Source organism: Rubrimonas cliftonensis (assembly GCF_900107585.1).
GTDB classification, from domain to species: domain Bacteria; phylum Pseudomonadota; class Alphaproteobacteria; order Rhodobacterales; family Rhodobacteraceae; genus Rubrimonas; species Rubrimonas cliftonensis.
The window spans coordinates 1-54,868 of the sequence record NZ_FNQM01000012.1 but is presented as its reverse complement, the minus strand read 5'-3'; the positions used below and the strand labels follow the sequence as shown (position 1 = coordinate 54,868).

The 54,868-nt window shown below is 74.0% G+C and carries 53 protein-coding genes, 2 tRNA genes and 1 pseudogene (1 of these 56 cut by a window edge); 34 read left to right on the top strand and 22 right to left on the bottom strand.

The genetic code is table 11. The features are described from left to right. Positions 1-507, top strand: partial view of a TIGR02186 family protein gene (locus tag BLW43_RS16125; protein ID WP_093255021.1) — the 3' portion only. 261 nt of this gene lie to the left of the window's left edge; the window shows 507 of its 768 coding nt (coding positions 262-768); the start codon falls outside the window, past its left edge; its stop codon occupies positions 505-507. Between the two features lie 22 nt (positions 508-529). Here the strand turns inward: BLW43_RS16125 and BLW43_RS16120 are convergent, their stop codons facing one another. Beyond that, positions 530-1,222, bottom strand: a complete 693-nt coding sequence (locus tag BLW43_RS16120) for a glutathione S-transferase N-terminal domain-containing protein (RefSeq protein WP_093255019.1) — start codon at positions 1,220-1,222, stop codon at positions 530-532. Positions 1,223-1,290: 68 nt separating this feature from the next. After that, a complete protein-coding gene (locus BLW43_RS16115; RefSeq protein WP_093255017.1) occupies positions 1,291-1,743 on the bottom strand; it encodes a hypothetical protein in 453 nt (150 codons plus the stop codon). 254 nt (positions 1,744-1,997) lie between these two features. Here BLW43_RS16115 and metZ point away from each other — a divergent pair, with 254 nt between their 5' ends. From metZ to rnhA, 7 genes are all read left to right on the top strand, one after another. Next, a complete protein-coding gene (metZ, locus tag BLW43_RS16110) occupies positions 1,998-3,200 on the top strand; it encodes an O-succinylhomoserine sulfhydrylase (protein WP_245731088.1) in 1,203 nt (400 codons plus the stop codon). Between the two features lie 109 nt (positions 3,201-3,309). Then, complete coding sequence (gene folE / locus BLW43_RS16105) at positions 3,310-3,942, top strand: GTP cyclohydrolase I FolE (RefSeq protein WP_093255016.1); 633 nt, start codon at positions 3,310-3,312, stop codon at positions 3,940-3,942. Positions 3,943-4,053: 111 nt separating this feature from the next. Beyond that, positions 4,054-4,929, top strand: a complete 876-nt coding sequence (locus BLW43_RS16100) for a 3-hydroxybutyryl-CoA dehydrogenase (protein WP_093255014.1) — start codon at positions 4,054-4,056, stop codon at positions 4,927-4,929. 180 nt (positions 4,930-5,109) lie between these two features. Continuing rightward, a complete protein-coding gene (locus BLW43_RS16095) occupies positions 5,110-5,688 on the top strand; it encodes a LabA-like NYN domain-containing protein (protein WP_093255013.1) in 579 nt (192 codons plus the stop codon). A 118-nt stretch (positions 5,689-5,806) separates the two neighbouring features. Beyond that, positions 5,807-6,343 (top strand): uracil-DNA glycosylase, encoded by a 537-nt coding sequence (locus BLW43_RS16090; RefSeq protein ID WP_245731087.1) that lies wholly within the window; start codon positions 5,807-5,809, stop codon positions 6,341-6,343. 136 nt (positions 6,344-6,479) lie between these two features. Next, positions 6,480-7,436, top strand: a complete 957-nt coding sequence (ispH, locus tag BLW43_RS16085) for a 4-hydroxy-3-methylbut-2-enyl diphosphate reductase (protein WP_175478953.1) — start codon at positions 6,480-6,482, stop codon at positions 7,434-7,436. Beyond that, positions 7,433-7,900: a ribonuclease HI gene (gene rnhA / locus BLW43_RS16080; protein ID WP_093255010.1), complete on the top strand. Its 468-nt coding sequence runs from the start codon at positions 7,433-7,435 to the stop codon at positions 7,898-7,900. The genes ispH and rnhA overlap by 4 nt, the downstream gene beginning before the upstream one ends. A 12-nt stretch (positions 7,901-7,912) precedes the next feature. Here the strand turns inward: rnhA and otnC are convergent, their stop codons facing one another. Genes otnC through BLW43_RS16055 form a run of 5 tightly spaced genes read right to left on the bottom strand, consistent with a single transcriptional unit; the run spans position 7,913 to position 12,002 of the window. Next, the gene (otnC, locus tag BLW43_RS16075; protein ID WP_093255008.1) at positions 7,913-8,554 is read right to left on the bottom strand and encodes a 3-oxo-tetronate 4-phosphate decarboxylase; all 642 of its coding nucleotides are present in this window, start codon (positions 8,552-8,554) and stop codon (positions 7,913-7,915) included. Next, positions 8,551-9,834, bottom strand: a complete 1,284-nt coding sequence (gene otnK / locus BLW43_RS16070; RefSeq protein ID WP_342741621.1) for a 3-oxo-tetronate kinase — start codon at positions 9,832-9,834, stop codon at positions 8,551-8,553. Before otnK ends, otnC begins: the two co-directional genes overlap by 4 nt. Then, a complete protein-coding gene (locus BLW43_RS16065; RefSeq protein WP_093255007.1) occupies positions 9,825-10,646 on the bottom strand; it encodes an N-acyl homoserine lactonase family protein in 822 nt (273 codons plus the stop codon). The genes otnK and BLW43_RS16065 overlap by 10 nt, the downstream gene beginning before the upstream one ends. 13 nt (positions 10,647-10,659) lie before the next feature. Next, positions 10,660-11,679 carry an aldo/keto reductase gene (locus BLW43_RS16060; protein WP_217632209.1) on the bottom strand — a complete coding sequence of 340 codons (1,020 nt, stop codon included), beginning with the start codon at positions 11,677-11,679 and terminating at the stop codon, positions 10,660-10,662. Continuing rightward, entirely contained in the window at positions 11,676-12,002 is a 327-nt protein-coding gene (locus BLW43_RS16055; RefSeq protein WP_245731086.1) for a putative quinol monooxygenase, read from the bottom strand. Before BLW43_RS16055 ends, BLW43_RS16060 begins: the two co-directional genes overlap by 4 nt. 90 nt (positions 12,003-12,092) lie before the next feature. On the opposite strand from BLW43_RS16055, the gene BLW43_RS16050 reads away from it, so the two are divergent. The 6 genes from BLW43_RS16050 (at position 12,093) to BLW43_RS16025 (ending at position 16,050) form a co-directional block, all read left to right on the top strand. After that, complete coding sequence (locus BLW43_RS16050) at positions 12,093-13,181, top strand: isocitrate/isopropylmalate dehydrogenase family protein (RefSeq protein WP_093255004.1); 1,089 nt, start codon at positions 12,093-12,095, stop codon at positions 13,179-13,181. Between the two features lie 4 nt (positions 13,182-13,185). Continuing rightward, complete coding sequence (locus BLW43_RS16045) at positions 13,186-14,262, top strand: Gfo/Idh/MocA family protein (protein ID WP_093255002.1); 1,077 nt, start codon at positions 13,186-13,188, stop codon at positions 14,260-14,262. Further along, entirely contained in the window at positions 14,259-14,924 is a 666-nt protein-coding gene (locus BLW43_RS16040) for a GntR family transcriptional regulator (RefSeq protein WP_093255001.1), read from the top strand. Before BLW43_RS16045 ends, BLW43_RS16040 begins: the two co-directional genes overlap by 4 nt. An 89-nt stretch (positions 14,925-15,013) precedes the next feature. Beyond that, positions 15,014-15,439, top strand: coding sequence for a TIGR02300 family protein (locus tag BLW43_RS16035; RefSeq protein WP_093254999.1), 426 nt, complete (start codon positions 15,014-15,016; stop codon positions 15,437-15,439). A 105-nt stretch (positions 15,440-15,544) separates the two neighbouring features. Then, a tRNA-Ala gene (locus BLW43_RS16030) sits at positions 15,545-15,620 on the top strand. A gap of 160 nt (positions 15,621-15,780) precedes the next feature. Continuing rightward, positions 15,781-16,050 (top strand): hypothetical protein, encoded by a 270-nt coding sequence (locus tag BLW43_RS16025; protein ID WP_139284096.1) that lies wholly within the window; start codon positions 15,781-15,783, stop codon positions 16,048-16,050. Positions 16,051-16,107: 57 nt separating this feature from the next. On the opposite strand, the gene BLW43_RS16020 is transcribed toward BLW43_RS16025, so the two are convergent. Beyond that, positions 16,108-18,420, bottom strand: coding sequence for a xanthine dehydrogenase family protein molybdopterin-binding subunit (locus tag BLW43_RS16020; protein WP_093254996.1), 2,313 nt, complete (start codon positions 18,418-18,420; stop codon positions 16,108-16,110). 195 nt (positions 18,421-18,615) lie between these two features. Between BLW43_RS16020 and trxA the strand changes: the two genes are divergently transcribed. The 8 genes from trxA (at position 18,616) to BLW43_RS15985 (ending at position 25,339) form a co-directional block, all read left to right on the top strand. Further along, positions 18,616-18,936 carry a thioredoxin TrxA gene (gene trxA, locus BLW43_RS16015; protein WP_093254994.1) on the top strand — a complete coding sequence of 107 codons (321 nt, stop codon included), beginning with the start codon at positions 18,616-18,618 and terminating at the stop codon, positions 18,934-18,936. Between the two features lie 200 nt (positions 18,937-19,136). Then, a complete protein-coding gene (locus BLW43_RS16010) occupies positions 19,137-20,069 on the top strand; it encodes an AAA family ATPase (protein ID WP_093255089.1) in 933 nt (310 codons plus the stop codon). Beyond that, positions 20,066-21,010 (top strand): DUF58 domain-containing protein, encoded by a 945-nt coding sequence (locus tag BLW43_RS16005; protein ID WP_093254992.1) that lies wholly within the window; start codon positions 20,066-20,068, stop codon positions 21,008-21,010. Before BLW43_RS16010 ends, BLW43_RS16005 begins: the two co-directional genes overlap by 4 nt. An 8-nt stretch (positions 21,011-21,018) precedes the next feature. Next, the gene (locus tag BLW43_RS16000) at positions 21,019-21,531 is read left to right on the top strand and encodes a hypothetical protein (protein WP_093254991.1); all 513 of its coding nucleotides are present in this window, start codon (positions 21,019-21,021) and stop codon (positions 21,529-21,531) included. Beyond that, positions 21,524-22,510: a VWA domain-containing protein gene (locus BLW43_RS15995; RefSeq protein WP_245731085.1), complete on the top strand. Its 987-nt coding sequence runs from the start codon at positions 21,524-21,526 to the stop codon at positions 22,508-22,510. The genes BLW43_RS16000 and BLW43_RS15995 overlap by 8 nt, the downstream gene beginning before the upstream one ends. Next, the gene (locus BLW43_RS15990; RefSeq protein WP_093254988.1) at positions 22,507-23,427 is read left to right on the top strand and encodes a vWA domain-containing protein; all 921 of its coding nucleotides are present in this window, start codon (positions 22,507-22,509) and stop codon (positions 23,425-23,427) included. The genes BLW43_RS15995 and BLW43_RS15990 overlap by 4 nt, the downstream gene beginning before the upstream one ends. Then, positions 23,424-24,116, top strand: coding sequence for a hypothetical protein (locus BLW43_RS22995; protein WP_139284095.1), 693 nt, complete (start codon positions 23,424-23,426; stop codon positions 24,114-24,116). Before BLW43_RS15990 ends, BLW43_RS22995 begins: the two co-directional genes overlap by 4 nt. Further along, positions 24,113-25,339 (top strand): BatD family protein, encoded by a 1,227-nt coding sequence (locus BLW43_RS15985; RefSeq protein ID WP_139284094.1) that lies wholly within the window; start codon positions 24,113-24,115, stop codon positions 25,337-25,339. The genes BLW43_RS22995 and BLW43_RS15985 overlap by 4 nt, the downstream gene beginning before the upstream one ends. On the opposite strand, the gene BLW43_RS15980 is transcribed toward BLW43_RS15985, so the two are convergent. Beyond that, positions 25,321-25,983 (bottom strand): TetR/AcrR family transcriptional regulator, encoded by a 663-nt coding sequence (locus BLW43_RS15980; protein ID WP_093254986.1) that lies wholly within the window; start codon positions 25,981-25,983, stop codon positions 25,321-25,323. The genes BLW43_RS15985 and BLW43_RS15980 overlap by 19 nt on opposite strands. A 102-nt stretch (positions 25,984-26,085) precedes the next feature. On the opposite strand from BLW43_RS15980, the gene BLW43_RS15975 reads away from it, so the two are divergent. Then, positions 26,086-26,850, top strand: coding sequence for a DUF1194 domain-containing protein (locus BLW43_RS15975; RefSeq protein WP_093254985.1), 765 nt, complete (start codon positions 26,086-26,088; stop codon positions 26,848-26,850). Between the two features lie 161 nt (positions 26,851-27,011). Beyond that, positions 27,012-27,152 (top strand): hypothetical protein, encoded by a 141-nt coding sequence (locus BLW43_RS23650; RefSeq protein WP_175478952.1) that lies wholly within the window; start codon positions 27,012-27,014, stop codon positions 27,150-27,152. A gap of 46 nt (positions 27,153-27,198) precedes the next feature. Here BLW43_RS23650 and BLW43_RS15970 read toward each other — a convergent pair whose 3' ends face one another. After that, positions 27,199-28,092, bottom strand: coding sequence for a DMT family transporter (locus tag BLW43_RS15970; protein WP_093254983.1), 894 nt, complete (start codon positions 28,090-28,092; stop codon positions 27,199-27,201). A 148-nt stretch (positions 28,093-28,240) separates the two neighbouring features. Here BLW43_RS15970 and bchE point away from each other — a divergent pair, with 148 nt between their 5' ends. Both bchE and bchJ read left to right on the top strand, forming a co-directional pair. Continuing rightward, positions 28,241-29,863 (top strand): magnesium-protoporphyrin IX monomethyl ester anaerobic oxidative cyclase, encoded by a 1,623-nt coding sequence (bchE, locus tag BLW43_RS15965; protein WP_093254982.1) that lies wholly within the window; start codon positions 28,241-28,243, stop codon positions 29,861-29,863. Next, the gene (gene bchJ, locus BLW43_RS15960; RefSeq protein WP_093254980.1) at positions 29,860-30,480 is read left to right on the top strand and encodes a bacteriochlorophyll 4-vinyl reductase; all 621 of its coding nucleotides are present in this window, start codon (positions 29,860-29,862) and stop codon (positions 30,478-30,480) included. The genes bchE and bchJ overlap by 4 nt, the downstream gene beginning before the upstream one ends. Here the strand turns inward: bchJ and BLW43_RS23645 are convergent. Then, on the bottom strand, positions 30,472-30,648 hold the full coding sequence (locus tag BLW43_RS23645; RefSeq protein ID WP_175478951.1) for a hypothetical protein: 177 nt from the start codon (positions 30,646-30,648) through the stop codon (positions 30,472-30,474). The genes bchJ and BLW43_RS23645 overlap by 9 nt on opposite strands. A gap of 103 nt (positions 30,649-30,751) precedes the next feature. On the opposite strand from BLW43_RS23645, the gene hemN reads away from it, so the two are divergent. The 3 genes from hemN (at position 30,752) to BLW43_RS15945 (ending at position 34,933) form a co-directional block, all read left to right on the top strand. Continuing rightward, positions 30,752-32,122: an oxygen-independent coproporphyrinogen III oxidase gene (hemN, locus tag BLW43_RS15955; RefSeq protein ID WP_217632208.1), complete on the top strand. Its 1,371-nt coding sequence runs from the start codon at positions 30,752-30,754 to the stop codon at positions 32,120-32,122. Positions 32,123-32,225: 103 nt separating this feature from the next. Beyond that, the gene (locus tag BLW43_RS23640) at positions 32,226-33,563 is read left to right on the top strand and encodes a hypothetical protein (protein WP_093254979.1); all 1,338 of its coding nucleotides are present in this window, start codon (positions 32,226-32,228) and stop codon (positions 33,561-33,563) included. Then, the gene (locus tag BLW43_RS15945) at positions 33,560-34,933 is read left to right on the top strand and encodes an aromatic amino acid lyase (protein WP_139284093.1); all 1,374 of its coding nucleotides are present in this window, start codon (positions 33,560-33,562) and stop codon (positions 34,931-34,933) included. The genes BLW43_RS23640 and BLW43_RS15945 overlap by 4 nt, the downstream gene beginning before the upstream one ends. A gap of 8 nt (positions 34,934-34,941) precedes the next feature. Here BLW43_RS15945 and BLW43_RS15940 read toward each other — a convergent pair whose 3' ends face one another. The 6 genes from BLW43_RS15940 to BLW43_RS15915 form a co-directional block, all read right to left on the bottom strand. Continuing rightward, entirely contained in the window at positions 34,942-36,615 is a 1,674-nt protein-coding gene (locus tag BLW43_RS15940; RefSeq protein ID WP_093254976.1) for an ABC transporter substrate-binding protein, read from the bottom strand. A 77-nt stretch (positions 36,616-36,692) separates the two neighbouring features. Next, complete coding sequence (gene addA / locus BLW43_RS15935; RefSeq protein ID WP_175478950.1) at positions 36,693-40,229, bottom strand: double-strand break repair helicase AddA; 3,537 nt, start codon at positions 40,227-40,229, stop codon at positions 36,693-36,695. Next, complete coding sequence (gene addB / locus BLW43_RS15930) at positions 40,222-43,212, bottom strand: double-strand break repair protein AddB (protein WP_175478949.1); 2,991 nt, start codon at positions 43,210-43,212, stop codon at positions 40,222-40,224. Before addB ends, addA begins: the two co-directional genes overlap by 8 nt. After that, positions 43,209-43,715 carry a tRNA (adenosine(37)-N6)-threonylcarbamoyltransferase complex ATPase subunit type 1 TsaE gene (tsaE, locus tag BLW43_RS15925; RefSeq protein ID WP_093254971.1) on the bottom strand — a complete coding sequence of 169 codons (507 nt, stop codon included), beginning with the start codon at positions 43,713-43,715 and terminating at the stop codon, positions 43,209-43,211. Before tsaE ends, addB begins: the two co-directional genes overlap by 4 nt. A 63-nt stretch (positions 43,716-43,778) precedes the next feature. Then, positions 43,779-45,707: a sensor histidine kinase gene (locus tag BLW43_RS15920; RefSeq protein ID WP_093254970.1), complete on the bottom strand. Its 1,929-nt coding sequence runs from the start codon at positions 45,705-45,707 to the stop codon at positions 43,779-43,781. A gap of 310 nt (positions 45,708-46,017) precedes the next feature. Further along, entirely contained in the window at positions 46,018-47,457 is a 1,440-nt protein-coding gene (locus BLW43_RS15915; RefSeq protein ID WP_093254968.1) for an ActS/PrrB/RegB family redox-sensitive histidine kinase, read from the bottom strand. Positions 47,458-47,580: 123 nt separating this feature from the next. Between BLW43_RS15915 and BLW43_RS15910 the strand changes: the two genes are divergently transcribed. Together BLW43_RS15910 and BLW43_RS15905 are read left to right on the top strand one after the other, a co-directional pair. Continuing rightward, a complete protein-coding gene (locus BLW43_RS15910) occupies positions 47,581-48,207 on the top strand; it encodes an SCO family protein (RefSeq protein ID WP_093254967.1) in 627 nt (208 codons plus the stop codon). Positions 48,208-48,280: 73 nt separating this feature from the next. Next, positions 48,281-48,838 (top strand): ActR/PrrA/RegA family redox response regulator transcription factor, encoded by a 558-nt coding sequence (locus BLW43_RS15905; RefSeq protein ID WP_093254965.1) that lies wholly within the window; start codon positions 48,281-48,283, stop codon positions 48,836-48,838. A gap of 61 nt (positions 48,839-48,899) precedes the next feature. Here the strand turns inward: BLW43_RS15905 and BLW43_RS15900 are convergent, their stop codons facing one another. After that, positions 48,900-50,093, bottom strand: a complete 1,194-nt coding sequence (locus BLW43_RS15900; protein WP_093254964.1) for a deoxyguanosinetriphosphate triphosphohydrolase — start codon at positions 50,091-50,093, stop codon at positions 48,900-48,902. Positions 50,094-50,258: 165 nt separating this feature from the next. Here BLW43_RS15900 and BLW43_RS15895 point away from each other — a divergent pair, with 165 nt between their 5' ends. Further along, positions 50,259-50,558, top strand: a complete 300-nt coding sequence (locus BLW43_RS15895; RefSeq protein WP_342741623.1) for a HesB/IscA family protein — start codon at positions 50,259-50,261, stop codon at positions 50,556-50,558. A gap of 4 nt (positions 50,559-50,562) precedes the next feature. Here the strand turns inward: BLW43_RS15895 and BLW43_RS15890 are convergent, their stop codons facing one another. From BLW43_RS15890 to BLW43_RS15875, 4 genes are all read right to left on the bottom strand, one after another. Further along, complete coding sequence (locus tag BLW43_RS15890; protein WP_093254962.1) at positions 50,563-51,336, bottom strand: DsbA family protein; 774 nt, start codon at positions 51,334-51,336, stop codon at positions 50,563-50,565. Further along, positions 51,333-51,800: a DUF411 domain-containing protein gene (locus tag BLW43_RS15885; RefSeq protein WP_093255084.1), complete on the bottom strand. Its 468-nt coding sequence runs from the start codon at positions 51,798-51,800 to the stop codon at positions 51,333-51,335. The genes BLW43_RS15890 and BLW43_RS15885 overlap by 4 nt, the downstream gene beginning before the upstream one ends. Positions 51,801-51,897: 97 nt before the next feature. Next, positions 51,898-53,025, bottom strand: a complete 1,128-nt coding sequence (locus tag BLW43_RS15880; protein WP_093254961.1) for a 2'-deoxycytidine 5'-triphosphate deaminase — start codon at positions 53,023-53,025, stop codon at positions 51,898-51,900. A gap of 52 nt (positions 53,026-53,077) precedes the next feature. Further along, positions 53,078-53,154, bottom strand: a tRNA-Pro gene (locus tag BLW43_RS15875). Between the two features lie 140 nt (positions 53,155-53,294). Here BLW43_RS15875 and BLW43_RS15870 point away from each other — a divergent pair. Together BLW43_RS15870 and BLW43_RS15865 are read left to right on the top strand one after the other, a co-directional pair. Further along, positions 53,295-54,188 (top strand): LysR family transcriptional regulator, encoded by an 894-nt coding sequence (locus BLW43_RS15870; protein ID WP_093254959.1) that lies wholly within the window; start codon positions 53,295-53,297, stop codon positions 54,186-54,188. Positions 54,189-54,566: 378 nt separating this feature from the next. After that, positions 54,567-54,868, top strand: a pseudogene (locus tag BLW43_RS15865) (IS1634 family transposase); the annotation flags it as partial.

Here is a 54,868-nt window from a genome sequence, read left to right as displayed (position 1 = left end):
GCCAACACCAGTTCGGAGCTGGTGGACGCCGCGCCGAGCTACTACGCCGTGGCGGCGACCGGGCCGATCGACGAGACGATCAGCCATACCGAGAACCTCAGGCACCGGGTCTCCCTGCGCCACGCGCTCCGCCTCGTGGACGCCGCGAGCACAGGCGACGAGCGGGAGGCGTTCCTCGACGCCGTCACGCGCCTGCGCGAGAGCTCGGGCCTCTACGTCATCGCGCCGGGCGGGGTGGCGGTGACGGGCGACGTGCTGTTCCGCGCCAGCTTCCAGCTGCCCGCCAACATCGTCGAAGGCGCCTATCGGGTCACGGTGCTGCTCACCCGCGACCGCAGGGTGATCGACGTCTTCGAGACCGAGATCGACGTCGCGAAGGCCGGCATCGAGAGGCTGCTCTACGACGCGTCGCGGCAGCAGCCGCTGGTCTACGGGATCATCGCCATCGCGATCGCGATGGCGGCCGGGCTGGCGGCGTCCGAGACCTTCCGCTGGCTCAGGCGGTAGCCTCCGGACGACGCAGGGCGGCCTAGCGCGCCTTCTGACCGAACAGCACCGACTGGGCGGCCTTGTCGTCGGCGAGGTTCATGCGTCGCTCCGCGCCAAGGGCCTTGCCCTTCTGGACGGCGGGGCGCGCCCACATCCGGTCCAGCCACGCCTTCATGTTCGGGAAGGCGGCGATGTCCTGCTCCTGCCGCTCCCAGCCCTGGGCCCAGGGCCAGATCGCCATGTCGGCGATGGAGTAGGCGCCCGCGACGAAATCGCGGTCGGCGAGGCGCCGGTCCAGGACGCCGTAGAGGCGGTTCACCTCGTTGCGGTAGCGGTCCATGGCGTAGGGGATCTTCTCCGGCGCGTAGGTGAGGAAATGATGCGCCTGCCCCGCCATCGGGCCGACGCCGCCCATCTGCCACATCAGCCACTGGTCGACCTCGATGCGCTCGCGCTCGGTCGCGCCGCAGAAGGTTCCGGTCTTGCGGGCGAGATACTGCAGGATCGCGCCGGACTCGAAGATCGAGATCGGCGCGCCGTCGGGGCCCTCGGGATCGACGATCGCCGGCATCCGGTTGTTCGGAGCGATCCTGAGGAACTCGGGCTCGAACTGCTCGCCGGCGCCGATGTTGACGAAATGCGTCTCGTAGGGGAGGCCCATCTCCTCCAGCGCGATGGAGATCTTCCATCCGTTGGGCGTCGGCCAGTAGTGCAGGGCGATGGGGGCTTGCATGGGGCGGCTCCTTCGGATGACACGCCGCAACATTGTCGATGCGGCGGCCGCGAACAAGCCCGGCCGCTTCACATGGGGCTCGGCGGAGACCCCTGCGCGGCGGCGCGCCGCCGATGCTTGAGCCACGCGGCCTCGCAGTGGGCCGCCTCGCCGCGCAGCACCGCGCAGCCGAAATCCACCAGCGCCGCCGTCGCCGACCACGCCATCCGCCGCGCGACGTTCGCGGCGCGAAGCCGCTCTTCGTGACACCGGGCGGAGAAGGTCATCGTCGCGCTTCCGCCGGTGACGGCGTTGAGCACCAGCGACGCATGGAAGCAGCAGAGGATCGTGATCTCCTCGGCGCGCACGTCCTCGGGGAGCCGTCGTCTCGCGGCGCTCTCGATCGCCCTGCGCAGCTCCAGCGCGTAGGCCGCGGCGCGCTGCGGCGCCTGCCGCGGGACGAACCGCTCGGCCGGCGCGGTCCGCGGCCGCCCCGGCCGCAAGCGCAGGACCGATCCCGTGGTGAACCCGGACGCCGCCATGCGGTCACGCCTCCGTTCATCCTGCGTCGACGGTTGTGGCGACCCCGGCGACAACGCTGGCGGGCGGTTGCGCGCGCCACCTCACCTGTTGCCTGAAGATCGCGACGAGCTTGCGACGTCTCGATGAATCGTACGCGACGGAAGTTGATTTCCGGTGAAACGCCGCGCGCTTGACCCGCGGGCCCCGGCTCGCTAGCGCATCCTGCAGTCGCGCGGCGGCGGGCCGCTGCGATCGGGACGGAAGGGGTGCGGCGGTGAAGGACCATGATCGCGACGGAGCCGAGGCTCCCCTGCGCCAGCGCACGCGGCTGGTCCATGCGGGCGTCAAGCGCTCGCAGTTCCAGGAGACGTCCGAGGCGCTTTTTCTGACGCAGGGCTTCGTATATCCCGACGCCGAGGCCGCCGAGGCGCGCTTCAAGGGCGAGGATCCCGGCTACATCTACGCGCGCTACGGCAACCCTACCGTTGGCATGTTCGAGGAGCGGATCGCGTCGCTGGAAGGCGCCGAGGACGCCTTCGCCACCGCCTCCGGCATGGCGGCGGTCAACGCCGCGATGATGTGCATGCTGCGCGCCGGCGACCATGTGGTGGCGGCCCGCGCGCTGTTCGGTTCATGCCTCTACATCGTCGAGACGCTGCTGCCGCGCTTCGGCGTGGAGATCACGCTGGTGGACGGCCGCGACCTTGACGCCTGGAAGGCCGCCATGCGGCCGAACACGAAGGTGGCCTTCTTCGAGAGCCCCTCCAACCCGACGCTGGAGATCACCGACATCCGCGCCGTGTCGGAGATCGCCCATGCGGCGGGCGCCCGCGTCGTCATCGACAACGTGTTCGCCACGCCGATGTTCCAGCGCCCGCTGGAGTTCGGCGCCGACGTCGTCGTGTACTCCGCGACCAAGTACATCGACGGGCAGGGGCGCTGCCTCGGCGGCGTGGTGCTGGGCTCGAAGGACTACGTCCGCGGCGAGCTGGAGCCCTATCTCAAGCACACCGGCGGCGCGATGAGTCCCTTCAACGCCTGGGTGATGCTCAAGGGCATGGAGACGCTGGCCCTGCGCTGCGACGCCCAGGCCGCCGCAGCGGCGCGCATCGCGCAGGCGCTCCAGGGGCATGCGAAGCTGGCGCGGCTGCTCTATCCGGGCCTCGCCGACCATCCGCAGCACGCCCTCGCCATGGCGCAGATGACCGCCGGCGGCGGCGTCATCTCTTTGGACGTGGCGGGAGGGCAGGCGTCGGCGTTCCGATTCCTCAACGCGCTGCGCATCATCGCGATCTCCAACAACCTCGGCGACGCCAAGAGCCTCGTGACGCATCCGGCGACGACGACGCACCAGCGCCTGAGCGAGGCGGCGCGCGAGACGCTGGGCATCACGCCCGGACTGGTGCGCATCTCAATCGGCCTCGAGGATCCCGAGGATCTGCTCGAGGACATCGCGCGCGCGCTCGCCGCGGCGTAGTCGAAGGCGCTGCGCTCAGGCGAGGCGCATCGGGGCTTTCCCTCACAGGCGTGCGGCCTATTTACGCAGGCGGCGGCGCAATCTGCGCGCCGATCGAGGAGTGTCTTCCATGAACGTGCATCGTCCCGACCTGCCGCGTGAGGCCCCGTCGCCGCAACTGCGCCCGACGCGGGAGGAGGCCGAGGAGGCGGTGCGCACGCTGCTGCGCTGGGCTGGCGACGACCCCGGGCGGGAGGGGCTGATAGACACGCCCTCCCGCGTGGCGCGCGCCTACGGCGAGTGGTTCCGCGGCTACGATGAGGATCCGCACGCGGACCTCCAGCGCGTGTTCGAGGAGGTCGAGGGCTACGACGAGATGGTTATCCTGCGGGACATCCGTTTCGAGAGCTATTGCGAGCATCATCTCGCCCCGATCATCGGTCGCGCCCATGTCGGCTACATGCCCGATCGCCGCGTCGTCGGCATCTCCAAGCTCGCCCGCGTCGTCGACAGCTTCGCCAAGCGCCTGCAGGTTCAGGAGAAGATGACCGCGCAGGTGGCCAACGCCATCCGCGACGTGCTCCAGCCGAAGGGCGTGGCGGTGGTGCTTGAGGCCGAGCATCAGTGCATGTCGACCCGCGGCGTCCACAAGCACGGCGTGTCCATGGTGACCTCCACCATGCTCGGCGTGTTCCGCGACGATCATGCGACCCGTCGCGAGTTTCTCACCATGGTCGGCAATCCGGTAAACCGGGGCGGCTGAGCCTGCGCGGGACGGCTCCGGTCGCTTGCTCCGCGCCGACGCGGCGCATAATGTTCGCCCGCGTCTGGCGGGCGGACCTCCCGGACGGCGTCATCGGGAGCTGCGAAGCGCATGGAAATCAACACGGTCGGTGTCATCGGCGCGGGACAGATGGGCGTGGGCATCGCCCATGTCTTCGCCGCCGCCGGATACGACGTCCGGCTGATGGACGTCGCGCCGGCCGCCTTGTCGACGGCCGTCGCACGCATTGACGCGGCGATGGACCGGCAGATCGGGCGCGGGCAGATGGACGCCGCCGGCAAGGCCGTGGCGCTGGCCCGGATCGCGACGGCCGGCGACGCCGAGGCGCTTGGCCCCTGCGACCTCATCATCGAGGCGGCGACGGAGGACGAGGCCGTGAAGCGGCGCATCTTCGAGAGCGTCGCGCCCTTTCTCGCTCCCCACACCCTGCTGACGTCGAACACCTCGTCCATCTCGATCACGCGGCTCGCCTCCGCGACCGACAGGCCCGAGCGTTTCATGGGCTTCCACTTCATGAACCCGGCGCCGATCATGCCGCTTGTCGAGCTGATCCGCGGCATAGCGACCGACGAGGCCACCTTCGAGACGCTGCGCGCACTCGTCGTGCGCCTCGGCAAGACCCCGGCCAGCGCCGAGGACTTCCCCGCCTTCATCGTCAACCGCATCCTGCTGCCGATGATCAACGAGGCGATCTACACGCTCTATGAGGGCGTGGGCACCGTCGAGGCGATCGACACGGCCCTGCGCCTCGGCGCCAATCACCCGATGGGGCCTCTGCAGCTGGCCGATTTCATCGGCCTAGACACCTGCCTCGCCATCATGCATGTCTTGCACGACGGTCTGGCCGACACCAAGTATCGACCGTGTCCGCTTCTTGTGAAGTATGTCGAAGCCGGATGGCTGGGCCGCAAGGCGAAGCGCGGATTCTACGACTACAGGGGCGAGACGCCGGTGCCGACCCGTTGAATCGTTCCGGGGGCGGCGTCCTGATTTGGCGGACGCCGCCATGTTGTCGCCGCGTTGGTGCGCCAACTGAAGGCTATGTGGACGAGTTGCAAATCGGCTCGTATTGCCAAAGCTGTCGTGAAGTGAAACATGGGCGATCTGCGGAAAACCGCCTAGTCTGACGCCTTTTTTGGAGCTGCCATGTTCTATCGTGATGAGCGTCTTGCGCTGTTTATCGATGGTTCCAACCTGTACGCCGCCGCCCGTGCGCTTGGGTTCGACATCGATTATAAATTGCTCCGTTCGGAGTTCGTGCGGCGTGGGAAGCTTGTTCGCGCTTTCTACTATACGGCGCTGCTGGAGGACCAGGAGTACTCGCCGATCAGGCCGCTCGTGGACTGGCTTGACTACAACGGCTTCACGATGGTCACCAAGCCGGCGAAGGAATTCACCGACAGCATGGGTCGGCGCAAGGTCAAGGGCAACATGGACATCGAGCTGGCGGTCGACGCCATGGAGATGGCCGAGCGCATCGATCACATGGTCCTGTTCTCCGGCGACGGCGACTTCAGGCCGCTGGTCGAGGGCGTGCAGCGCAAGGGCGTCCGTGTCTCCGTCGTCTCGACGATCCGCAGCCAGCCGCCAATGATCGCCGACGATCTGCGCCGCCAGGCCGACAACTTCATCGAGCTCGACGAACTTCGCGAGGTCATCGGCCGGCCGCCCCGGCCGCCGCGGCGCGAGGACGACGAGGAGCAGAACGATAGCGACGCCGCCTGAGCCGGAGGCCCCGCGCGACAGTGCGATCGAGGCCCCGCGCGGCTGCGCGATCTGCCCCCGTCTCGCCGCCTACCGCGCCGAAGTCGCCGCGCGCGAGCCGGCATGGTTCAACGGCGCGGTGCCCTCTTTCGGCGACCCGGACGCGCGCCTTCTGGTGGTGGGGCTGGCGCCGGGCGTGACCGGAGCGAACCGCACCGGGCGGCCCTTCACCGGCGACTACGCCGGAAATCTCCTCTATGACACGCTGACCGCCCACGGCTTCGCCAACGGCGCCTTCAAGGCGCGGCCCGACGACGGGCTGGAGCTCAGGGACTGCATCGTCACCAACGCCGTGCGCTGCGTGCCGCCCCAGAACAAGCCGGTCGGCGCCGAGGTGAACGCGTGCCGGCGTTTCCTCTGCGGGCGCCTCGCCGCGACGCCGCGGCTGCGTGCCGTGGTGACGCTGGGCGGCATCGCCCATGGCAGCGTGGTGCGGGCGCTGGGCGGCCGGCTGGCCGACGCCCCTTTCGGCCACGGCGCCGAGGCCGAGCTCGGCGGCGCCCGCGTCTTCGCGAGCTACCACTGTTCGCGCTACAACACCAACACCGGACGGCTCACCCCGGCGATGTTCGACGCCGTGTTTGCGCGCGTGCGCGACTTTCTCGACGCGGCCTGAGCCCGCGCCAGGGCCGGGGCGGGTGGACGGGTCGGGTGGATGGGGACGCATCGTCGCGGCCCAGCGCGGGCGCGCGGGGGGTGACGGCGGCGCTCGCGCCCCGTATCTCTGGGGCGAGACCACGGGAGCACCGCCGATGACCGCCGCGCCTTCGCTCATGCTCTATCTCGCCGCGCCCCGCGGCTTCTGCGCCGGGGTGGACCGGGCCATCCGCATCGTGGAGCTGGCGCTGGAGAAATGGGGCGCGCCGGTCTATGTGCGCCACGAGATCGTCCACAACGCCCATGTCGTCGAGAGCCTGCGCGCCCGCGGCGCCGTGTTCGTCGAGGAGCTCGACGACTGCCCCGACGACCGCCCGGTGGTGTTCTCGGCCCATGGCGTGCCGAAGGCGGTGCCGGCGGAGGCCGCGCGGCGCAACATGCTTGCGGTGGACGCGACCTGCCCGCTGGTCACGAAAGTCCACATCGAAGCCGCCCGCCACCATGAGCAGGGCCGCCAGATCGTGATGGTCGGCCATGCCGGCCACCCCGAGACGGTCGGCACCATGGGGCAGCTTCCCGAAGGCGCCGCGCTTCTGGTCGAGACGCCGGCGGATGTCGCGACGCTGGAGGTGCGCGACCCCGAGCGCCTCGCCTTCGTCACCCAGACCACGCTCTCGGTGGACGACACGGCCGAAATCGTCGCCGCGCTGAAGGCGCGGTTCCCCGCCATCGAGGGGCCGCACCGCGAGGACATCTGCTACGCCACGACCAACCGGCAGGCGGCGGTGAAGGCCATCGCGCCCAGGATCGACGCGCTGGTGGTGATCGGCGCGCCGAACTCGTCGAACTCGCGCCGGCTGGTCGAGGTCGGGCGGACGGCCGGCTGCCCCTACGCGCAGCTCGCCCAGAACGCCGGCGAGATCGACTGGCGGGCGCTGGAGGGCGCGCGCTCGGTCGGGCTGACCGCGGGCGCGAGCGCGCCAGAGGAGCTGGTGCAGGCCGTGGTGGACGCCTTCCGCGAGCGCTACGCCGTGACGGTCGAGATCGTCGAGACCGCCGTCGAGCGCGTCGAATTCCGCGTGCCCCGCGTGCTGCGCGACAGCGCCGCGTGAGCGCGCTCTTCGCCTTCACAGACGGCGCCTGCTCCGGCAACCCCGGCCCCGGCGGCTGGGGCGCGCTGCTGCAGGCGCGCGACGGCGATGCGGTGGCGCGCGAGCGCGAGCTGTCCGGCGGCGAGGCGCACACCACCAACAACCGCATGGAGCTGATGGCCGCCATAGCGGCGCTCGAGGCGCTGGAGCGGCCCGCCGCCATCACAGTCGTCACCGACAGCAACTATGTGAAGGGCGGCGTCACCGGCTGGATCCATGGCTGGAAACGCAACGGCTGGAAGACCGCCGACCGCAAGCCCGTGAAGAACGAGGATCTCTGGCGCCGGCTCGACGCCGCCGCGGCGCGGCATCAGGTAGTCTGGAAATGGGTCAAGGGCCACGCCGGCCACCCAGAGAACGAGCGCGCCGACGAACTCGCCCGCGCCGGCATGGCCCCCTTCAAGCCGAGCCGCAAGGCCGGCTGACGTCGGCCCCGCTCAGTCGGCGGGGAACCGCGCGCCGAGCGCGGCGATCTGCTCGGGGGTCAGCAGGCGCGGAGACAGGCCGCGCGTCAGCAGGGCCAGCTTGGCCGTCTCCTCCAGCTCCTCGATGGCGAAGACCGCGGCCTCCACGTCGCGCCCCGCCACCACCGGCCCGTGATTGGCCAGCAGCACGGCGGAGCGCTTGCCGGCGAGGCCGCGCACGGCGTCGCCCATCGCCGGGTCGCCGGGCATGAAGTAGGGCAGCAGCTTGACGCGCCCCAGCTTCATCACCGCATAGGCCGTGAGCGGCGGCACGGCGTCCTCCGGGTCGGTCTCGGGCAGCACCGAGAGCGCGACGGCGTGCGCGCTGTGCAGGTGCGCAACCGCGCCGGCCGAGCGGCGCGTCGCGTAGAACGCCGTGTGCAGCGGCATCTCCTTGGTCGGCGGGTCGCCGGAGACCGGGGTCATGGCGGCGTCGAGCCGGGAGATGCGCGCAGGGTCAAGCGCGCCGAAGGACGCGCCCGTGGGCGTCACCAGCAGGCCGCCGTCGGGAAGGCGGGCGGAGATGTTGCCGGAGGCGCCGGGCGTCAGCCCGCGTGCGAACAGCGAGGCGGCGAGGCGTGCGATCTCCTCGCGCAGGCGCGTCTCCGGCGTCATGGCTTCCCCAGCGCCGCCAGCGCCTTGGCGAAGAAGGCCGGGCCGCCGAAATTGCCGGACTTGAGCGCAAGCGCGAGCGGGCGGCCCTCGGCCTTGAGCGCGGGCACGCCGGGGTCGATTTCCGGCCCGATGGCCATCGCCCGCAGCCCCAGCGCGGCGACGACGGCGCCCGAGGTCTCGCCGCCGGCGGAGACCAGCCGCCGCGCCCCGCGCGCCAGAAGCGCCGCCGCGACGGCGCCGGTCAGGCTTTCGAACCGCGCCGACAGCGCCTCGCGCCCGTGCCGCGCCTGCGCCGCCGAGACGGCCTCGGGGTCGGCGGTGGTGTAGATCAGGGGGGCCGCGGCGGGGTCGCGCGACCACTGCTCCGCGGCCCAGTCCGCCAGTTCGTCCGCCAGCGGACCGCCGTCGCCCTGGGCCATCGCCTCCTCCGGGGTCACGGTGCGCGCGGCGAAGCCGGCCGCGCGGTGCGCCGCGACCTGCGCCTGCGTGGCGCGCGAGACCGAGCCGGCGACCGCCGCGCCGGGACCGTCCACCCCTTCCCAGCGCGCGCGGCTCACGGAGATCAGCCCCTGCGCGAGAAACACGCCCGGCAGGCCCGTCGCGACGCCGGACCCGCCGGTGATGAGGGTGTCGCGCCCGGCCGCTGCGCCCAGGTCGATCAGATGCGCGTCGGTCAGCGCGTCCGCGACGATCAGCCGGCGGCCGGCCTGCGTCTCCGCCGCCATCGCCTCCGCGACAGCCGCCGGGCCGCGCTCGACGATCGAGAGCGGCACATGGCCGACCGGTCCGCGGCTCTGGCGGGCGAGCGCGCGGCGGATGTCGGGGTCGCGCATCGGGGTGAGAGGGTGGTTCTCCATGCCCGACTCCGAGAGCAGCCGGTCGCCCACGAAGAGGTGCCCCTGATAGACCGTGCGCCCGGCGCCGGGAAAGGCCGGGCAGACCAGCGCACGGGCGGCGCCGGTCGCGTCCATCATCGCCTCCGCCACCGGGCCGATGTTGCCGGCGTCGGTGCTGTCGAAGGTCGAGCAGTACTTGAAGACGAAGCTCAGCGCGCCCTGGGCCTGCAGCCAGTCCAGCGCGGCGAGCGACTGCGCGACCGCCTCCGCCGGCGGGATCGTGCGCGACTTGAGGGCCACGACGCCGGCCTGCACGCCCTCCGCCGCCGGGGCCTCGGGGACGCCGGCGTAGAGCGTCGTCGCCATGCCGCCCTGCGCCAGCGTGTTGGCGAGGTCCGACGCGCCGGTGAAGTCGTCGGCGACGCAGCCCAGAATCATCGCCATAGCTCCCCCAGCACTGCTGCGTGATCGCCCGGCGCGACGTCGAGCCGGTGCGCCGCCGGGCCCTCCGCCTCTCCCGCCACGCGCGGGTAGAGCCTGCGCACCAGAGGGTCATGCCCCGGCACGACCATGTTCCGCCCCGCCGCCAGCCGCGGCAACAGCGCAAAGCCGCGCAGCATCGCCTCGGCGTCGACGACGATGGGGAAGAGCTTCCCGCAAAGGAAGTTCTCGTAGAAATGCGAGGCGTCGGAGGCGAGCACCATCCAGCCCCGCGCCGTCAGCACCCGCACCGCCTGCAGCCCGCGCGAGTGCCCGCCGACGGCGACGACCTCCACGCCCTCTGCGACCTCGCCGGCCCCGTCATGGAAGCGCACGCGGCCCGAATAGACGCGGCGCACCATGGCGCAGACATGTTCCGCGGTGAACGGATGGTTGAGCGCCGGCGCGCACATGCAGGGGCCGGTCGCATAGGCCATCTCGGCGGCCTGCAGGTGGAAGGTGGCGGCGGGAAAGCCGTCGAGCCCGCCGGCGTGGTCGTAGTGCAGGTGCGTGAGGATCACGTCCTCGACCGCGCCGGCGTCGACGCCGAAATCGGCGAGCATCCGCACCGGCTCCCGCAGGATCGGGCGGTTGCGGCGCGCGGCCTCGGCGGCGTCGTAGCCGGTGTCCACGACGATGACGCGGCCCTCCCGCCGCAGCAGCCAGAGATAGTAGTCGATCGGATGCGGGCTGACGTGATCGTCGAACAGGAAGCTGTCGGCGCGCACCCGTCCGGCGCGCTCGGCGTAGCGCAGCGCATAGACCTCCCACGTCATTGAACGGCCCGACTCACTGCGCCGCGCCGTACAGGCGTCCGCGATAGGGATATTGCGGGTCTGCGTAGCCGGGCGCCGGCGCGTGGCCGGACGGATTGAGGCTCTCGACGAGCGCCTCGTCCTCCGGCCCGTAAGGCGCCTCCATCGCCGCGAGATACCCGTCGAGCTGTGCGGCGTTGCGCGGCCCGATCAGCACGCTGGAGACCGCGGCGTTGGCGAGCACCCATTGCAGCGCCAGCGCCGCCGGCGCGCGCCCGGTCGCTTCGGCGTGGTCGGCGAGGCGGCCGGCGGCGGCGAGGGTCTCGGGGCGGAACTCCGTCTCCATCATGCGCTTGTCGGCGCGGGCGGCGCGCGAGCCTTCCGGCGGGCTGGCCGTGCGATACTTGCCGGTCAGCACGCCGCGCGCCAGCGGCGAGTACGGCACGACGCCGACGCCGAAATGCGCGCAGGCCGGAATGTAGTCGATCTCCACCAGCCGGTTCAGCGCATGGTGGTAGGGCTGCGCGACCACCGGGCGCGGCGCGCCCAGCGCGTCGGCGACCCTGACCATCTCGGCGATCTTCCATGCGCGGTGGTTGGAGAAGCCCCACCAGCGGACCTTGCCCGCCGCGATCAGCTTCGCCAGCGCGCCGACGGTCTCCTCCAGCGGCGTGGTCTCGTCGTCGCGGTGCAGGTAGTAGAGGTCGATGACGTCGGTTCCGAGCCGGCGCAGCGACGCGTCGGCCGCCTCGGCGATCCACCTTGCGCCAAGCCCGCCCGAACCGGGGACGTCCCGCATCGCGTTGCCCGCCTTGGTGGCGAGGATCACCCCGTCGCGGCGTGGCCCGAGCATGCGGCCGAGCAGGCGCTCGCTCTCGCCGTTGGCGTAAACATCGGCCGTGTCGATGAAGTCGCCGCCGGCGCCGAGGTAGCGGTCGAGCATCGCCGCGGTCGCCGTCTCATCGGCCTGGTCGCCGAACATCATCGTGCCGAGGCAGAGGCGCGAGACCTCCGGCCCGCCGCGGAACAGCGCCCTGCGCGCCAACCCGCTCACAGCCTGCGGCTCCAGGTGAGCAGGCGGCGCTCCCGCACCATCGGGCCGATGTCGGCGGCGAAGCTGTTGAAGTGGACGCTGGCGAGGTGGGCCTCGAAGGCGGCGGCGTCGTCATAGACCTCGTGGAGCCGCACCTCGTCGGGGCGCGCGTCCTCCACCCAGACCTCGAACACGCGGCAGCCCGGTTCGAGCGAGAGCGATGCGTCGGCCTGCCGCTTCATGCGCGCGAGGAACGCGTCCCGCCGGCCCGGGTCGATCGTGAACTCCACGGTGACGCAGAACATGCCCGAAACGCCTCCCCCGGCTGCCTCGCGGACGATCATGCACGTCTCAACGCATGTCGCAACGCATGCATTCCCAGTGCGGCGCTTGCTTGCTATCGCTGGGGAGCGGGCTCGCGGAGGAGACGGCGGATGCGGCTGGAGATCGCGGTTCTCGAGGGCGACGGCATCGGGCCGGAGGTGATGGCCCCGACGCTGGCGCTGCTGGAGACGCTCGCGCCCGAGGCCGGCGTCGAGTTCGCATTCCGGGCGCTGCCCGCCGGCGCAGGCTGCTATCGCGACACCGGCGAGGCCCTGCCCGAAGCGTCGCTTGACGCGGCCCGCGCGGCGGACGCCATCCTGCTCTCGGCGATGGGGCTGCCCGACGTGCGCTACCCCGACGGCACCGAGATCTCGCCGCAGATCGCCCTGCGCATGGCGTTCGGCCTTTTCGCCGGCGTGCGTCCGGTGCGCACGATCCCCGGCGCGCCGGGGCCGCTGGCCGGCGCGCCGGCGCTCGACTTCGTCATCATCCGCGAATCGACCGAAGGGCTGTTCGCCTCCCATGGGCGGGGCGTGGTCGAGGCCGACCGGGCGCGGGAGACGCTGGAGATCACCCGCGCGACCTCGGAGAAGCTGTTCGACGCCGGCTTCGCGATGGCGCGGCGGCGGCGCGAACTGGGGCGGGGGAGGGGGCTCGTCCACTGCGTGGACAAGGCGAACGTGTTCAAGGCCTTCGCCTTCTTCCGCGCGATCTTCCGCGAGCGGGCCGCGCTCAACCCCGACGTCGCGGCCGAGACCGCCTATGTCGACGCGACGGCGCTGTGGATGGTGCAGCGGCCGGCCATGTTCGACGTGATCGTGACCGAGAACATGTTCGGCGACATCCTGTCTGATCTCGGCGCGGGGCTGATGGGCGGGCTCGGCGTCGCGCCCTCCGCCGACATCGGCGAAGCACAGGCGGTGTTCCAGCCCTGCCACGGCAGCGCGCCCGACATCGCCGGCAAGGGCGTCGCCAACCCCTGCGCGATGATCCTGTCGGCGGCGATGATGCTGGACTGGCTGGGCGAGCGGCGCGGCCATGCGGGCCTCTGCGCGGCGGCGGCGCGGCTGGAGCGGGCGGTGGATGCGGCGCTCGCCGACCCGGCGGCGCGGACGGCCGATCTCGGCGGGCGGGCGACCACGGCGCAGGCCGCGGCCGCGGTGGCGGCGGCGCTGACGGCCCAGCCGGCGGGCGGCTGAGCCCGTGGCCCCGCTCTCGGTGCTGCAGGCGGGCGCGGGATACTTCGCCGCCTTTCACGCCGAGGCGTGGCTGCGGCTTCCCGGCGCGCGCCTGGCGGGCCTCGCCGACCCCGTTCCCGGCAAGGCCGAGGCTCTGGCGACGCGGCTGGCCGGCGCCGATGGCGGCCCGGAGCACGGCCCAGAGGGCGGCGTCGCGACGGGAACCGACGCGGCGGCGATGCTGGCGGCGCTGCGGCCCGACATCCTCGACATCGTCGCGCCGCCGGCGGCGCATCTCGGCCTGATCCGCGCCGCGCTCGCCGCGCCGCGCGGCCTGCGCGTGGTCGTCTGCCAGAAGCCGTTCTGCGCCGGGGCCGACGAGGCGCGCGCCGCCGTCGACCTCGCCGAAAGCGCCGGCGTGCCGCTCGTCGTCCATGAGAATTTCCGCTTCCAGCCCTGGCATCGCGCGGCGAAGGCGCTGATCAATGCGGGCGAGATCGGCGTTCCGCGGCAGGCGACGTTCCGGCTCAGGCCCGGCGACGGGCGGGGGCCGCGCGCCTATCTCGACCGCCAGCCCTATTTCCAGACCATGGAGCGCTTTCTGGTCCATGAGACCGCAGTACACTGGATCGACGTGTTCCGCTTCCTGTTCGGCCCGGTGGCGGCCGTGTTCGCGGACCTGCGGCGGCTGAACCCCGCGATCGCGGGCGAGGACGCCGGCTTCATCCTGATGCGTCACGCCGGCGGCGTGCGCACGCTCTTCGACGGCAACCGGCTGCTCGACCACGCCGCGGACAACCCGCGCCTCACCATGGGCGAGCTGATCGTCGAGGGCGACGGCGGCGCGCTCACGCTCGACGGTTTCGGCGCGCTCGGGCTGCGTAGGACGGGCGAGCGCGCAGCGACCGAGGCGGCCGGCGGCTGGCCGCTCGACGGTTTCGGGGGCGACTGCGTGGGCGCGCTGCAGGCCCATGTGATCGCCCATCTCGCCGAGGGCGCGGCGCTGGAGAACACCGGCCGGGACTATCTCGCCGTGATCGACGTCGAGGCCGCCGTCTACCGCTCCGCCGAGACCGGCGCGGTGGTCGAGACGCCGCGATGACGCCGGCCAAGGGGCAGTCGCAGCGGGCGCTGGCGGCGCTGCGCGAGATGATCGTGACCAACCGGCTGCCGCCGGGCTCCACGCATCTGGAGGCCGAACTGGCGGAGATGCTGGGCATGTCGCGCACGCCGGTGCGCGAGGCGGCGGTCATCCTCGCCGAACAGGGGCTGGTGGAGGTGCGGCCGCGGCGGGGCCTGCGGGTGCTGCCGCTGTCGGCGCGCGACATGGAGGAGATATACGCGATCCTCACCGAGCTGGAGTCGCTTGCGGCCTTCGAGGCTGCCCGCGCAAGGCCCGATGCGGCGGCGCTCGCGCCGCTGCGCGCGCAGACCGAGGCCATGACCGCCGCGCTGGACCGGGGCGACCGGCGCGGCTGGGCGGAGGCCGACGACGCCTTCCACGCCGCCCTCGTCGCGCTGGCCGGCAACCGGCGGCTTGCGGGCGTCGTCGCCACCATGGCCGATCAGGCCCGCCGCGCCCGGCTCCTCACGCTGCCGCTTCGTCCGGCGCCCTACGCCTCCAGCGAGGATCACCGACGCCTCGTCGAGGCGATCGCCCGCGGCGAGGCGGAGGAAGCCCGATCGATCCACCGCGCACACCGCCTCTCGGCGATGGAGACGCTGCTGGGCCTGCTCGCCGCCCACGGCCTCGCCGCGGTCTGAGACGCCGCCCTTTGACAGCGCCTCCGCGCTGTGGCATCGGGCGCGCTTCTCAGAACGCGCCGCGACGGCGCCGGTCGCCGAGGACCAACATGGCCAGACCCGAATGGGGCGTGAAACGCCAGTGCGCCAGTTGCGCGACGCGATTCTATGACCTGAACCGCGACCCGATCGCCTGCCCCGAGTGCGGAGCGATCTTCGAAGTCGAAATGCTCCAGCGTGGCAAGCGCGTGCGCTCCACCGCGCGCGCCGCTGCGCCCGCCAAGGCGGTGGAGGTCGAGGACGATGTGCTCGTCGACGACGACGACGACGACGCCGATGACGCGGCGGTGGTGCTCGACGACGACGACGACGATGACGACGGCGCGGTGAAGGTCGCGCCGGCCGCCGTCAACGACGACGAGGACGAGGCGATCGTCGAGGACGACGACGTGCTGCTGCCGGACGACGAGGATGACGACGACGTGGAGGACGAACTCGGCGGGCTCTCCGAAGACGACGACGACGGCAAGCGCTGACGCTCGGGCGGCGGGGGCGGCGGCGCAACTATCGGCTCCGCAGGCCCTTGCGCTCGGAAGCGTGCGGGCGTAAGCATCCGCCCGCACGCGACGGCGGGACCATCTGGGGCCATAGCTCAGTTGGGAGAGCGCTTGAATGGCATTCAAGAGGTCAGGGGTTCGACTCCCCTTGGCTCCACCAGAACAGCTCCCGCCGCGCGGCGGAAGGGCCTCCCCGACGGGGAGGCCCTTTTCGTTTCGTCCGCCTCCCGCTCCGGCTACTCGCCATCGACGCCCGGCGCCGCAGCCGGGCGCGCCTGGCCCCGGCGCGCGGCGAACGACGCATCGTCAGGATCCTGCCCTTGACGCTGCGCAGCCCCGCGATTGCGCCTGATGCGCCGTATCCGATGCGCGGCGGCGCCCTGCGCTGGACGGCGCCCAAGCCGCACGGCGGGCGGCTGCCGCTGGACGCGGTCGCTGGCGTCGCGCGGTCCTTCTTCGTCGCGGCGGAGGTCGACCCCGGCCGCGCCGTGGCGCGCACGCCGGATCTCCACGCCGATCTGCGCGTCCATGACGGCCGCGCCCGGCTCAGGCGCACCCTTCGCCGCGCTCCGCACTCCCTCGGCGCGTGACGCGCAGGGTCATGGTCGGCCTGTCCCAGCAGCCCGCAGCCGGCGGCCGGCGGCCGCTCAGCCCGCAGCCGCCCCGCGCACGCCCGCGTTCAGAGCGCGCCACAGCTTCTCGCCGGTCAGCGGCGTCTCGACATCCGGCGCGCCGCGGCTCGCCAGCGCGTCGAGCGCCGCCAGCGTCACAGCGGGGATCGCGGCGACGGCGCCGGCCTCGCCGCATCCCTTCACGCCAAGCGGGTTGGAGGGCGTCGGCGCGTTCTCGTTGAAGGCCAGCGAGAACATCGGCGCGTCGTCGGCCCTTGGCATGGCGTAGTCCATGAAGCTCGCCGTCAGCGGCTGGCCGGTCTCAGGGTCCCAGCGCATCGCCTCCATCATCGCCTGGCCCGCGCCCTGCGCCACGCCGCCATGGACCTGCCCCTCGACGAGCAGCGGGTTCACCAGCCGGCCGAAATCGTCGACCATCGTGTAGCGCGTGAGCCTCAGCCGCCCGGTGTCGAGCTCGATCTCGACTTCGGCGACATGGGCGCCGTTGGGGTGCGTCGACACGCGGTCGTCCACGGCGCCCTCGCCGGTCAGCCCGCCATGCCCGGCGGCGAGCTCCACCAGCGTCACGGTCCGGTCGGTGCCGACGATGCGGAAGACGCCTCCCTCCGCCGGCTCGAAGGCGATGTCGGCCTCCGCCGCCTCCAGCCGGTCGGCGGCCAGCGCCCTGGCCTTGGCGACCATGTCGGCGGAGGCGGCCATGATGGTGCGGCTGGCCATGATCAGCGAGCGCGAGCCGCCGGTGCCGCCGCTGAGCGGCAGCGCGTCGCTGTCTCCGGCCGCGAGGCTGATGCTCTCGAAGTCGAGCCCCAGCTCCTGATGGGCGATCTGCGCCCATGCCGTTTCGTGGCCCTGCCCGTTCGACTGGGTGCCGACGGTGATGACCGCGCGCCCTTCCGGCCCCAGCGCGATGACGGCGCGCTCCGACGGGCCGCCTCCGGTGCGCTCCATGTAGTACGCCAGCCCCCAGCCCAGCGCGCAGCCGCGCGCCTCGGCCGCCGCGCGCCGCTCCGCGAAGCCGGCGCGGTCGGACGCCTCGACGACCGCGCGCACGTTGGCGGCGGGGTCGAGGCTGTCGAAGACCATGCCGCCCGGCGTCTCGTGCGGCAGCTCCTGCGGGGTCAGCAGGTTCCTCAGCCGCAGCTCGACGGGGTCGATCCCGAGGTCGCGCGCCGCGCGCTCCATCAGGCGCTCGGTGACGTAGATGACTTCCGGCCTGCCGGCGCCGCGATAGGCGTCGGTCGGCGGCGTGTTGGTGAAGACGCCCTCGATGCGCGAGTGCATCGCCGGCAGCCGGTACATGCCGCCGGTGATCGGCGCCGAGGCCGCGGTGTGCACGAAGGCGCCCATCGACGAGCAGTAGGCCCCGAGGTTGGAGCGCGAGCGCCAGCGGAACGCCATGAGCCGGCCCTCGGCGTCGAAGGCGCCCTCAGCGTCCGTCGTAAGGTCGCGACCCTGCGCGTCCGACAGCATCGCCTCGGAGCGCTCCGCCATCCAGCGCACCGTCGCGCCGAGCTCCTTCGCCGCGAAGGCGACCAGCCCGTGCTCGGGGTGGCCCATCAGCTTCATGCCGAAGCCGCCGCCGACATCGGGCGTGTGCACGCGGATGCGCTCCGGCGGAACCATCAGCGCCGCCGCCAGCCGGCCCCGCGCGCCATGGGCGCCCTGGCTGCCGATCCAGACCTCCCAGCGCTCCGTCGCCGCGTCGTAGCGCGCCGTCGCCGCGCGGGCCTCCATCGACGCCACCACGACGCGCTGGTTGACCGCCGTGACCCGCGCGACATGGGCGGCCCGCGCGAAGGCCGCTTCGGTGGCGGCGGCGTCGCCCAGCTCCCAGACATAGGCGCGATTGCCGGCGGCCGCGTCATGGAGCCGCGGCGCGCCGTCGGCCAGCGCATCCTCCGGGCGGACGACCGGCGCCAGCTCCTCGTAGTCGACGCCGATCAGTTCGGCGGCGTCCCGCGCCGCGGCGAGCGTGTCGGCGACGACCAGCGCCACCGGCTCGCCGACATGGCGCACGCGCTCCGTCGCGAGATGCGGCTGCGCGGTCTTGAGCGCCGCGGCCTCCAGCGCGCCGTCGAGCTGGAAGGCCGAGGCGAGCGGCGCGAGCCGGCCGGCGACGTCCGCCCCGGTCCAGACCCCGCGCACGCCCGGCGCGGCGCGCGCGGCCTCCGCGTCCGTCACGGTCAGCCGGGCGTGGGCGACGGGGCTGCGCAGCACGAAGGCGCGCAGCGCGTCCCGCGGGGCGAGATCGTCCACATAGGCGCCGCGGCCGGTGAGGAAGCGCGCGTCCTCCTTGCGGCGAACCGGTTGTCCGATGCCGAATTTCATGAGCTCGCTCCTCGTCTGGGTCGCGCCGAAGCTAGCCGCCGGCTGCCCCGCGTCAACGCCCCTGCGGCGCGCAGGGGCGCCGCCGACGCAACCCCGCCGCGCGCCTGCGCCGGGCGCCGGCTTCTTGACCGTCACCGGGGCCGTCCATAGCTTCACTTCTCCCGGGCGAAGCGCCCGCCACCCAAGGAGCGAGCCATGACGACGGTCTCGGTTACGGACGACAGTTTCGAGTCCGACGTGCTCAAGTCCGGCACGCCGGTCGTGGTAGATTTCTGGGCCGAATGGTGCGGCCCCTGCAAGCAGATCGGCCCGGCGCTTGAGGAAATCGCCGGCGAAATGAACGGCAAGGTGAAGATCGCCAAGATCAACATCGACGACAATCCGGGCGCGCCGTCGAAATATGGCGTGCGCGGCATCCCGACGCTGATGCTGTTCAAGGACGGCAAGGTGGCGGCCACCAAGGTCGGCGCGGCGCCCAAGACCGCGATCTCGAACTGGATCGCCGAATCGATCTGATTCGCCCTTCGGCTGAAGGGGTCGGCGCGTCTGCGCCGGCCCCTCTTCATCACGCGAGCCCTTTCCGGCGACGCCGCCATCGACAACCCGCCGCCGCGGCCATAGCCTCCGTTCTCACGGGATGAGAAGCGCGACGGAAAGGGTGAGAGACGGTGAACGTCCGAACCAATGCGTCCTCGGGCGCCGATGATCTTCACGCCATGGTGGAGGGGTTGCGCGCGTCCATGAACGCCGCGCTGATCGGGCAGGAGCGCCTTGTCGAGCGCCTTCTGGTCGGTCTGCTCGCCGGCGGGCACGTTCTGCTGGAGGGCGCGCCGGGCCTCGCCAAGACCCGCGCGGTCAAGCGCCTCGCGATGGGCGTCGAGGGCGGCTTCAACCGCATCCAGTGCACGCCCGACCTCATGCCCGCCGACCTCACCGGCGCCGCGGTCTATCGCCCCGACACCGGGGCCTTCGACTTCGCGCCCGGGCCGGTGTTCGCCTCGCTGGTGCTGGTGGACGAGATCAACCGTGCGCCGCCCAAGGTTCAGTCGGCGCTGCTGGAGGCGATGGCCGAGCATCAGGTGACGAGCGGCGGCGTCACCCGCCCGCTGCCTGACCCGTTCATGGTGGTGGCCACCCAGAACCCCATCGAACACGAGGGCACGTTTCCGCTGCCCGAGGCGCAGCTCGACCGCTTCCTGCTCTATGTGAAGCTCGAGATGCCCGGCCGCGCCGCAGAGCGCGCCATCCTCGACCTCGTGGAGCGGGAGGAGACGGCCGCCGCGCCGCCGCCGCCCCCGAGGCTCTCCGCCGAGGCCGTGCGCGGGGCGCGGGCTGCGGCGATGACCACCCATCTCAGCCCTGTGCTGCGCGACCACATCGTGGGCGTCGTCGCCGCGACGCGCGAGGGCGAGGGCGCCGCCGCCGCGATCGAGCACCCCGTCTCGCCGCGCGGGACGCTGGCGCTGGCGGCCTGCGCCAAGGCGCGCGCCTGGCTGCTGGGGCGCGACCACGCCATGCCCGAGGATGTCGCGGAGCTCGCCGGCGACGCGCTGGCCCATCGCATGACCGTCGACTGGCGCGCCGCCGCCGAGGGCGTAGACGCGCGCGGCGTCGTCGCCCGGCTGCTGGCGCAGGTTCCCGCGCCGTGACCGCCGTCGACGCGGCGGCGCTGGCGGCGCCCGGCGTCGCGGTGACGCTCGACGCCCTGCGCGCGCTGCGGCTCGCGGTGCGCCGGACGCCGGCGCGGCCCGCCGCCGGCGCGCCGGGCTCGGTCGTCTCGCGGAGTCGGGGCAGGGGCATGGAGCCGCGCGACGTGCGGCCCTTCGTGGACGGGGACGACCCGCGCGCGCTTGATCGGCACGTCACCGCCCGCACCGGACGGCCCCATGTGCGCGACTTCCATGACGAGCGGGCCCATGCGCTCCTGCTGATCGCCGATTTCCGGCCCGCCATGCTGTGGGGCACGCGCGGGCGGCTGCGCTCGGTCGCCGCCGCCGAGGCGCTGGCCGCCGCGGGCTGGCGCGCGGCGGAGGCCGGCGGGCGCGTCGGCCTGCTCGCGGTCGCCGCCGGCGGCGTCGTCCGCTCAGCGATGCGCCCCGGCGCGCTGGGGATGGAGGCCGCCGCTGGCGCGCTGGTGAGCGCCCACGCCCGCGCGCTGGAGGCCGGCGCCGCGGCGGGAGACGGCGCGGCGGCGATGGCTGAGGCGCTGGAGGAAGCCGCGCGCGCCGCGCCGACCGGCGCCGACGCGGCGCTCGCCAGCAGCCTGGAGGAGCTCGGGGCCGAGCGCGGGCGGATCGCCGCGGCGCTGGAGGCGCTGGGGCGTCGCGCGCGGCTCGCCACGCTGCTCGCGACCGATCCGTTCGAGACCGACCCGCCGCCCGGCGTCTACCCCGTCGCCGACGCCGTCGGCGCCGCCTTCTGGGCGCGGATCCTCGGCGGGGCCGCCGCCGCGTCGGGGCTGGCCGCGCGGCGCGCACTGGCCGAGCGCGCGGGCGGCGCGGCGTTGCTTGACGCCTCGGCCGATCTGGCCGGCGTGCTGGCCGCGCTCGACGCCGCCGGGCGCCGCCGGCGCCGGCCCTCGGGCGGCTGAGGCGCGCCATGGCGGAGCCGGCGCGCGCCATTCCCATCGAGCCCGACGCGCTGCTCGCGCGGCTGCACCCGCTGCGCCCGGCCGCCGTCACCACGGATGCGCTCGTCTCAGACGTCCTGCTCGCGGTCGCGCTCGGCTGCCTCGTCGCCGCGGCGCTCGCCTTGCTGGTCTTCGCTCCGCGCGCCGCGCGCGGGCGCGACCCTCTCAAGGCGGCGCGGAAGTTGCCGCCGCCGGACCGCGTCGCCGCCATTCTGGCCGCAGTCCGCGACGGCGTGCGCGACGCAGGCCGCGACGGCGTGCGCGACGGGGCGCCGGGCGGGGCGCCCGGCGGATCGTCCTGGGCGGAAGCCTTCGCCGTGCGGGTCGGCCGCCCGGCGCCCGCCGCGCTGCTCGACGCCCGCGCGCGCCTCTACGCCGGGGACGCGCCGCCGGGGCCGGCGGAGGCCGACGCCGTCGAGGAGGCCGCGCGCGCGGCTCTCGCCGCGCTGCGCCGCGCCGGGGGACGCCGACGCCGTGGATGAGCTGATCGCCCGTATGCTCGACGCGACGCCCGGCTTCGCCGACCCCTGGGCGCTGCTGCTCGCGCCGCTGCCGCTGCTGATGCTGCGATACGGGCCGCGCGCCCGCGCCGCCAGCGCTGCGATGGCCGCGCCGGAGAGCGTGTCCGCCATGAGCCGCGGCGCCGAGGCGGCGCTGGCCGCCCGCATGGGCGCGACGCTGGCGCCCTGGGTCGCATGGCTCGCGCTGCTGCTCGCGCTCGCCGGGCCGCGGACGCTTGAGAACGCGCCGGTCGCGCCGCCCTCGGGGCGCGACGTCCTGCTCGCCATCGACCTGTCCGGCAGCATGGAGCGTCAGGACTTCGTCTATCGGGGGGCGCAGGCCCGGCGCATCGACGTCACCCGTCGCGTGGCCGCCGACTTCGTGCGGGGGCGCGCGGGCGACCGGGTGGGCCTCGTGGTGTTCGGCGATCACGCCTTCGTCGCCGCGGCGCCCTCCTTCGACGTCGAGGCCGTGGCGCAGGCGCTGGAGGGCATGACCATCGGCGTCGCCGGCCGCTCGACGGCGATATCGGACGGGCTGGGGCTCGCTCTGCGCCGGCTCGACCGTTCCGACGCGCCCTCGCGCGTCGTCATCCTGCTGTCGGACGGCACGAACACCGCCGGCATGGTGCGCCCGCAGGAGGCCGCCGCGCTGGCGGCGGAAATGGGCGTGCGGGTCCACACCATCGCGCTGGGGCCGCTGGCGCGCGGCGAGGGCTCGCAGGACCGCAACGCCGTCGACGACGTGACGCTGGCGCAGATCGCCCACGCCAGCGGCGGCGCCGCGTTCCGCGTGCGCGACGGCGAGGACTTCCGCGCGGTCGACGCGGCGCTCGACGCGCTGGAGCCCAGCCCCACCGACGCGCCGCGCATCGCCGCGTGGCGCGACCTCTGGCCCTGGCCCGCCGCGCTGTCGCTGCTGGCCGCCGCGCTGTCGCTGGCGCTGGGGCGGGCGACGTGAGCTGGCTGGCGGAGGTCGCGGTCCTGCGGCCGTGGTGGCTGCTGGCGATCCCGCTCGCGCTCGCGCTCTGGCTGCGGCGGCGGCGGATGGCGACGGGGCTCGGCGCCTGGCGGCGCGCGATGGACCCCGCGCTGATGGCCGCCATGGCGGCGCTTGGCCGGGTGCGGCCCGGCGACGGGCGCGGGCTCTGGCCGCCGGCGGTGGTCATCGCGATCCTCGCTGCGGCGCTGGCCGGCCCGGCCATGCGGCGCGACGGCGGGGCGGAAGGCCTGCGCAACCTCGACGGCATGGCGATCCTGCTCGACCTGTCGCCCTCCATGACGTCGGCGGGGCCGCCGACCGGCGCGGTCGTCGCGGCGCGGGTGCTGATGGACGCCGCCGGCACGCGGGGCGTCGGCGTCATCGTCTACGGCGGCGACGCCTATGTCGCCTCGCCCTTCACTGTCGACCGCGACGCCGTCAGCCGGATGCTCGGCGGGCTGGACGGCGAGACGGTGCCCGACCCCGGTTCGCGCCCCGCCCGCGCGCTGGACCTCGCCGCGGCGCAGTTCGGCCGGGCCGGCATCCTCTCGGGCGACGCGGTGCTGATCTCGGACGGCGGCGGCGTCGACGACGCCGCGATGGACGCCGCGCGGCGCCTGCGCCGTTCGGGCGCGCGGCTCTGGACCGTCTACGCCCCGCCTGTCGACGACGAAGCCCCGCGCGACCCCGCTGCGCTGGCCCGTCTCGCGGAGGCTGGCGGCGGCCGCGGCGCGCGGGCCCATGAGGCCGGCGCGTTGGCCGAGCGCCTCGGCGCAGGCTTCGACGCGCGGCTGCGCGAGGCCGGCCTCGCCGCGCTGGCGTGGCGCGACTGGGGGCGGGGCCTCGCCGTGCTCGCGCTTGCGCCGCTGCTGCTGATGTTCAGGCGGCGGGCGTGAGGCTGGCGGCTGGCCTGTTCGCCGCCGCGGCGGCGCTGGCCGGGGCCGCCCTCGCGGTCGGCGGCGGGGATGCGCCGGCGCGGCTGGCGCTCGCGCTCGGAGCGCCCGGCGCCGCCGCCGCGCTGGCGGGCGACCCGTTCCTGGAGGGCCGTGCGCGCTTCGCCGCGCGCGACTGGGAGGGCGCCGCCGCCGCGTTTCGCGTCGCGGGGCCGCGCGCGAGCTACAATCGCGCGGCGGCGCTCGCGCTTTCGGGCGACTACGAGCTGTCGCTCGCCAGCTACGACGCCGTGCTCGCGCGCACGCCCGACGACCTGCGCGCCGCGGAGAACCGCGCCGTCGTGGCCTCGGTCTGGCGCGGCGCCCGCGGCGACATCCTGCCGGGCGTGGAGGGCGCCGGGGACGGGTCCGGCGACCCCGAGAACGTCTCGCCCTACGACGAGGCCGTGAGCGCCGACGGCGGCGCCGCGCGCGAATTCGAACAGGCGCGCTCGGAGCTCGCCGCCGTGGTCGCGCTCGGCCGCGAGCAGGTGCGCCGCATGCCGGACGCGAAGGGCCGCCGCGCCGACAGGCTGTGGCTGGAGACCTTCCCCGACGCGCCGGCGGCCTATCTCAAGGCCGCGATTCGCGCCGAGCAGGCGCGCCGGGCCGAGGCCGGCCTCGCGCCGCCCGAACCGGCGGACCCGCGATGACGCGCCGCGCGGCCCTTCTGCTGCTGGCGGTCTGCGTCGCCGGGCGGGGCGCGGCGGACGCGCCCGCGGACTGGTCGCTCGCCATCGTTCCCGCGCCCCTGGGGCCGGAGATCTATGTCGGCGAGATGATCCCGGTGACGCTCAGGGGCGTCTATGGCGGCGGCGTGGCGCTGGAGAACCTAGAGGCGCCCGAGACCCCCGGGCTCTCCTGGGTCCAGCTCGGCCGGGACCGCTGGTTCGATGAAATGGTCGACGGGCTGGCCCGCCGCGTCTTCGAACGGCGCTATGCGATGTGGGCGGAGAAGTCAGGGACGCTGGAGATCCCGAGCTTCGGCCACCAGCTCACGCTGATCCCCCGCCGCGGCGAGCGGGAGGAGGTGACGATGATCGCGCCGCCGGCGACGCTGAGGATCGCGCCGCCGCCGGTGGCGGGCGAGGCCGGGCCGGACCGCTGGCTGCCGTTGACGGCGCTGCACGTCGACGAGACATGGAGCGGCCCGACCGACGCGCTCGACATCGGCGAGGTCGCCGTGCGCACCGTGACCCTGCTGGCGCACGGCCTGACGCCGGACCGGATGCCGACGACGCCCGACATCGACACCGACGCCGTGTTCGTCTTTCCCGAAGACGAGATCCGGACTGTAGAGATCACACCCGACGGGCCGGTGACGACTGTGGTCTGGCGCTGGACGATCACGCCGGACACGCCTGAGCCGTCGCTGATCCCGCCGCTGCGCATTCCGTGGTTCGACACCCGCGCGCGCGAGATGCGCGAGATCGCGCTGCCGGCGCGACGTTTCGCGGTGGATGGCGCCGTGTTCGGGGTCGAGCGCCGGGACGAGCGGCTGGAGCGCGCGGCGCGCTGGGCCGGGCCGCTCGGCTTCGCCGGCGGACTGGCGCTCGGCGCAGGCGCGATCGCGGCGGCGGCGCGGCGGCGCGGACTCTCTGCGCGCGAGGCGTTGGCGGCGGTCGCCGTCCGGGCGCGGCGCGCCCTCGCGCCGGTCGCGGCTCGGATCGAGCTGTGGCGCGCCCGCGCCGGCCTGCGCGCCGCGGTGGCGCGCGGCGACGCCTTCGCGGCCCGCCGGGCGGCGCGACGTCGCGCGCAGGCCGGAGATCTCGACCCGGCGACGCTCGCGATGTTCGACAGGCTGGCCTACGGGCCGGAGCCGACCTCGCGCGACGCCCTGCGCCGGGCGGCGGAGCGTCAGCCGAGGGGCGCCTGAGCCTCGCAGGCCGGCAGGCCGCGCATGGCCCGCAGCCCGGTGAAGTAGGCCCGCGTCGCCATGTCGACGCTCGCATGTATCTCGGCGCGGTCGCGCGGCAACTTCTCCGCCACGCCGATCAGCAGCGTCGCGAAGCCGTGGACCATGGCCCAGAGCGGCGCGCTGGCGGCGTGCGGCTCCATGTCGTCGAGCCCGTGGGCGCGCAGCACGTCCTTGAACCGCTCGATGAAGATGCCGCTGCATTGATCGCCCTTGGCGCGGGCGGCGCAGGCCCCGTCGGTCGGGCGCGTGGCGCCCCACATCAGATGGGTCAGCTCCGGGTTGCCGGCCGAGAAGTCGATGTAGGCGCAGCCGCCCGCGACCAGCCCCTCGATCGACCCCGCCGGGTGCTGCGCCATGGCGTGGCCGGTGGCGTCGGACAGGCGCTCGAAACCGGCGGCGGCGACGTGGTCGAGCAGATCGTCGCGGTCGGCGAAATGACGGTAGGGCGCGCCGGAGGATACGCCGGCGGCCCGCGCCGCGTCGGCCACGGTGAAGCCCTCGACGCGCTTCTCCGAAACGATGCGCGTCGCCGCCTCGATCAGCGCAACCTTCAGGTCGCCGTGGTGATAGCGCGGCTTCGCCGCTTTCTGCGCTCTGACCATTCCTTCCTCCTACGAAAGAACGAGTGGCTCGGCAAAGGCTTTGCGACGGACGCGCTGCGGCGGGAGTTCGCCGTGGGGCGCGGGCGCGCTATAATCCGGCCCATGAAACCCGCGGCGTCGATCCTTGCGCTCCTGTTCGCCTGCGCCGCCGGCGCAGCGGAGCGGGAGGTCGACCTCGAACTCGTGCTCGCGGTGGACATGTCGGGCTCGATGGACCGCGATGAAAAGCGTCTCCAGCGCGAGGGCTATGTCGCCGCCATCGCCAGCGACGCGTTCGCCGCCGCGCTGCGCGAAGGCGCGTGGCGGCGCATCGCGCTCAGCTATCTGGAGTGGGCCGGCCCGACGTCGCAGGTCGTCGTGATGGACTGGCGTCTCATCGACGGGCCGGAGGCCGCCCGCGCCTTCGCCGAGGAGCTCGCCGCCGCGCCGCTCAGCCTCATCCGCGGCACGTCGATCTCGGGCGCGCTCGACTACGCCGTGGAGATGTTCGAGGGCAACGGCTTCGAGGGCTGGCGCAAGGTGATCGACGTCTCGGGCGACGGCGCCAACAGCCGCGGCCGCCCCGTGGAGGCGGCGCGCGACGCGGCGCTGGCGCGGGGCGTCACCATCAACGGCCTGCCGCTGATGCTCCGGCCGTCCTGGATCGGCGCCGGGCTCGCGCAGTACTATGCGGACTGCGTCGTTGGCGGCCCGGGACACTTCGTGCTGCCGGTCACGGCGGAGGCCGAACTCGCCGACGCGATCCGCCGCAAGCTCGTGCTCGAAGTGGCGGGGCTGGCGCCGCCCCCCGTGGCGCGCGCGCAGGCGGCGCGGCGACTCGACTGCATGGTCGGCGAGCGGCTCAGGCGGTCGTGGGACGAGCCCTGAGCCGGTCGCAGCGCCACCTTGACAGCCCCCCGCCGCGGGATCACCTCATCGATCAGAGCGCGCGCGGACGGCCATGGCGGTCGTCCGGAAAACCCGGCGCGCGCTCGGCCGCCCGGGCGACGTCGCCCGCCAGCGACCCCTTCCGGGGGAGCGCCTGACACATGTCCAAGCACCAGAAATCGAACCGCGAGGCCAAGAAGCCGAAGCAGGAGAAGCCCAAGGCTGCGCCGGCCACGCCCGATCTCGCCGCCCGTCTGACCGGCGGCACCGGCAAGCCCAAGGCCGGCGCGCCGAAAAAGTAGCGCGCCGCGTCCGGGGCGGCGGCGCCGCCGCCCCGGCGGAGCCACGTCATCGCGCCTGCGCCCGGGAAAGCTGCACGGCGGCGATGCCGGCCGTCACCACCGCGACGCCGACGAAATCGAGCGTGGTCACGGTCTCACCCAGAAGCGCCGCGGCGATGGCGACGCCCAGCGCAGGGTTCAGGAAGTGGAACGCGCTCGCCGCCGTCGGCCCGATGCGCGCGACGAGCCGGAACCAGATCATCGTCGCCACGAGGCCTGGCAGCAGCGCGGTGTAGGCGAAGGCCAGCGCCAGCGAGAGGGTCGGCCGGACGTCGGCGACGCTCTCGAAGATCAGGCCGACCGGCGCCAGCGCCGCCGCCCCGACCAGCATCTGCAGCCCCACCGCCATCAGCAGGCCCGTGCCGGCGCCCGCGCCCTGCACGGTGAGCGTCGCCACGGCCAGCGCCATGAGGCCGACGAGGCAAAGCGCCACGCCAAGCGGGTCCGCCCCGCCGGCGACGCGGCCGGCCATGATCAGCGCCACGCCGGCGAAGCCCGCCGCCAGACCCGCCAGCGCCAGCGGCGCGAGACGCTCTCCCCGCCAGAGATAGCTCAGGCCGGCGACGGCGAGCGGCAACGCGCTGGCGATGATCGCCGCGAGCCCCGCCGGCACCTTGGTCATCGCGAGGAAGTTCAGGCCGAGATAGAGCGCGTTCTGGCACAGGCCGAAAAGCGCTATCGCCCGCCATGTCGCCCCGTCCCGCGGCGGGCGCTGGCCGAGCGCGAGCGCGAGTCCGACCGCGAGGGCCCCCGCCAGGCCGAAGCGCGCCGCGAGCATGAGGAAGGGCGGCGCGTCGACCAGCGCGATCTTGGCGGAGGTGAAGGCGCTCGACCAGATCAGCGCGAACGCCACGCCCATCGTCGCCGCCGTCAGATCGACGCCGCCCTGCTTCTCCGCCATCGGGATGCCCTCGCCCGCGCCACGCCGGCGCGCGCGGACCCTGCGCCGAACCCGTGCGCTGCTGCAAGGCGGTTGATCGATGTCAATTCAGCCTGACAGGTTGATGGGTAGCCTGAGCTTACAACAACGGCGCAGGGAGGCGACGGCGATGCGCATCGCGCTCATCCACCCCAACTACCATTCCGGCGGTGCCGAGATCGCCGGCTCCTGGCCGCCCGCCTGGGTGGCCTATCTCGCCGGTCCGCTGAAGGCGAAGGGCTTCGACGACATCACCTTCATCGACGCCATGACCAATGACATGAGCGACGAGGCGCTGGCCGCGAGGCTCGCCGAGCTGAAGCCCGACCTCGTGGGCGCCACCGCCATCACGCCGTCGATCTACAAGGCCGAGCGCGCGCTGGAGATCGCCCGCGAGACCTGCCCGAACGCCGTCACCGTGCTCGGCGGCATCCACGCGACCTTCATGTACAAGCAGGTGCTGAGCGAGGCGCCGTGGATCGACGTCATCGTGCGCGGCGAGGGCGAGGAGATCTTCGCCAACCTCGTGACCTGCGTCGCCGAGGGCCGCTGGCCCGAGGACCGCGCCCGCATCAAGGGGCTGGCGTTCCGCGAGGGCGAGACCATCAAGGCCACCCAGGCCGCCTCCACCGTGCGCGACCTCGACGGGCTCGACCCCGACTGGTCGCTGCTGGAGTGGGAGAAGTACAAATACATCCCGCTCGGCGTGCGCGTCGCCATCCCCAACATGGCGCGCGGCTGCCCATTCACCTGCTCGTTCTGTTCGCAGTGGAAGTTCTGGCGCGACTATCGCGTGCGCGACCCGAAGAAGGTCGTGGACGAGATCGAGAAGCTGGTGAACGACCATCAGGTGGGCTTCTTCATCCTCGCCGACGAAGAGCCGACGATCAACCGCAGGAAGTTCAAGGAGTTCTGCGAGGAGCTGATCGCCCGTGGCCTGCCCGACCGCGTGAAGTGGGGCATCAACACCCGCGTCACCGACATCCTGCGCGACGAGGCGGAGCTGCCGCTCTGGCGCAAGGCGGGGCTGGTGCATGTCTCGCTGGGCACCGAAGCCGCGGCGCAGATGAAGCTCGACCGCTTCAACAAGGAGACCAAGGTCGAGGACAACCGCCGCGCCATCGCGTCGCTCAAGAAGGCGGACATCTTCGTCGAGGCGCAGTTCATCGTCGGGCTGGAGAACGAAACGGCCGAGACGCTGGAGGAGACCTACCGCTTCGCCCGCGAGTGGGACCCCGACCTCGCCAACTGGGCGATGTACACGCCGTGGCCGTTCACGCCGCTGTTCCAGGAGCTGGGCGACAAGGTCGAGGTGTTCGACTTCGAGAAGTACAACTTCGTCACCCCGATCATGAAGCCCGAGGCGATGGACCGCGCCGAGCTGCTCGACCGGGTGATGAACAACTATCGCCGCTTCTACATGATCAAGGCGCTGTTCCACTACCCGTGGCGCGGGACCGGCTTCCGGCGGAAGTACCTGCTCGGCTGCCTCAAGGCGTTCCTGAAGGCCGGCTTCGAGCGCAAGTTCTACGATCTCGGCAAGATCAACTACTGGGGGCCGCAGTCGAAGAAGAAGGTCGACTTCCACTTCGACAAGAGCCGGCGGATCGCGCCCGCGCAGATGGAGGACTGGCACGCCGCCGCCGAGCGCTCGCGCAAGGTCAAGGCGCGCAAGGAGTATGCGAAGGCCGCGCAGGGCGGCGGCTTCCAGATGCCGCAGGCGCTGGAAGGCGAGCGGGTCGGCGCCGAATGAGCGCGGCGCCCGCCATCGGCGCCCCGGCGGCCGTAGCCGCCGACGGCCACGCGCGGCAGCCCGCCCGCATCGGCCCCAACGCCGTCATCCAGACCGCCGCGGCGCTGCGGGCGCTGGGCGGCGAGGCCTGCGCGGCGGAGGTGTTCGGGGCGGCGGGCGTGGCGCACTGGCTCGCTGCGCCGCCCGACGGCATGGCCGGGGAGGCCGGCGTCGCGCGCCTGCACCGCGAGATGGCGCGGCGCGCTCCGGAGGCTGCGGCCGACGCGGGCCGGCGCGTCGCGGCCTATCTGCTCGCCAACCGCATTCCCGCGCCGGCGCGGCGGCTGATGGCGCGGCTGCCCCGGCCGCTCGCGGCGCGCGCGCTGCTCTTGGCGATCAGGGCCAACGCCTGGACCTTCGCCGGCTCCGGCCGGGTGCGGGTCTCAGGATGGCGGCGCCCGGTGGTGGAGATCGCGGGCAATCCGCTGGCGGTCGGCGGCTGCCGCTGGCACGCGGCCGTGTTCGAGGGGCTTTTCGCCGCCCTGGTCAGCCCGCGCGCCCAAGTGCGCGAGACCGCCTGCTGCGCGGCGGGCGCGCCGGCCTGCCGATTCGAGATCGTGCTGGACGGCTCAGGATGAGCCGCCCTGCGCGCCGTCGTGGCGGTCCATCTGCTCCGACAGCGCCTCCAGCAGCGCGCCAAGGCCGCGGCGGCGATCCTCGTCGAGGTCGTTCACGTGGCTGCGCTGCTCAGCGAGGCGGTTCTCGAGTGCTTCGAGTCTGGCGTGGAGGTCTTCGGCTTCGGTCATGGGATCGGCTCCCCGTGATCGGACTGGTTGCGACGGATCAAGGCGGTGGACGCTCCGTCGTTCAAGACATGGCGACGCCGCACGGAATTTCGAGGGGAAAGCCATGAACGCCAGTCGGCCCGCGTCGATCGACCCGATGATCGCCCGCTACGCCGCGCGGCCCGCGCCGCGCTACACGAGCTATCCCACCGCGCCGCAGATGCGCCCCGGGTTCACCACGGAGGCCTGGGCGGGCTGGCTGTCGGGCGTCGAGCCGACCGCGCCGGTCTCGCTCTACCTCCACGTCCCGTTCTGCCGGAAGATGTGCTGGTACTGCGGCTGCAACATGAAGCTGGTCGCCCGCGAGAGCGTGCTCGACGCCTATGTGGAGGATCTGCTGGCGGAGATCGATCTGGTCGCCGCCGCGCTGCCGGGCCGGATGTCGGTCGGCCATCTCCATTTCGGCGGCGGCACGCCGACCGCGCTCAGCCCGCAGGCGCTGACGCGCGTCATGGCGCGCCTGTCGCTGCGCTTCGACTTCGCCGAGGACGCCGAGATCGCCATCGAGAGCGACCCCCGCACGCTGACGCCCGAGATGATCGAGACCATCGGCGCGCTGGGCTTCACCCGCGCGAGTTTCGGCGTGCAGGAGTTCGACCCCGCGGTGCAGGCGGCGATCAACCGCATCCAGCCGCCGGAGATGGTCGCCGCGGCGGTGGCGGGGCTGCGGCGCGCGGGCGTGGCCAGCGTCAACTTCGATCTCATCTACGGGCTGCCGAAGCAGACCGTCGCGGCGCTGGAGAACACCGCCCGGCTCTGCGCGGCGATGCGGCCGGACCGGCTGGCGCTGTTCGGCTACGCCCATGTGCCGTGGATGGCGAAGAACCAGCGCATGATCGCCGACGCCGACCTGCCCGGCGCCGCGGAGCGCATCGCCCAGGCGGAGGCCGCCGCCGCGGCGCTGCGCGCCGAAGGCTACGCGCCGATCGGCATCGACCATTTCGCGCTGCCCGGCGACGCGCTGACGCAGGCCGCGCGCGCCGGCGGCCTGCGGCGCAACTTCCAGGGCTACACGACCGACGCGGCCGGGACGCTCATCCCCTTCGGCGCGACCGCCATCGGCCGCACCCGCGAGGGGATCGTCCAGAACCTCGCAGAGACCGGCGCCTGGTCGCGCGCCGTGCGCGAGGGCCGGCTGCCGGTCGCGAAGGCCGTCGCGCTCGACGACGACGACCGCGCGCGCGCCTGGGTGATCGAGCGCCTGATGTGCGACTTCGCCGCCGACATGGGCGAGGCGACGCGGCGCTTCGCGAGGCCCGAGGGCTGGTGGAGCGACGCGGCGGCGGCGCTGGCGCCGATGGTCGCCGACGGGCTGGCGACGGTCGAGGGCGAGCGGGTCGCGCTCACGCCGCGCGGGCGGCCGCTCGCGCGCGTCGCCGCCAGCGCCTTCGACGCCTATCTCGGCGCCGGCGCGCGGCACTCGGTGGCGGTCTGATCCGCCGCGGCGCGCGACCGCGCGCAGCAAGCCGGGTTGACGCCCCGGACGGCGGCCTCCTACCCTCGCTCGGCATCGTTCGCCCGGCGGCGGGAAAATGGCCATGCGCATCGCTCTCGCGGCGCCCTTCCGGACGACGCTGAATCTCGACACCTATGTGGCGTTCAGCCATCCCGAGGCGCTGTGGGAACTGACCCGCGCCGCATGCCGGACGATGGCCGCCCATGACGGCTTCGCCGCCCGTCCCGGCCGCCTGCCGCGACCGGGAGAGGGCTTCCTGCGCTACCGCGCCGTCGCCGAGGATCGCGAGCACTGGTACTCCAGCCCGGTGGCCACCGTCGACCTGACGCCGACGCAGCTTGGCGACACCCTTGCGCGCTTCGCCGCCGGCGGCGCGCTGGCCGGCTCGGCGCGGTTCGTCTCGGCGTCGGTGGCGCTCTACGACAACACGATGGCGATGCTGACGCTTGAGATCGACGCCCCGGCCTCGGCGCTCGGCGCGCTGGACGACGCCTCGATGCTTGAGCGCGCGCTGACCGATCTCGCCCATGACACGGTGACGGTCGTCTCCGAGCAGATCGCCGAGCGCTTCGCCCGCATCATGGCCGTCAACGCGCGCCGCCGGGAGCTGTGGCCGCATCCCGAGCCCATCGTGAAGGCGCCGGAGGACTTCGTCGCCTTCGACGACATCGACGCCGACGTGATCGAGAGCAGCCCGCTGCGCGCGACGATGCTCTGGGCGCACAGGATCTATGTCGCGGACGCCGCCTCAGGGGAGGGCGCCGCGTGGTTCGCGCGCGCCTATCCCGACGCCGCGCCGCATGGCGAGCCCTTCACCCTCGGCTGGGGCAACACGTTCCTGTTCTGCCCGGAACTGCTCCCGACCTATCTTGCGCTGATGCGGCAGACGCAGTTCTTCTATGTGATGTTCGAACTGCTCGCCGCCAGCCAGCTCCGGCTGCTGCGCTCGGTCTCGGTGCGGGAGCCCATGCGGGCGGCGGCGCGGCTGGAGCGCAAGGTCGAGCGGCTGGAGCATCTCAGCGCCGAACTCGAGAGCGAGTATCTGCTCTTCGTGGAGAGCCTGCAGGGGCCCAGACGGGCCCATGTCGCCGCCATCATGGCGGGCTTCAACTTCGAGGAGCTCAAGGCAGCCTGCCGCATCCGGCTCGATTTCGTCGAGCGGCAGCTGCGGCAGGCCGAGCGCCGCCGCGCCGAGGTCTATCGTCGGCTGGTGAGCTTCGTGTTCATCGTCGTCGGCGGCACGCAGGTGTTCCAGACCGCGCAGGACGCGCTCGCCTTCGCCCGCGATGTGGGCGACGTGGACCCCGCGCCCGGCGTCACTGACCTGATGCGCGCCCTGCCGGTGGACCTCACGCTGAACGTCGTCGCGCTGTGCATCGTCGCGGTCGCGGCGTTCTGGGCGATGGGCCGCGCGCGATGAGCCCGACGCCCCGCCTCTCGGCCCTGCTGGCCATGGCGCGCGACGGCGAGGACCGGCTCGGCGTCGCGGCGCTGGCGGCGCGCCAGGAAGCCGCCTTCCGGGCCTTCGACGCCTATCTCGCGGCGCCGGGGCGGCGGGTCTACGGCGCCAACACCCTGCCGGGCCATCGCGACGGCGAGCCGATCGCGCCGGAGGCCGCGGACGCCTATGCGCAGGCGTTCCTCGCCGCGCACGCCATCGGCGGGCCGCCCTGGTTCGACGCCCCGACGGCGCGCGCCATCGGGCTGGCCAAGCTCTGGAGCCTAGACGCCGGCGGCGCGCCGCTCTCGGGCGCCGTGACCCGCCGCGTCGCCGAGGCGACGCTGGACCCGGCCTTCAATCCGCTCGCGCCGCGCCGCGCCTCCTATTCCAGCGGCGACGTGATCCCTGCGGCGCACTGGGCGCGCGCCGCCCTCGCCCATGGCCGGGCGCCGGCGCCGGCGCTCGCGCCGGTGGAGGCGATGACCCTGGTGAACGGCACCTTCGTGGCGGTGGGCGCGGCGGCGGCGCTCGCCCCGGCGCTCGGGGCGTTCTGGCGCCTTTTCGCCCTGCTCGCGGCCGAGACGGCGCTGGCCTCGGGCGTGAGCCGCGGCGCGTTCTCGGCGCGGCTGTTTCCGCCGGACCCCGCCCTTGCGGCGCTGCTCGACGCGATGGCGCGCGACCTGCCCGAGGCCGAGCGCGCGCGGCAGGCGCCCGTCTCGGCGAGGACGCTGCCGCAGCAGACCGCCTGCCTCTTCGCCGCCGCGCGCGACTGGCTGGCGGAGATCGACGGCGCGCTCGGCCAGCCCGCCTGCAATCCGCTGTTCTTCGCCGACGAGGGCCGCCATGTCGCGAATGGTGGATTTCTCGCGCCAGGCCTCACGGTGCGGTCGGGGGCCCTGATCGAGGCGCTGCTCATGGTCGCATGGGGCGCCGCGCAGGCCGCCCAGCACGCCGGCGGCGACGCGCCGCCCGGCCACGGGCCGGACGCCGGGCCCGGCCTCATCCAGTGGCCGAAGCACGCGCAGGCGCGGCTCGAAAGGCTGCGCCATCGGGCGGGCATGCGCGCCTTCGCCAGCGGCGCGAGCACCTCCCACGGCGTCGAGGATCTGTGGTGCCACGCCCTCACCACCCTGGAGACGCTGGAGGAGGCGCTGTCGGAGACGCGCGCCATCGCCCTCATCGCGCTGCATCAGCTCGTCTGGGCGCGCCGCGAGGCCGGTGGGCGCATCGGCGCGCTGGCGGGCGCCTTCTTCGGGGCCGCCGGGGCGCAGGGCGACGCCGCCGAGGCGCTCGAGCGCCTTGCGCGGCTGGTCGAGGCGCGGGCCGATCCCGGGCCCTTCGCGATCTGAGCCGCGGCTCACGGGTCGGCGAGCCACACGCCTTCGAAATGCTGCTCGAAGCTGGGATGCGTCTCCCGCCCGCGGACGCGCGGGTTCGCATGGGAGAAGATCGTCCGCCAGTAGGGCTGGATGAGCACGCCGCTGTCGCGCAGGATCGTCTGGAGCCGCGCCATCGGCGCGCGCCGGGCGACCGGATCGACCGTCGCGAGCGCGGCGTCCAGCGTGGCGTCGAACTCGGGGTCCGAGAAGTCCGTCTCGTTCCACGCGGCGCCGGTGCGATAGCCCAGCGCGAGGATCTGCACGCCGAGCGGTCGCGCGTTCCAGTTCGTGACGGAGAACGGATAGTCCTTCCAGGCGCGCTCGAACTCTGCGACGGGCGCAAGGCGCCTGACCGCGTTCACGCCGGCGTCGAGCAGCTGCGCCACGATGGCGTCGGCGGTGTTGCGTCGCCAGTCGTCGTCGGCGACGACGAGTTCGAAGACCGTCCCGGCATGGCCGGCCTCCGCGAGTATCGGGCCCGTCGCGGCGGGGTCGAAGCGGGGGGCGTCGATGCGGGCGTAGTCCGGGTGCATCGGCCCGACATGGTGGTTCTCGGCCACGAGCCCGGCGCCGCCATAGCCGAGCGCGAGCGCCACGGCGTTGTCGACGGCGCCCTGCAGCGCGCGCCTCACCGTCGCGTCGCCATAGGGCGGCGCGGTCGTCTTCATCCGTGCGCAGACGGTGTTCGCGGTGACGACCGAGCCGCGCGCGAGCCCGAGCGCGTCCAGCGGCTCGACGAAGCCGGCCGGCGTCTCGGCGTTGACGTCTATGGCGTCGCGCGCGAAGGCGTCGCGCTGATTCGCCGGGTCGGCGCCGAGGTCGAACCACTCCACGGCGTCGAGCCAGACCTCGCCGCCCCACCACGGGCGTTCCGAGCGCACCACCCGCGCCGCCGCGCCCGGCTCGACGAAATCGAGCCGGAACGGGCCGGTGCCGACAGGGTTCGCGGTGAGATCGGCGCCGCTCGCCTCGAAGTCGCGATGGGTGAGCAGCGCAGGGTAGTCCGCCATGCCCGGGATCAGCGTCACGTCCGGGCGGGGCAGGTCGAGCCTCACGGTATGGCTGTCGACGGCGCTCGCGGCGCCGTCGCGCAGCCTGCGGGTCGCAGGGTCGACCAGCACCGCGAAGCGCGCGGCCATGGAGTTGCCGGGCGCGGCGGCGTCGCACCAGCGCTCTATCGCGCGCAGCACGTCGACGGCCTCGAACGGGTCGCCGTTCGACCACGTCACCCCGCGCCGCAGCGAGAGCGTGTAGGCGCGCGCGTCGTCGGAGACCTCCCAGCCCTCGAGCAGCCAGGGCCGGAGCGTGAAGTCGGCCCCCTGCCGGACCAGCGGTTCGACGAACTGCCGCGCGATGTTGGCCGGCTCGGGCCAGTCGAAGCGCCGCGGGTCGTCGACCCGGTGGACCGTCATGCCGACACGCAGCGTCCCGCCGCGCTTGGGGGGGGCGCCCGCCTGCGCCAGCGCTGCGCGGGCCTCCCCGAGAAGGCCGAGCGCGGCGCCGGCGGTCGCGCCCAGCGCGGTGGCCCCGGCGAGAAATTCTCGCCGTTCGAGCCGGCCCGCGCGCGCAGCACGGGCCATCGGCGCGATGGCGGGATGCGGCCGCGCGCCGGTCAGCGTCTCGCAGGGGGCCTCTTCGCTCCGCCTCGCCATGCCGGCGTCTCCCGGTTCGTCTTGCGCGCGCGGCTGACGCGCGGGCGCCGGGCGCGGCCCGGCGTCGCCCAGCCGCCTCAGCCCGCCGCTTCAGACTGAGCGCGCGCGAGCGCCGCGTCGAGCGCCGCGTCGTCCAGCGCGTCGACGCGGCCGATGCGGGTCCAGACCAGCGCCGCGCGGGCGACGCGGTCAGGATAGATCAGGCGCAGCCCGGCGCGATAGGCCGCAAGCTGGCGCAGGTAGGGCTCCGGCGCCGCGCCGGGCGGCGGCGCGGCGTCGGTCTTGAAGTCGACGGCGAGCGCCGTCTCCGCGTCGACCGCCAGACGGTCGATGCGCCCAGAGACGACGCCGAGCCCGGGCAGCGCCACCGACAGCGTCGCTTCGGCCGTCGCCTCCGGCGCGAAGGCGCCGGCGAGTTCGGGCAGCGCCATCACCGCCTCGGCCTCGGCGCGCATCGCCGCGCGCGCCGAGGCGTCGGCGGCGGGCGCCGCGCGGCGCAGGATCGCCTCGGCCAGTGCGCCGCGCTCCTCCGGCGGCGCGTCTGGCAGCAGCTCCAGCAGCGCATGGACGGCGACGCCCCAGGCGAGCGCGGCGGCGGCGTCGCGGGCGGGCGGCGTCTCGACGGGTCCGGCCGGGGCCTCGAGCGGCGCGAGGTCCGGCGCGGGTTTCGCGCCGCCGCCGCCCAGGTCGCTCGCCCGGAACCGCGTCGGCGCCCGCGGCGCGGGCGGCGGCGGCGCGGCGATCCACGGCGGCCGGGAGAGCGCCGGGCCGGGCCCCGGGCGCAGCGGGGCCGGCGCCTGCGCGCCCGCGTCCTGCATCCGCAGAATCTCGTCGCCGATCAGCTCACGCAGCGGCGGCGGCGCGGCCGCCGGCAGCGCCGTCCCGCCGCTCTCCAGCCCTTTCGCGACCAGAGACCGCCAGCTCTCGCGGGGGATCTCGCCCTTGGGCGGCTTCTCCTCCCCGGCGCCGCAGACGATCAGCCAGCGCTCGGCGCGCGTCATGGCGACGTAGAGCAGCCGCCGCGCCTCGTCGCGCTCGGCCAGCGCGGCGGCGGCCTTCGCCTCCTCCAGCGCCGCCGCCCGAGCGCCCGGCAGCCGCCACGCCGGCAGGCGGGAGCGGTCGTTGGCGCCGGGCTCGGCGACGCGCGCCACCGCCTTGCCGCGCGGCGCCGCACGCGGGCCGCAGTCGGGCAGGATCACCACAGGCGCCTCCAGCCCCTTGGCGGCGTGCACCGTCATCACCCGCACGGCGCCGGGGCCGTCGGGGTCGCCCTTGTCCATCTCCCGCTTCACTGTGACGGCGCTGCGGCCGAGCCAGTCCACGAAGCCCTCCAGCGTCGGCACCGCCTCGATCTCGTAGGCCAGCGCGCGGGCGAGCAGCTCGTCGATGGCGTCCTCGGCCTCCGGTCCGAGCCGTGCGGCCATGCGCCGGCGGCCGGCGGCGTCGGCGCCGAGCGCCGCGTCGAAGAACTCGAACGGGCGCGCGTAGTCGGCGCGGCCCATGGCCGCGATAAGCGCCGCCGTCGTCGCGGCGTGCTCGGGCGCGGCGCGCAGCGCGGCCCAGAGCGAGCCTGGCCGCCCGGCGTTGGTTCGCCCCAGCGCCAGCCGCTCCAGCGCCTCCGCCGCCATGCCGAAGAGGGGCGAGCGCAGGACGGTGGCGAGCGTCAGGTCGTCGTCGGGCGTCAGCGCGAAGCGGGCCAGCGCCAGCAGGTCCTTCGCCGCGAGCGCCTCGCCGAGCGCCAGACGGTCGGCGCCGGCGACGGGCACGCCCAGCGTCTTGAGCCGGCGCACGAGCTCCGCGGCGAGGATGTCGCGCCGCCGCACCAGCACCATGACGTCGCCGGGGCGCACCGCCCGGTCGCCGCCCGGCAGCGTCTCGCCCTCGTCGAGCCAGCGGCGGATCTCCGCCGCGAGCGCGCGCGCGAGCAGCAGCCGCGGATTGCCCGGCGCCGGGGCGTCGAGCGGCTCGTCCCAGGGCGTCTCGGGAGCGTCGTCGGGCTTGGGAACGAGCGGCCACAGGTCCACCCGCCCCACCAGCGGCCTGACGGCGGCGTGCAGGATGTCGTCGTCGGTCGAGGTCATGCCCTCGCGGGCGATGCCGAAGGTCAGGTCGACCGCCTTCAGGATCGCCGGCGCCGAGCGGAACGACCACTCCAGCGGCGTGCGCACCAGCGCGCGGCCGCCCTCGCGCAGCCGGGCGTCGATCTCCTCGCGCTTGGCGCCGAACAGCGCCACGTCGGCGCCCTGGAAGCTGTAGATCGACTGCTTCTCGTCGCCGACGACGAAGAGGCTGCGCGGCGTGGGCCCGGCCGCAGCACCGGGCCCACGCCCGTCGGCGTCCTCCGGCGGCTGCTCCTCGAAGAACGCCTCGGCGAGCGCGCAGATCACGTCCCACTGCCGCGGCGCGGTGTCCTGCGCCTCGTCCACGAGGATGTGGTCCACGCCGCCGTCGAGCCGGTAGCGCGCCCAGGCGCCGGCGACCGGGTCGGTCAGCAGCGCCGCGGCGCGCTCCACCAGATCGTCGAAGTCCAGCGCGCCGAGCGCCCGTTTCTCCAGCGCGAACGCGTCGAGGAACGCGGCTGCGAAGCGGGAGAGGGCGATGGCGTGGTTCGCGGCGGCGATCGCCTCGGCGCGTCGCAGCAACGGGTCGGCGTGGTCGGCGAGCCGGGCAAGCAGCGGCCTGATCCATGGCTCCCGCTTCACGAGGGCCGCCGTGGGAACCTTGTCGAAATTGCGCAGCGCGCCGGCGCCGCCGTCCGTGCGCAGCGCGCGCGCCAGCGCCGCGCCCGACTCTTCAGGCCCGGCTGCGGCCAGCGCCTCCGCGAGCGGGGCGCCGATCCAGCCGTCGTTGCGGCTGCTCGCTGCAAGCGCCACGGCCGCGCGCCGAAGATCCGCGCGCGCGAAACCGTCCCAGAGCGCGCCGAGCGGATCGTCCGCCAACGCCGCCTCGCCCAGCCCGAAGGCCGCCGCGAGGCGCGCAGGCGTCGGCCGCCCGGCCCAGAGGTCGCGACCGTGCAGGATCTCGGCGCAGAGGCTCTCAAGGCTTTCGTCGCCGACATGGGCCGCGGCGGCGTCGAAGGCGCCGGGATCCTCGGTCGCCGCGCGGTCTCGCGCGCGGGAAGCCGCGGCGTCGCGGGCGGCGTCGTCGAGCACCGTGAACGCTGGCGAGACCCCGGCCTCCAGCGGGAAGCGCCGCAGGACGCCGTCGCAGAAGGCGTGGATCGTCTGAAGCTTCAGCCCGCCCGGCGTCTCCAGCGCCTGCGCGAACAGGGTGCGCGCGCGCGCCAGCGTGGCGTCGTCGAGCGCCGCCTCGGGGCCGGCGAGCGCGCGCATCTCCCGGCGCAGGGTCGCCGCGTCGGCCAGCGCCCAGGCGCCGAGGGTGCGACTGAGGCGGTCGGCCATCTCCGCCGCCGCGGCGCGGGTGTAGGTGAGGCACAGGATGCGCTCGGGCCGAGCGCCTGCCAACAGCAGCCGCGCCACCCGGTCGGTCAGCACCCGCGTCTTGCCCGAGCCCGCGTTGGCCGAGGTCCACACCGACGCATGCGGGTCCGCCGCCCTGCGCTGGGCTGCGCTGGCGCGCTCCACCCGGCTGGGGTCCGTCGCGCCGTCAGCCACCGTCGCCTCCCTCCGCCTCGCTCTCGCCGTCTTCCCATTCGCCGAAGCGGGCGAGATGGTCGTAGTCTCGCGCCTCGCGCAGTATCTTCACGCGGGCGTGGGCCGTGTAGGGCTGCGCCGGGTCCTCATAGCGCGCGACGAGCCGCAGCAGCTTGGCCCACGCCTCCTCCGCCATCGCCGCTGGATCGCCGCTCGCGGCGTCGCGCGCGGCGCCGCGCAGGCCGCCGAGCCCGATGTACGCCAGGCGCGCGGACGCGGCGGCCGGCAGCCCCACGAAGCCGCCGGCCCTCAGGATCGCGGCCTCGAGCGGAAGCTGCGGCGAGAACTTCTCGACCTGCGAGGCGCTGGGCGGGGCGCCCGTCTTGTAGTCGTAGATCGCCGCGTCGCCGCCCTGCAGGATGTCGATGCGGTCGGCCCGAGCCGTGAGCGTGAAGTCGAGATCGGGCGCTTCGCGGGCGCCCGAGACCTCCTGTCGGCTGACGCGCGCCGCGGCCCGACGCGCGGCCTCCTCCACGCAGAACGTCTCTCGCGCCCGCCGCAGGCGCGCGCGCCACAGGCGGCGCTGGGCGGGGCCGGCGGCGGCTTCCGCAAGCGCGGCGTCGGCGGCGGCGTCGAAGGCCGCGGCGATCTCGTCGGGGCTTGCGCCGGGGGCCTCGGCGAGCCGCTCGAGCGCGGCGTGCAGCGCCTCGCCGCGGTCCCGCGCGTCGGTGTCGCGGCCCACGGGGTGCAGCGCCTCCAGCCTCAGCACCTTGCGCGCGTAGATCTCGAACGGGTCGCGGATCAGCGCCTCGACCTGCGTCGCCGACAGCCGGCGGGGGCGGTGCTCGACCGGCGGGCGCGGGCGGGGGCGCACGGCGGGCCTCGCCGCCGCGCGCTCGGCGTCGTCAGGCGCGGAGAGGACGGCGGCGAGCCGGACCAGCCGCCCGCCCTCGGCCCGGATCTCCGCCAGCCGCCCGGCGTCGACCCCGGCGAGCAGCGTCGTCAGCCGCTCCAGCCAGCGCGAGCGCGTGGTCGGCGCGCCGCCCGAGCGCAGCGCGCGCGTCAGCAGCACCCGAGGCCCGCAGGCGGCGGTCAGCACGTCATGGGCGGCCAGCCCGGTCAGCCGCTCGGGCGGCGCGAGCCCCATCGCGGCGCGCATTTCGCGGTTCATCCAGGGGTCGGGCGGCGGCGCCTTGGGCCAGACGCCCTCGTTCAGCCCGCCGAGCACGACGAGATCGGCGCGCTGCATCCTCGCCTCCAGCGGCCCCCAGATGCTCACGCGCGGATCGGCGACATAAGCGTCCTCCCGCACGGCCCCGCCGAGGCATGTCGCGAACAGCCGCGGATAGTCGTCGGGCGCGCAGGGGCCGTAGACCTCCGCCGCCCGTGAAAAGCCTTCCGCGGCGGCGCGCACGGCGGCGCCGGCGCCGCGCGCCCAGAGCGCCGGCCCGGCGAGCGCCTCGGCGGTCGCCAGATGCGCCGCGGCCATGGCCTCCAGCGTCGGTCCAGCTTCGCCGAGAGCGATGAGCGCGTCGAGCGCCGCGATCACCGGTGTCTGGTCGGGCAGGGGCGTCGCCTCGCGCTCGGCGCGGCGGCGCATCTCGCGGTCGAGCGCGGCGCGCGCCTGCGCCAGCCCGTCGAGCCCCGGCGCGCGCCGCAGCACGCCGATCTCGAAGCCCTGCGCGGCGCGCAGCTGCGCGCGCCGGCCGCTGCCGTCGCCCTCAGCCCCGCCGCCGGCGAGCGGGTGCTTCAGGAGCGCCGTCAGCACCACCGCGTCGAACGTCCCGAAAGCCAGTTCCGCGACTAGCTTCAGGAACATCGCCGGCGGCGTCAGCGCCATCGGCCTGCCGCCGCTGTCGTCGGGGCGGATGTCCCAGCGGGCGAGCGCGGCGGTCACGCGGCGGGCGAGTTCGCGGTCGGGCGTGATGAGCGCCGCCGTGGCGCCGGGCGTCTCCAGCGCCTCGCGCAGCGCCAGCGCCACGGCGCCGGCCTCCAGCCGCGGGTCGTCGGCCTCGGCGATGGCGAGCCCGGTCGTCGCCGCCGCGACGCTCTCGCGCAGGCCGGAAAGCGCACCGATCCAGGCGTCGGTCACGGGGGCGGGGCGCAGCGCCTGCGCGATCAGGCGGCGGCGCGGGGCGGCGGCGGCGCGCTCGGCGACCGCGTCCTCCGCCCACCATGCGACCTCGTCCGGGGCGACGCCGAGGCCGTCGAGCAGGCGGCGGACGCCGCCCCAGGGGTGCTCCTCGCCGATGTCGCCCCAGACTTCGGCGGCGAGGGCTGGGTCGAAGCCGGGCAGCACGACGGCGCCCTGCGGCGCGCGGGCGACGGCGGCGAGGAAGGCGGCGGTGACGGCGCGCGATCCGGTGGAGCCGGCCGCGACCATGACGCCGCCCGGCGGCGCGGCGCGCCAGCGCGCGGCGAGCGCGGCGACGGCGGCGGCGCGGCGCGCCTCCGCCTCCATCGCGCCGCCCTCCTGCGCTTCGAGGATGGCCGGCCACGCCTCGCGGACGATGCGCAGGAAATCCAGCGTCAGGGCCCATCGCTCGGCGTGCGCTTCGGGCGCGACGGCGTCCAGCGCCTCGAGGCTCGCCATCTCGCGGCCCGTCTCGTCGAGCAGCGCCCCCAGCGCCTCCGCCAGCGCCGGGGCCGCGGCCGGCGGACCGAGCGCGGGCGCCTGCGCGAGCGCCGCCGCGGTCAGCCTCGTCAGCGTGAGCAGGCGGCGCGCGGGGTCCGCCGCGGGCGGCGGCGCGCCGGCGCCGGGGTCGTCGGCGAGGTCGTCGAGCGTGCGGATGCGTGGGAGGAAGCAGGCCGCCTCCCCCGCCTCGCGGGCGAGCGCCTCGAAGGCGAGCGCGACGGCGCGGCCCGCTCGCCGGGTGTTGAGCGTCAGCGACACACGCGCCGTCGCCTCTGGCGGCTGGCCGGCGAGCCGCCCCCGCAGGCCGAGGGCCAGTTCGCGGGCGAAGTCGGCGCCCGGCGCGACGGCGAAGATGCGCTCCGCCGTCACGCCGCGGCCGCCAGGGCCGCAAGCGCCTCGGCCCAGCCCTCGCCATGCGCGGCGATCGCGAGGCTGCGGCCCTCGCCGTCGAACTCCAGGGCAGCGTCGAGCGCGCGCGCCGGGAGCAGCGCGCCGAGCCGTTCGGGCCACTCCACGAAGCAGACCGCCGTCTCGAACGCCTCGGTCAGACCCAGTTCGAAAGCCTCCTCGGGCGCGCCGAGCCGGTAGAGGTCGGCATGCCAGATCTGGCCGCCTTCGGCCTCGTAGATCTGCGCGAGGGTCCAGGTGGGGGAGGGGATGTCCTCGACCGCGCCGCTCCGGGCCAGCCGAGCCGCGATCGCCGCGCGCGCCAGCGCAGACTTGCCCGCGCCCAGCCCGCCGCGCAGCAGCACCGCGTCGCCGGGGCGCAGCGCAAGGCCGAGCGCTGCGCCGACGCGGTCGGTCGCCGCCGGGTCGGGCAGATGGAGGCGCAGGTCGCGCCCCGGCTGGGCTGGGGCCTGAGACGGGTGCATCGTCACCGCCTAACCCGGAGCGGCCGAAGCGGGCCTATGGCCTTTCGCCGCAAGCGCGCGTCGTCACAGCGCGCCCGCCATCCGGCACAGCACCCGCACGCCGCCGTCCTCGCCGTTCGCGATGGAGAGCGAGGCGCCATGGATCTCCGCGGTGCGGCGCGCGATCTCGAAGCCCTGCGACGGCGTCGCCGTCTCGCCATGGTCCGGCGTCGAGCACCAGAGCTCGATCTCGTCCGGTCTCCGCGCCTCCACGCCGACCTTCAGCACGTCGCCGCGCCCGGCCGCGCGCACCGCTTCGGAGAGCATCGCGAAGATCATCTGTCGCACGCGCGCGGGGTCTCCGCGCGCCGTCACCGTCAGGCCGATGTCGCTGAGATCGACACGGGCGCCGGTCTCGCGCAGCCGCCGCTCAAGCACGCCCGCGGCGCCGCGAAGGACGGGGGCCACCATCACGGCGTGGCTCTGCGCCTCGACCGAGGGCGAGCCGGTCGCGACGAGCTCGCTCAGGCTCTCGACGCCCTCCAGCAGGCTGGCGGCGGCGTCGCGGATGGTTTCGAGGAACTCCTCGCGCGCGGCGCGCGGCGTGTCCGCCGCGAGCAGGTCGGTGAAGCAGAGCACGGCGTTGAGCGGCGTTCGGAGGCGATGGCTGATCTGATAGAGCATCGCCGTGCGCATCGCGTCGGCGGCTTCGAGCGAGGCCGCGCGCTCGCGCAGCGCCTCCGCCACGCGGGCGCTGTCGGTCACGTCGGAGAAGGCGGCGAGGGTCTTGCCGTCGGGCATCTTGGCGATTCGCGTCACGAGCACGCGCCCGTCCTTCAGCCGCACGCGATGGCTGCCCGGCGCCGCCTGCGGCAGGTTGCTGACGGCGTCGCGCACGATGTCCCAGATCGGCGGCTCGGGCGCGAGGTCGCGGCAGGCGGCGGCGAAGTCCCGCACATGGCGCGGCGCGCCCGCTTCGCCGACGTCGAGGCCCCAGAGCGCGAGGAACGCCGGATTGGCCATGCGCGTCGTGCCGTCGGGGCTGAACTCCACCACGCCGTCGAGCATGGCGTCCAGCATCACCCGGCGCGACTTCATCGCGGTGCGGCGCCAGCGCTCCATCTCGGTCGCCGCGCTCACGTCCTCGAAGACGAACGCGATGCCGCCGAGCGGATGCGGCTTGCCGAGGACGTGGATGATGCGCTGGTCGGGAAGCTCCCAGCGCTCGTCATAGGCCGGCGTCTCGCCGCCGTCGAAGAGCGTGAAGAGCCGCGCGCGCCATGCCGGGTAGTCGAGCTGCTCCGGCAGCATCCGCGCCTCGCGCAGGCGGTCGAGCATGTCGCGCAGCGACGGTCTGCCGCTCAGCCAGGCCGGATCCATCCCGAACATGTCGGCAAGCGCCGGGTTGGCGAGGGTGAGGCGGCGCTCGCTGTCGTAGATCGCCATGCCGACGCGCAGATGGGCGAAGGTCTCCGTCACCGTCGCGACGAAGCGCTCTAGCACCACCTCCGCGCCGGTCGCGCCGCTGGAGGGCCGCCCCATCACGAGGGCGCCGCCGCTGTCCGCGCCGGCGACGCGCGCAGCCACGGCGTCGTTCGGACCCGGAACGCCGGACGCGCCGGCGGCCTCGTTCGACCAGACCACGCCGCCGGCGTCGTCGACCCGCCAGACCGGGGCCTCCAGCGCGTCGACCGCCCGGCGCAGGAGCGCCGCCTCGCTCCGCGACTGACGCATCTCGCGCTCGACCAACGCCAGCTCCGCCGCCTCGCAGGAGACGTCGTGCAACTTCAGGGTGCACCCTCCGCCGATCGGCGCGCCGGAGACCGCGAAGACGCCGGCCCCCGGAAGCGTGTTCGTGCGTCGAAACGCCGCGCCGCGGGTCAACAGGTTGTCGAAGTCGCGGGCGAGGTCGATCGAGGCTGCGCGCAGGCAGTCCCGCAGCTCCGCCGCGGAGGCGCCGCGCCGCGCCGCCGGCCCGAGCAGCCCGCGCGCCCCGGGAGAGGCGTAGCGCACCAAGCCGTTCCTGATGCGCAGGGAGGCTTCGTCGACGGCCGGTCCATGCGGATCAAGCCAGGCGGCAAGCCGCTCCAGCCGTGCGGCGAGGGCGCGTCGCAGGGCGCCTGCAAGGTTCGTCGACCCGCTTCGTGAGGCTTGCGCGCGAATGTTGCGATCCAACGCCACCCTCACTCGGTCGCCAGAGCCGTGTTGCACGACAAACCGCTTCACAGCCCTCTCGCCGACATTTTTTTGCCACACTCGGACCAGTTCAACCCAATTTTTCCACAATCGCAAGATGCAATTCCGCGCACTGCATCCTGACTGTTCAGAATACTTCTTCCTCGAAACGTGGGTTTCTGCCGAGCGGGCCGCGCGTCGTCTCCTGCGACACGATCATCGCGTCGCGCGGCCAGATCGCCGCCACAACGGCGCCGCCGCGTGCGCCAGGGGCGGCGGCGGCGCCCGCGGCGTTGGCGAACACCACCCGCGCGCCGGTCCGCTCCAGCAGCGTCTTGGCGATGAAAAGGCCAAGGCCCATGCCCTGATAGGCGCCGTCGGCCGGCGCCGCCGACGGTCCGGCCTCGCCGTCGCGCCCATGCCTGCGGCCGCGGCCGCGGGTCGTCACATAGGGATCGCCAATCATCTCCAGCACGTCCGGCTTGAACCCCGGCCCGTCGTCGGAGACCGAGACGCGCAGGGCCGCGTCGCTCTCGCGCGCCTCGATCCATATCGTCGTGGCGGCGAAGTCCACGGCGTTCTGCACGAGGTTGCGCAGGCCGTGGATGACCTCGGGCCGGCGGATCACCATGGGCTGGTTCTCGCCCGCCAGCGCGGCGTCCTCGCCGTTGATGCGGAAGGCGACGGTCTTGCCGCGTGCGACATGGGGGCCGGCGGCCTCGCGCAGCACCGCGTCCAGCGGCGCGTGGCGCACCACGGCGTCGGCGCGCCCGCCCTGGCTGAGATCCTGCAGGATGTCGCGGCACCGGTCCGCCTGGCTGCGCAGCAGCGCGACGTCCTCGGCGAGCTCAGGGCGGTCCTTGAGGTCGCGGGCCAGTTCGCCGGAGATGAGCTTGATTGTCGCGAGCGGCGTGCCGAGCTCGTGGGCGGCGGCCGCCGCCAGCGCGCCGATGGCGGTCAGCCGCTGCTCTCTGGAGAGGGCGAGCCGCGCCTCCGCCAGCGCCTCGCTCATGCGCGCCGTCTCCAGCCCGATGCGCCGCGTGTAGATCGCCATGAACACGATGCCCACCGTGATCGCCGCCCAGACGCCGAGCAGGTAGAGGTCGGGCGGGCGCACGGCGTCGCCAAGCGGGCGGTAGGCCACGAGCAGCACCGAGGTCGCCGCCATCGCCGCCGAGGCCAGGATCAGCGTCGAGCGCAGCGTCAGCACCGAGGCCGCGATCGTCACCGGCGCCAGCAGCAGCACCGCGAAGGGGTTGGTCAGACCACCGGTCAGGCCCAGCATCACGAAGAGTTGCGCGAGGTCGAACAGCAGCCACAGCATCGCATGGCGCTCGTTCAGCCGCGTATTCGCGGGCTTGAGGCGCGTCGCGGCGAAGTTCACCCCCGCCGGCGCGGCGATCGCCAGCAGGCAGGCTGCGACGGGCACGTCGAGGTCGAAGAGCGCCACTGCGGCGAACACCGCCGCGGTCTGGCCTGCGAGCGCGAGCCATCTCAGGGTGATGAGCGTCCGCAGGCGGACCCAGTGGCCGCGCGCCTCCGGCCCCGGCGGCCCTAGCGCCGCAGCGAATGTCGACGACTGGAACATGGCGCCACTAAACACCATGTCGACCCTTGGCCGCCAGCACCCGCGGGGCCGCAGCCGGGCCGCGCTTGCCGCCCGCCGCGCGACGCGGCAAGAGGGCCAGACCAACCCGACGGAGCTTGCCCCATGGCGACGACAGCCCCCAGCGCCGCCCTCATCGCCGGCGCAGCCGCCACATCCCTGCTGCTGGGCGTCGGCCTGTGGTTCTCCTTCGCGGAGGGCGACGGCCTGGCGGCGTGCCGCGACGGCGGCGGCGTGATCGGGGCGGATATCGGCGGCCCCTTCACCCTGACCGATGACACCGGCGCCCGCGTGACCGAGGAGCAGGTGCTCGACAGGCTCACCCTGCTCTATTTCGGCTACACGCACTGCCCCGACTTCTGCCCGACCGACGCCGCGACCATGGCCGCGGCCGCCGACATGCTGGCCGAGCGCGGCGTGGACGTGAACACGGTCTTCGTCACCATCGATCCGGCCCGCGACACGCCCGAGGCGCTCGCCGCCTTCACCGACGCGATGCACCCCGACATGATCGGCCTGACCGGCTCCGAGGAGGACATCGCCGCGGCGGCGCGGGCGTGGCGCGTCTATTACGCAAGGGCGGGCGACGACCCCGACTACTACCTGATGGACCACTCCACCTTCACCTACCTCGCGCATCCCGAACGCGGCCTGCTCGACTTCTTCCGGCACGGCGACGCGCCAGAGGTTCTCGCCGAGCGCACGGCCTGTTTCGCCGACGCCCTGCGGTGATTTGACAGGCGCGACAAACGCCCGCATAACGCAAGAAAGTTGCGCGCGCGCAATCGGTTCGGGGTGAAATTGCATGGATGACGGGGCGATGAGCGAACTCGGGGCGGACCGCAGCCTCCTGATCGTGGACGACGACGAGGCGTTCCGCCGCCGCCTCGCCCGCGCGATGGAGAAACGCGGTTTCGACCCGGTCGTCATGGCCGAGAGCGTCGCCGAGGGCCTGGAGAACACGCGCTCAAGGCCGCCCGCCTACGCGGTGATCGATCTGCGTCTCGAGGACGGCAATGGTCTCGACGTGGTGGAGGCGCTGCGCGAGACGCGGCCCGACGCCCGCATCGTCGTGCTGACCGGCTACGGCGCCATCGCGACGGCGGTGGCGGCGGTGAAGATCGGCGCGACCGACTACCTCTCGAAGCCCGCCGACGCGGACGACGTCGAGGCGGCGCTGCTCGCGCGGCTGGAGGACAAGCCCGCGCCGCCCGAGAACCCGATGTCCGCCGACCGCGTGCGGTGGGAGCACATCCAGCGCGTCTTCGAACTCTGCGACCGCAACGTGTCGGAGACGGCGCGGCGGCTCAACATGCATCGCCGCACGCTGCAGCGCATCCTCGCGAAGCGCTCGCCGCGCTGAGCGGGGCACCGGTTCGGGTCGGGGCGGACGACGCCGCCCGCGGCGCGCCGGGGGCCGACGCTCACGCCCGCGCCTGCGGGTCGGTGAGCACCTTGTGCTCCTGCAGGGCGAAGCGGTCGGTCATCCCGGCGATGTAGTCCGCGATGACGCGGGCGCGCTCCGCCGCGCCGCCGGCGCCGGCGGCGCGCGCGGCGGCGCTCCAGTCCGGCGGCATCAGGTGCGGCTCCTCGGAGAAGATCGCGAACAGATCCGAGACGACCGTCGCCGCCTTGCGCCGCATCCGCGCGACGCGCCAATGGCGATACATCCGCGCCATCAGGAAGCGCCGCAGCGCCGAGATCGCGGCGCGCATCCCGGACGAGAACGCGATGACGGGCTCGGGCGCGGCCTGGACCTCCGCCATGCAGCTCGCCCCTAGCCGCGCCAGCCGCGCGCCGCTCTCGGCGGTGACGTCGGCGACCATCATGCCGAACACGCGGCGCAGCGCCTCGGACTGGGCGCGCAGCGGGTCCAGCCCCGGCCAGCGCGCGTCGACCTCCGCCCAGGCCTCGCCCACCAGCGGCAGCGTCCGCGCCTCCTCCACCGTGAAGAGCCCCGCGCGCAGACCGTCGTCCAGATCATGGGTGTTGTAGGCGATGTCGTCCGACAGGGCCGCCGTCTGCGCCTCGGCGCTCGCATGGGTGTGCAGTTCGAGGTCGTGGCGCGCGTCGTAGTCCGCGATGGCGTAGGGCAGCCCGCTCCGATCGGCGCCGACGCCTGGCAGCAGCGGGCCGTTGTGCTTCGCGATGCCCTCCAGCGTCTCCCAGGTGAGGTTGAGGCCGTCGAAATCGGCGTAGCGCTGCTCGATGCGCGTCACGATCTTGAGCGCCTGCGCGTTGTGGTCGAAGCCGCCGAAGGGGGCCATGCGCTCCGCCAGCGCGTCCTCCCCGGTGTGGCCGAAGGGCGTGTGGCCTAGGTCGTGCGCGAGAGCGACGGCCTCGGCGAGATCCTCGTCCAGCCCGAGGCTGCGCGCCAGCGTGCGGGCGACCTGGGCCACCTCGAGGCTGTGCGTCAGGCGGGTGCGGTAGTAGTCGCCCTCGTGCTCGACGAACACCTGCGTCTTGTGCTTCAGCCGCCGGAAGGCGCCGCAGTGGATGATGCGGTCGCGGTCTCGCTGGAAGGGCGTGCGGTTGGCGCTTTCGGGCTCGGCGTGCAGCCGCCCGCGGCTCGCGCTGGGCTTCGCCGCGCAGAGGGCAGGGTCGGGGCGGCGCGTCATCGTTGCGGCTCCTGTGCGGGCGCTTATATTACACCGTGTAACCTATTTTCGGCGAAGGGTGCAGCCATGGACGATATGACCGGACGCGCGGCGCCGGACCTCGCCGGTTCGGCTCTCGGCAAGGCGGATGCTTCGGCGGGCGGCGGCTTCGCCGCTCCCCTCACCGTGACGGCGCGGGCGAAGGCGCGCATCGCGGAGATCGCGGCCGACGGTCAGCCGGGGCTGCTGCGGGTGGCGGTGCTGGGCGGCGGCTGCTCGGGCTTCCAGTACGAGTTCGGGCTGGAGCCGGCGCCGGCCGCCGAGGACGCCGTGATAGACGGGGTGGTGCTGGTCGATCCCGAGTCGGCGCCGTTTCTCGCGGGCGCCGTCATCGACTTCAAGGACGAGCTGATCGGCGCCCGCTTCGCCATCGAGAACCCCAACGCCACGTCGAGCTGCGGCTGCGGCGTGAGCTTCTCGATGTGACCGCTCAGGCGCAGCCCGGCGGCGGGCCCGCCTCGCGCTCGAGGTCGATCAGCGCGCGCAGTCGCGCCTCGGTGATCGCGCCCTGGACGACCGTGCGCCCGACCACGAGCGCGGGCGTGCCGATGAAGCCGTAGAGCCGCGCAAGGCCGCGGCTGTCGGCCAGACGCCGGCTCACCGCCTCGCCCGTCATGTCGGCGAGCAGCCTTTCGGGATCGAGCCCGTTGCGTTCGGCCAGCGCGCGCAGATAGGCCCCGGTCGGCACGAAGGCTGAACCCATCAGCGCGGCGTGGAAGGCGGGATAGGCGTCCTGCCGCGCAGCGGCGAGAGCTGCTCGCGCCAGCGCCTCCGAGCGCGGACCGAGCAGCGGCCATTCATGCCAGCGCACCGCGACGCCGGGCGTTTCGGCGATGGCCGCGAGACGCTCGGTCAGCACGCGGCAGAACGGGCAGGCGTAGTCGGAGAACGAGGCGACCGGGACGACGCCGGGCGCCGGCGGGGCGCCGAACAGCCTGGCGCACAGGTCGGCGCGCAGGACGTCGGGCGCGGTCGCCTCGCCGGGGCGGGACGAGAGCCCGGCCAGCGGATCGAAGCCGGCGCTCACCGACCCGCCCTCCAGCGTCCGAAACCCGGCCGGCGCGGTCATCTCGGCGAAGTCGAAGCGCTGCGGCGCAAGGCGCAGCAGCGCGGGCGCGCCAAGGTATAGCGCCGCGCCGCCGGCGGCCGCGCCGCCCAGCAGCAGCAGGCGTCGGGAGCGGCCGTGCGACGCGTTTGCGCTCAATGGCTGGCGAAGACGGCGGTGGACCCGTCCCGCATCACGAGCAGCGTGTCGAAGGCGTCGCGGCGGTCGCCGTACTCCATGCCGGGCGAGCCGAAGGGCATGCCGGGCACGGTCAGACCGAGCGCTTCCGGGCGCGTCTCCAGCAGGCGCGCGACATCCGCCGCCGGGACGTGCCCTTCGACGAAATAGCCCGCGATCTCGCCGGTGTGGCACGACGCCAGCTCCGGGCGCAGCCCCAGCCGCGCCTTGCGGGCGGCCAGCGCGCCGGAAGTCATGTCCAGCGTCTCGACCTCGAAGCCCGCCGCGCGCATGTGATCCACCCATGCCGAGCAGCAGCCGCAGGTCGGCGACTTGGCCACGGTCAGCCTGCGCTCGGCGATCTCGGCGGCCGCCCGGCGCGACACGAGGCCGCTGAGGACAGCCCCGCCGGCGAGAATGGCGGCGAGCGTCTGGCGGCGGTTCATCATGGGCATGGTCGCTTCTCCCGCTTGAGAGGTCAGGATGCGCGCCCCGCGCCCCCCCTGTCCACCTGCGAGACGTTCAAGCCGTCGTGACCGGGCGTCAGGCTGCGCGGAAGTGCTTGGACAGGCGGAGGCCCTGAGCCTGGTAGGTCGAGCCGATGTCGCGGCCATAGAGGATCTCGGGGCGCTCGGCCATGCGTTCGTAGACCAGCCGCCCGACCGTCTGGCCATGCTCCAGCGCGAAGGGCGCCTCGTGGCAGCGGACCTCCAGCACCGCGCGCGAGCCGGCGCCGCCGGCCGGGCCATGGCCGAAGCCGGGGTCGAAGAAGCCCGCATAGTGCACCCGGAACTCGCCGGCGACGGCCATGTAGGGGGCCATCTCGGCGGCGCAGTCGGGCGGCACATGCACGCTCTCGCGGCTGACGAGGATGTAGAAGGCGCCCGGATCGAGGATCACCTCGCCGGCGCGGCCGGGACGCACCGGATCCCAGAAGTCCAGCGGGTCGTAGGCGTCGAGACGGCCCAGATCGATCAGCGCGCTGTGCCGGCGCGCCTTCCAGCCCACGACGCCGCTCATCGCGCCCGCCGCCTGCGCCGAGAGGTCCACGCTGAAGCCCACGCCGCCGTCGATCAGCGCCTCGCCGTCGACGAGGCCGAGCGCGGCGTGGATCGCGGCGTGCTCGGCGTCGTCGAGCCCCGCCGCGCCGCGCCGCAGCCTCAGCTGGGTCAGCCGGTCGCCCGCCCGCGCCAGCACCGAGAAGGTGCGCGGGCTGATCTCGGCGTATAGCGGCCCCGCGTAGCCCTGCGGCACGCGGTCGAACTCCACGCCGCGGTCGGCGATGACGCGGGTGAAGACGTCGAGCCGCCCCGTGGAGCTTTTCGCGTTGGCCGCGCCGGAGACGTCCGCCGGCAGCGCGAGGCGCTCCATCAGCTCCACGACGTAGACGCAGCCGGTCTCCAGCACCGCGCCGGGCTCAAGGCTCATCTCGTGCATCGCGAAGTCGCTCAGCCGGTCGGCTACGCTGCGGCCTGCGCCGGCGAGAAAGCTGGCGCGCACCCGCCACGCGCGTCGGCCGAGGCGCAGGTCGAGGCTCGCCGGCTGGATCTGTCCCGCGGCCAGCGGCGCGTCGGCGGCGACGGCGCCGGTCTCGGCGAGCGCGCGCAGCGCCTGCGAGGGCAGCACGCCCGGACTTGCGGCGACTTCGGCTGGAGCGACGGAGCGGGTCAGGGGCGCGCCCCTCCATGCGAAGACGCCAGCGCCTTGCGGCGCTGGCGCGAAATGGTCGGGCTAGCAGGATTCGAACCTACGACCTTCCGTCCCCCAGACGGACGCGCTACCAGACTGCGCTATAGCCCGTTGACGCCCGCGGTCTTAGCCGGGCCGCGCAAGCGGCGCAAGCGGCGGCGAGGCCGGCGGAGGGCCGTCGCGCCCGGCCGGGGGCTGGCGTCGGCGCGCGCAGGGGGCGACGATCCGCACCCCGTCAGGAGGCCCGAGCGATGATCGACCGCCAGCACCTTTCGCTCATGCGCGAGATCGACCGGCAGGGCGGCCTCACCGCCGCCGCCGAACGCCTCAACATGACGCAGTCCGCCGCCAGCCACGCCCTGCGCCGGCTGGAGGCGCAGACCGGCGTCACGCTCTGGCGGCGCGAGGGGCGGCGGATGCGGCCGACTCAGGCGGGGCGGACGCTGCTCGACCTCGCGCGCCGCCTGCTGCCGCAGTTCGAGCGCGCCGACGCGGCGATGGCGGATTTCGCGAAGGGCCGCCGCGGCCTGCTGCGCATCGGCATGGAGTGCCACCCCTGCTACCGCTGGCTGCTGAAGGTGGTGGAGCCCTATCTCGTCGGCTGGCCCGACGTGGACGTGGACGTGCGGCAGGCGTTCCAGTTCGGCGGGCTCGACGCGCTGACCGACCATGAGGTGGACCTGCTGATCACGCCCGACCCGGTGGCGCGGCCAGGCGTCGGCTTCACGCCGGTCTTCGGCTACGACCTCGTGCTGGCGGTGGGGCGCGGCCATCCGCTCGCCGGCCGCGACCATGTGCGGCCGGAGGATCTCGACGACGAGGTGCTGATCACCTACCCGGTCGGGGCGGAGCGGCTCGACATCTACGCCCAGTTCCTCGGTCCCGCCCGGCGCCAGCCCAGCGCGCGCAAGGAGATCGAGACCACCGACATCATGCTCCAGATGGTCGCGGCGGGCAGGGGGGTGGCGCCGTTGCCCGACTGGCTGCTCGCCGAATACGCCGCCGCCTTGCCCATCGTCGGGCTGCCGCTGGGCCCCGAGGGCCTGCGCAAGAGCATCCATGTCGGCCTGCGCGACGAGGACGCCGCGCTCGACTACATGGCCGGCTTCATGGCGCAGGCCGCCCGCGTCGGCGCGGCGGTCTGAGGCGGGGGCCGAACGGCAAAGATGCGCGGACTCTCGCCGTTCGCGCCGAGCGATTTGGAGATCGGCATTGCGGACGTTTCCGCCTTTTGCGCGTGCAGCATTCCACATGCAGACTCGGCGAAGCGGATCTGACGAAGAGTCGTCGTGCCTGCTGCGACGCAGCATTCCTCCCGGGAGCGGACATTCGCCAGCCCGCCGACGGGCCAGATCTCCGGAGTTCGACACTTCCGGCCCCGATTTTCGGGCACCCGGACCGTTAGCCTCTGGGTAATCAATAACTTAGCCTTTGCCCGGGGGTGATTTCAGCGAAGTTGTGTTGTGGCACGTCATCGGTATTTCACGATGGAAAGCAGTTTTCTGCCGTGATATCGTTGCGGCATGTACACGAAGATCACCCGGTCGGGCGGACGACGCTATCTGCAGCTGGTCGAGGGCTATCGTGATGATGCGGGAAAGGTTCGCCACCGCGTGATCGCGAACCTGGGGCGGATCGAGGATCTCACGCCCGAGAAGCTGGATCCCCTGATCAGTGGGCTCAACCGCGTCCTGGGCCGGGCGGAGAACACCGCCTCGCACCTCACCCACGAACCCGCGCAAAGCTACGGCGACGTCTTTGCGCTGCACGAGCTGTGGAAGGATCTCGGCTTCGACCGGGCGCTGAGCCGCGCGCTGCGCTCGGG

What these genes read in the sequence shown, in the direction of transcription:
- BLW43_RS16120 (WP_093255019.1), bottom strand. Translation starts at nt 1,222, where the DNA reads ATGCAAGCCCCCATCGCCCTGCACTACTGGCCGACGCCCAACGGATGG.
- BLW43_RS16020 (WP_093254996.1), bottom strand. Translation starts at nt 18,420, where the DNA reads ATGAAATTCGGCATCGGACAACCGGTTCGCCGCAAGGAGGACGCGCGC.
- folE (WP_093255016.1), top strand. Translation starts at nt 3,310, where the DNA reads ATGAACGTGCATCGTCCCGACCTGCCGCGTGAGGCCCCGTCGCCGCAA.
- tsaE (WP_093254971.1), bottom strand. Translation starts at nt 43,715, where the DNA reads ATGCACCCGTCTCAGGCCCCAGCCCAGCCGGGGCGCGACCTGCGCCTC.
- BLW43_RS23650 (WP_175478952.1), top strand. Translation starts at nt 27,012, where the DNA reads ATGTCCAAGCACCAGAAATCGAACCGCGAGGCCAAGAAGCCGAAGCAG.
- BLW43_RS15945 (WP_139284093.1), top strand. Translation starts at nt 33,560, where the DNA reads ATGAGCCCGACGCCCCGCCTCTCGGCCCTGCTGGCCATGGCGCGCGAC.
- BLW43_RS15885 (WP_093255084.1), bottom strand. Translation starts at nt 51,800, where the DNA reads ATGAACCGCCGCCAGACGCTCGCCGCCATTCTCGCCGGCGGGGCTGTC.
- BLW43_RS16055 (WP_245731086.1), bottom strand. Translation starts at nt 12,002, where the DNA reads ATGATCGTCCGCGAGGCAGCCGGGGGAGGCGTTTCGGGCATGTTCTGC.
- BLW43_RS16115 (WP_093255017.1), bottom strand. Translation starts at nt 1,743, where the DNA reads ATGGCGGCGTCCGGGTTCACCACGGGATCGGTCCTGCGCTTGCGGCCG.
- BLW43_RS15985 (WP_139284094.1), top strand. Translation starts at nt 24,113, where the DNA reads ATGACGCGCCGCGCGGCCCTTCTGCTGCTGGCGGTCTGCGTCGCCGGG.
- BLW43_RS15870 (WP_093254959.1), top strand. Translation starts at nt 53,295, where the DNA reads ATGATCGACCGCCAGCACCTTTCGCTCATGCGCGAGATCGACCGGCAG.
- bchE (WP_093254982.1), top strand. Translation starts at nt 28,241, where the DNA reads ATGCGCATCGCGCTCATCCACCCCAACTACCATTCCGGCGGTGCCGAG.
- BLW43_RS15915 (WP_093254968.1), bottom strand. Translation starts at nt 47,457, where the DNA reads ATGTTCCAGTCGTCGACATTCGCTGCGGCGCTAGGGCCGCCGGGGCCG.
- ispH (WP_175478953.1), top strand. Translation starts at nt 6,480, where the DNA reads ATGACCGCCGCGCCTTCGCTCATGCTCTATCTCGCCGCGCCCCGCGGC.
- BLW43_RS16000 (WP_093254991.1), top strand. Translation starts at nt 21,019, where the DNA reads ATGGCGGAGCCGGCGCGCGCCATTCCCATCGAGCCCGACGCGCTGCTC.
- BLW43_RS15970 (WP_093254983.1), bottom strand. Translation starts at nt 28,092, where the DNA reads ATGGCGGAGAAGCAGGGCGGCGTCGATCTGACGGCGGCGACGATGGGC.
- BLW43_RS16065 (WP_093255007.1), bottom strand. Translation starts at nt 10,646, where the DNA reads ATGACGTGGGAGGTCTATGCGCTGCGCTACGCCGAGCGCGCCGGACGG.
- BLW43_RS16050 (WP_093255004.1), top strand. Translation starts at nt 12,093, where the DNA reads ATGCGGCTGGAGATCGCGGTTCTCGAGGGCGACGGCATCGGGCCGGAG.
- BLW43_RS16040 (WP_093255001.1), top strand. Translation starts at nt 14,259, where the DNA reads ATGACGCCGGCCAAGGGGCAGTCGCAGCGGGCGCTGGCGGCGCTGCGC.
- BLW43_RS16010 (WP_093255089.1), top strand. Translation starts at nt 19,137, where the DNA reads ATGGTGGAGGGGTTGCGCGCGTCCATGAACGCCGCGCTGATCGGGCAG.
- BLW43_RS15975 (WP_093254985.1), top strand. Translation starts at nt 26,086, where the DNA reads ATGAAACCCGCGGCGTCGATCCTTGCGCTCCTGTTCGCCTGCGCCGCC.
- BLW43_RS15905 (WP_093254965.1), top strand. Translation starts at nt 48,281, where the DNA reads ATGGATGACGGGGCGATGAGCGAACTCGGGGCGGACCGCAGCCTCCTG.
- BLW43_RS15900 (WP_093254964.1), bottom strand. Translation starts at nt 50,093, where the DNA reads ATGACGCGCCGCCCCGACCCTGCCCTCTGCGCGGCGAAGCCCAGCGCG.
- trxA (WP_093254994.1), top strand. Translation starts at nt 18,616, where the DNA reads ATGACGACGGTCTCGGTTACGGACGACAGTTTCGAGTCCGACGTGCTC.
- BLW43_RS23645 (WP_175478951.1), bottom strand. Translation starts at nt 30,648, where the DNA reads ATGACCGAAGCCGAAGACCTCCACGCCAGACTCGAAGCACTCGAGAAC.
- bchJ (WP_093254980.1), top strand. Translation starts at nt 29,860, where the DNA reads ATGAGCGCGGCGCCCGCCATCGGCGCCCCGGCGGCCGTAGCCGCCGAC.
- BLW43_RS16095 (WP_093255013.1), top strand. Translation starts at nt 5,110, where the DNA reads ATGTTCTATCGTGATGAGCGTCTTGCGCTGTTTATCGATGGTTCCAAC.
- BLW43_RS15910 (WP_093254967.1), top strand. Translation starts at nt 47,581, where the DNA reads ATGGCGACGACAGCCCCCAGCGCCGCCCTCATCGCCGGCGCAGCCGCC.
- BLW43_RS16100 (WP_093255014.1), top strand. Translation starts at nt 4,054, where the DNA reads ATGGAAATCAACACGGTCGGTGTCATCGGCGCGGGACAGATGGGCGTG.
- otnC (WP_093255008.1), bottom strand. Translation starts at nt 8,554, where the DNA reads ATGACGCCGGAGACGCGCCTGCGCGAGGAGATCGCACGCCTCGCCGCC.
- otnK (WP_342741621.1), bottom strand. Translation starts at nt 9,834, where the DNA reads ATGGCGATGATTCTGGGCTGCGTCGCCGACGACTTCACCGGCGCGTCG.
- BLW43_RS16035 (WP_093254999.1), top strand. Translation starts at nt 15,014, where the DNA reads ATGGCCAGACCCGAATGGGGCGTGAAACGCCAGTGCGCCAGTTGCGCG.
- BLW43_RS15980 (WP_093254986.1), bottom strand. Translation starts at nt 25,983, where the DNA reads ATGGTCAGAGCGCAGAAAGCGGCGAAGCCGCGCTATCACCACGGCGAC.
- BLW43_RS23640 (WP_093254979.1), top strand. Translation starts at nt 32,226, where the DNA reads ATGCGCATCGCTCTCGCGGCGCCCTTCCGGACGACGCTGAATCTCGAC.
- BLW43_RS15940 (WP_093254976.1), bottom strand. Translation starts at nt 36,615, where the DNA reads ATGGCGAGGCGGAGCGAAGAGGCCCCCTGCGAGACGCTGACCGGCGCG.
- hemN (WP_217632208.1), top strand. Translation starts at nt 30,752, where the DNA reads ATGAACGCCAGTCGGCCCGCGTCGATCGACCCGATGATCGCCCGCTAC.